This is a genomic window from Nonomuraea sp. NPDC049758, assembly GCF_040674635.1.
In the GTDB taxonomy this organism is placed as follows: Bacteria; Actinomycetota; Actinomycetes; order Streptosporangiales; family Streptosporangiaceae; genus Nonomuraea.
In genome coordinates this window covers 286,894-343,833 of the sequence record NZ_JBFAMZ010000011.1, presented here as the reverse complement: position 1 = coordinate 343,833, position 56,940 = coordinate 286,894, and the positions used below count along the sequence as shown (strand labels likewise).

Sequence of the window (56,940 nt, the reverse complement as noted above, 5' to 3'; positions counted from 1 at the left end):
CGCGACACCGGCGCACGCCAAGGACGCCGAGACGCCGGGCCCGGGCTGGACCTGTTTCGGCGACACCGGGCTGGGCCGGGTGGCGGGGACCTACGCCAGCGCCTGGACCCCCAACGGCACGGAGAGCGTCCTCAAGCAGGACGTCGGCTTCCCCGTCAAGCCCGGCAGCCTGATAGTCGTTCAGGCGCATTACAACCTGCTGGCCACCAACGGCCGCCCGGGCGAAACGGACCGGCCCAGCGTCCGGTTGCGACTGACCGACGGCACATCGGCCACCGAACCGCTCCGCACGCTGCCCCTGCAGGCGCCGATCGAACTGCCCTGTGCCAGTGGTGAGTCCGGTGCGCTGTGCGACCGCGCCGCGTCGGTCGCGGATGTCACCAAGCGCTTCGGTGACAGAGTCGGGGGAATCGCGCAGCAGCTGCTGGAACTCTGCGGCAACGGCAAGCCGGTGCCCGGCAACACCCAGCACTGCGACCATCCGGTACGACAGCCCATGACGGTGTACGCGGCGTTGGGACACATGCACATGCTCGGGCGCTCGATCAAGGTCGAACTCAACCCCGGCACCGCGCGGGCTCAGACCTTGCTCGACGTCCCCGAATTCGACTTCGACAACCAGAAAACCCAGCCGTTGCCCGACCCTGTCGACGTCAAGCCAGGAGACACGCTGCGGGTCACTTGCAGCCACGACGCCACCCTGCGGCGGCAAGTGCCGTCGCTGAGCAAGCTCCCGCCGCGATACGTGGTCTGGGGCGACGGCTCAAGCGACGAAATGTGCACCGGCTTCATGATCACCTCAGCCACCGAATGACCACGATGCGCGGGGATTCCCCGATGCGGTCACCGCTCTGGGCGCTGCTGCCGCTGCGCGCCTTTCTCGGCGGCACCCTCGTGTACGCCGGTGTTTCCAAGCTCTTCGACACGCACTACTTGGACGAAACCGCACCGCTCGGCGTCCACTCCCAGATGCTGCAGGCCGCCGAGACCTCCCCGATCGGAACACTGCTGTCGCTGGCCGCCGACCACTGGGTCGTCACAGGCCTGACGATCGCCTTCGGGGAGATCGCGGTCGGACTCGGTACCGTCCTCGGACTGTTCCCCCGGCTCGCCGCTCTCGGCGGCGTCCTCCTGTCGGTCGGCTTCTTCCTGACGGCGAGCTGGACGACCCGTCCCTACTATTACGGTGCCGACATTGTTTTCGCTTTCGCATGGACCCCGCTGCTGATGATGGGCGACGCCGGGGTGTTGTCGTTGACCGCCTGGCTGCGTGCGAAAGTGCGTCACAAGCTCGGGCTGCCGATGCGCAGCACGCCGGACGAAAGTGCGGCCGTACAGAACGACGTCAAGCGACGTACCGCGCTTCGGGGCGGTCTGATCGCGACGACGACGGCCGCTGTCGGTGTGGCCGCGGGGAGCGCGCTGGCACTCGCACGGCGCCCCGCCGGCTCGCCGGGGGACTCAGCAAGCCCTGGGGCGGGGAGCGGGCCGATGATCGCTGCCGCCGCCGACATCGCCGTCGGATCGTCGAAGAGCTTCACCGCGCCAAGCGGGGCACCCGCCTATCTCCTGCACCCGGCCCCGGACCTGTTCCTGGCGTTCAATGCCAGGTGCACCCATCAGGGCTGCCCGGTCTCCTACGTCGGTCCTGGGTTTCGCTGCCCTTGCCACGGCTCCACCTTCGATGGGAACGGACAGGTGACCGGAGGGCCGGCGCGCGCACCGCTGATCGAGATCCCGGTGAAGGTGATCGACGGTCAGGTCAAGGTCTCCTGATCCAGCGTGCCACGAGAGCACATCGGGCGAAGGGCCGCCCACCGACGAGACAGCTCCGGCCCTGGCGACACCTGATCACTCGCCCTGCTCAGGTGTCACCACCTGCCCGAGCACGCCGACCGAACTCAGGAAAAGGGATGACCTGCGAATTCAGGCTGGAATCTGCCCCATTCACAAAACGACTTGAGGAGAAGAATTGAGAGCCGAGACTTCCCGTACCGATGGAGCGCTGGGGAGGCTGGCCCGGTTCTGTTATCGGCGCCGCCGTCTGGTGCTGCTCACCTGGATCGTCGGTGTGATCGCCGTGGCATTGGTCGGCTTCGGATACGGCGCAGCCCCCGACAACGACTTCTCCGGCGGAAACTCCGAATCCGCCAAGGCGCAGGAACTGATCGAGCGGCATTTCCCCGAGCAGCAAGGCGACACGCTGACCCTCGCGATCAAGGCGGAGAAGGGAATCGATGATCCCACCGCCCGGCAGAAGATCGAGAAGGTCCTCGCCGGGCTCGCCGACTCTCCGGTCTCCGGGCCGATGACGTCGCCGTATGACGACAAGAACCTGGTGACGGCGGACCGTCGGATCGCCCGTACGACCATCCCGCTGAGCGACAAGGAGGTGGACAAGACCGAGGTCAAGCCCCTGGTGGACATGGTCAAGGCGGCCTCCGACGGCGACGTCACGCTTGCCCTGAGCGGGTACATGGCGGAGAAGGCCGAGACGCCCCCGCAGGGCCCGGCCGAGAGCGTCGGCCTCTTGGCGGCAGCGGTGATCTTGTTCATCGCCTTCGGCTCGCTGGTGGCCATGGGCTTGCCGATCGTGACCGCCCTCCTGGCGATCGTGGCCGGCCTCGCGCTGATGAAGCTGGTCGGGTACCTGGTTCCCGGGCCCGATTTCACGTTGGCCTTCGGCGCGATGATCGGACTCGGTGTCGGCATCGACTACGCCCTGTTCATCGTGACCCGGTACAAGGACAGCCTGAAGGATGGCGATGACCCCGAGAGCGCCACGATCAAGGCCATCACCACGGCCGGTCACGCGGTGCTGTTCGCCGGCGTCACCGTCGTGATCGCGTTGCTCGGCCTGGCCGTCATGGGACAGCGGTTGATGACCGGGGTGGCCGTCGCCACGTCGGTGATCGTGCTGGTGACGATGATCGCCGCGGTGACCCTGCTGCCCGCGTTCCTGGGCTTCACCGGCTACAAGATCAACTCACTGCGCCTGCCCCGTCGCACACCCCGCGGGAACCGGTCCGTCACCGATCCGTCCCAGCAGCGACGTACCCCTGCCGAGCGCTGGGCCGGCACGGTCCAGCGCAGGCCGGTGATCGCCGCGACGCTGGCCGGCGCGGCGCTGCTGGTGCTGGCCGCACCCACGCTGTCCATGCGGCTGAGCCAGCCTGACGCCAGCGTCCAGCCTCACGACAGGAGCAGCCACACCTCCTACAAGATCCTCTCCGAAGGCTTCGGCCCCGGCTACAGCGCACCGCTGATCTTCACCACGAAGGTCGACTCCACCGACGCCGACCTGAGTCCCGTCGTCGAAACGATCCGCAACACCGACGGCATCGCCTACGCCACGCCAGCCCGGGTCAGCAAGGACGGGCAGGCCGCCACCTTCATCGCCTTCCCTGAGACCGGGTATCAGGACGAGGCGACCGCGAACCTGGTGCACAAGCTCCGCGACAACGTGCTGCCCAATGCGCCCGGCGGCCGATCAGTGCTCATCGGAGGCCCGAACGCCGCCACCATCGACCTCGCCGAGGAGTCCGGCTCCCGCCTGCCCCTGATGATCGCAGTCGTCATCGCGATCTCCATGGTGCTGCTGATCGCGCTGGTCCGGTCGATCACGATCGCGCTGCAGGCCGCCGTGATGAACCTGCTGTCCATCGGCGCCGCCTACGGCGTGATCGTCGCGGTCGTCCAGTGGGGATGGCTCGGCCCCGCCCTCGGCTTCCCCGCCGCCATGCCGGTCACGACCTGGGTCCCGATGATGATGTTCCCGGTCCTGTTCGGCCTGTCGATGGACTACCAGGTCTTCCTGATCTCACGGGTCCGTGAGGAGTACGAGCGAACCGGCGACACCCGCACAGCGGTTGCCCGAGGGCTGGCGGGGACCGCCAAGGTCATCACAGCTGCGGCCGCAATCATGGTCGCCGTCTTCACCACCTCGCTGCTCGGGCCTGACATCGCCGTCAAACAGGGCGGCCTGGGGATGGCCGTCGCCGTACTCATCGACGCCACCATCGTCCGGATGGTCCTCGTCCCGGCAGTCATGGAGCTGTGCGGCAAGGCCAACTGGTGGATGCCCACCCGCCGTAAGTCGAAGCCGGCCCGGGCCACACAGGCCGAGCTCGAAGAACAAGCCCGGGTCTGACCCCCGTCACCGAGTCCCGCTCGAACATGTGAGGGTCGGGCTCACGCGGTGACCCTGCTGTTGCGAACCTTGCCGGGAAGATCCGAATCGGCCACGGCAGCGCGGTTGCCCAACTCCGCCATGATCTGGACGCAGGCCCTCGTCGCCTCGTCGACGCGGGGCATCTGCTGAACTTGGCGCGGCACGCCGACGGCGGCCCTGACCGGCAGTTGGGCCATCACATGGCGGAGCGGGAGATGTTGCTGCGCAACCTGGGCTACCAACAAGTCAATCCCGCCTTTGGTCGTCGCGGTGCAATCGGTCGCGAACCGAAAGAACCAGGCTCGTGATGAGAAGGGTCACCGACACCAGTACGAGAGCGAACGTGCCCGGTGGGACGTCCGGCAGTGTGGAGAAGATGAACGCCGCCGTCACGAAACAGAGCACCGCCGCCGCCATGCCCAGCGCCTTTGTAAGAGGCCGAAGTCGTCCGCCGGGCTTCATTGGGATCCCCAGGTGACGACTGGATCGCCCTGATGCGGCACGCCTCGATACACGTACGGCGGGGTGACGGTGACCTTGATCCAGATGCCGTGGTTGTTCCTGTTGAGGTAGCCCAGCGCGCCGCCAGCCAATCCGGCTATGACCCCTGCCACGGTGCAGATTGCCGACAGCGGCAGCCCGATCACAGTTGCCGCGGTAGACAAGGCGCAGACGCCGGCCGCTCCTCCCACCGCGAGCAGCATTCCCGCGATCAACCATGTGTCGGCGTTGTTGAGGGAGAACGTGCAGATGGAGTTGTCCTTGTTGCATTGCTTACCGACCACGCCGTCTTCAACAAGGCGACCTTCACCGGCACCGCCTAGTTCACCGGGGCGTCGGGGCTGGAGGCGGCGGACGGGGGCAGATGCTCGCCTCCCACGGCACCGCACGATAGTCGGACTGGTGAAGGGGTGTGCGCTGGGCAGGCCTGTACTTTGTAGATTTTCCTGGCGGTTGGGTCACACTCAGGAGGAGGGCCCCTGCAAGGGGGCCTGCCGCAGTACTCGGGAAGGATCGGGCGGATACGGCCATTCACCCAGCGTCATCCCGGCGCCGGCGATCCCGCCCTTGATCCAAGAGCCCGGCCGGACGGCGGGAGTCCGGCCGGGCGATGGTCAGGTGGTCACTTGCGTAGGTTGAAGGCTCGGATGGTGGTCTGCTTGAGGGTGTTGCCCGCCTTGTCCCAGGCTTCGACCTTGAGAGTCACCGCGCCCTTGGTGGCACCGAGGGCGGGGTAGCGGGCCGTGGCGGTGTAAGTGCCGTCCTTGTCGCGCTTGACGGGGACGGGGGTGTAGGTGGTGCCGTCGTCGGTGCTGGCCCACAACCTCAGGCCGGCGATGTCCGGCATCTTCGACAGGGACGGAGCGTGGTAGGGGGCGACGGTGAAGGTGTGTGACCGCCCGGCGCGCACGCTGTTGGTGACGTCCAGGGTGTCGCCCAGGTCGTAGCTGACGAACACGACCGGGGCCGGCTTGCAGGGCTTCGCCGTGCCGTACAGCACATCGAGCGAGCAGAAGGAGCCGGGCAGGCGCTGAGCCGTCACCGGGGTGTTGAAGACCCACTCGACGTCGTGCCGGTCGTTCTTGGCGGTCAGCCGGTAGCTGCCGGAGTCCTTCGGCAGGGCGAAGACCGGCAGGATGGTGGAGCCGCTGACCGAGGCGCGCGGGATCTCCTTGCCGTCCCGGTAGAGGCGGACGTCGAAGCCCGGCTTGGACAGGTCGGGCGTCGGCCAGTAGTCGCCGTTGTGCTTCCTGCTGCCGGGCGAGCCGTAGCTGGGCTCGAACTCCGCCCACAGCTTGTCGCCCTGCACGCACATCAGGCAGCGCAGGTGCGCGCCGAGGTTGGCGCCCGGCTTGGCGAGCTCGTAGACCTTGTCCGAGCCGGTCGCGACGCCGGGCGTGAACGGCGCGGTCATCCACGACTGCCGGACGCGGACCGGTTCGTCGAACATCTCCAGGGCCCACTGCGGGATCCGGGCGTCCGTCGGCCCGCCGCGCTGCTCTTCCATGCCGTGCGACCACAGGAGGCCGGAGTCGAGCGGCCCGACCCAGTCCTGGCGTTCCTGCAGGGTGAGCCGGGGGCCGCCCCACCCGCTGAGCCCGGTCGACAGCGGGATGACGTCGTCGGCCTTCTGCGCGTAACGCCAGTCGTTGTAGCGGTTGGGGGCGACGACGTGGGTGTCCAGGTCGATCCTGGCCAGGTCGCGCTCGCGGAAGGTGTAGTGCAGTGAGCGGGACACCCGGCCCTCTTCGTAGGGGGCGAAGGTGTAGCTGTAGGGCGTCTCCTCGGTACCGGTCACCCGGACGGTGACCTGCCTGCCGCCCGCGAGCCGGTCGCGCAGGCCGAGGGCTTCGCGGGAGGGCAGGGACACCGTCGGGATGCCGATCGGCTTGGCCTGTCCGGTGAACGGGGTCTGCGTGAAGCTCAGCGGGATCGCGCATCCCGTCCCGGGCTTGGGGAAGTGCGCGATGGCGGCAGCGCCGGCGTCGCGGATCGGGCCGATCCGCTCGATCTGGACTCCGCACGCGTCGCCGAACGTGTTCTGCGACATCGGCGCCTCCAGCAGGACGAGCTTGCCGCGCAGGTCGCGGCCGGCGAGCTCCTCGGGCCTGCCCTCCCCGACGTCCACGAGCTCCAGGTCATGGGTGCCGGTGAAGGGCCGGAAGTCGGGGAAGCCGTCGCTCTGCTCGTGCACCCCGAAGGTGTTGTAGCCGTGCAGCGCCGAGGCCGGGCTCAAGGGGAGCCGGTCCCGCCCGCGCACGCTCATGGCGACCTCGGCCTTGCCGAGGGTGAAGCGGGTGTGGAAGCGGAAGGAGCCCTTGGTGACCTTCTCCGTGGGCAGCGCCCACACCCGGGTCCATGAGTCCTTGGGCCACATGAACCCCATGAAGGGGGTTCCGTCGACCGTTGTCCGCTGGTAGGCCAGGTAGGGGAAGTTGCTCAACGGCTCGGCCGGCTGCGGGGTGGTGAAGCGGATCTCCGCCAGCTTCCTGGCGTCGAGCGTGATCTCGGTGTCCCCGGTGACGGTGAACTCCGGCACGGACAGCACCGCCAGGTTGCCCCGGTCGTCGTCGCCGACCCACTCGATGAGCTGCGTCACGCTGATGACGCTCTGCGGCACGCGGACGACCGTGGTGCCCTCGGCGATCAGGCCGACCCCGCCGATGAAGCCCTTGCCGCCGGTGATGTCGATGGTGTCCTGGGCCCACGGGCTGCGCGGCTTGCCGTCGCGGCCCAGGGTGTGGATCGTCAGGGTGGCCTTGGGCACCTCGCGGACGACGCCCACGGCGGTACGCAACTGGACGCCCTCGGCGGTCGCGGTGACGACGCCGGTGTAGTTGTCCAGGTCGGGCAGCGCCTTGGGATCGACGGTGGCGGCAGTGGCGGCGGTGCCTCCGGCGGGGACGGTGAGGCTTGTCGCGGCGATGCTCAGCCCGCTCTCCACCGCCCGGCCGTCCGACCTGCGTAGTTCGGCGGTGAGCTTCAGGGTGACCGGCTCGCTGCCCCCGTTGGTGTAGGTCAGCTCCCTGGTGATGGGCTCGGCGCCGCTCTCGACCGCGCCGAAGTCGATCCCTCCGGTGGTGGCGAAGACCCGCTGGGCGTACGCCCTGGCCACGTCGACGCGGCCGGCGCCCTGCTTGTACACGCTGAGCGCGTCGTCCTTCGCGGTCGACATGAGTGCTGCCTTGATCTGCGGGCCCGTCCAGTCCGGGTGCAGCTGTGCCATGATCGCGGCGGCTCCGGCGACGTGCGGGGTGGCCATGGAGGTGCCGTTCGCGGCCGTGTAGTGCTCGTCGATCGGGCTCCCCATGCTGGTGCCGGCGGCGCGCGCCGCGGTGATGGCCACGCCCGGGGCGGCGATGTCCGGCTTGAGACCGCCGCCGACGCGCGGTCCCTGGCTGGAGAAGGCCGCCCACGCGTCGCTCTTGTCCACGGCGGCCACGGTCAGCGCGGCGTCGGCCGTGCCGGGGGTGGCGACCGTCTCGGCGCCCGCCGCGCCCGTGTTGCCCGCGGCGATCACGAACAGGGTGCCTGAGGACGCGCTGAGCGTGTCGACCGCCTGGCTCATCGGGTCGGTGCCGTCGGTGGCCCCGCCGCCGAGGCTCATGCTGATCACCTTGGCGCCGGAGGCCGCGGCCCACTCCATGCCCTCGATGATCTGGGAGTCGCTGCCTGTCCCCTCATCGGACAGCACCTTGCCGACGATCAGCCGGACGCCGGGTGCGACGCCCTTGTGCCTGCCGCCGTCCGCCGCGCCGGAGCCGGCAATGGTGGAGGCGACGTGGGTGCCGTGGCCGTGGCCGTCCCGCACCTGCTGGCCGGGGATGAAGGACTTGCTGTCGGTGATCCGGCCGGCCAGGTCGGGGTGTGCCGCGTCGACGCCGGTGTCGAGGACGGCGACCTTCACACCGGCGCCGTCGTGGCCGCCGGCCCACGCCTGCGGAGCGCCGATCATCGGGACGCTCTCGGCGAGGTCGGCCTTGACCTTGCCGTCCAGCCACACCTTGGCGATGCCGCCGCGCAGGGTGTCCGGCACGTTGGCCAGACCGACGATCCCGTTGGCGTCCTTGGTGTCGGGTACGGCTCGCACCGCGTTCCAGAACGCGCCCGCCTCGGCCTTGGTGACCTGGATCGCCGAGGCGTTCACGCTTTCCAGCGTGAGAACGGGCTCGCTGGCCGGGATGGCCGCGGCCGCCGAGGCGACGGCCTGGTCGGTGTGCCGTTCTGGGTACTGCACGATGACGGGCAGCTGCTTGGACTTGTCGTCGGCGTAGCCGTTCTCGGCCAGATAGGTGACGTTGAACAGCTCCCGGTCCAGGCGGCCGGAGTTGATGGCGGGCACGGCGTCGCCCGGGGTGACGTACACGCCCTTGGGGGTGGCGAGCGCGGACAGCCGGGCGGTGGTGCCGTCGGGGCGGGCGTGCGCCTCCGGGCGCACGGTGTACTTGCCGCCGCCCGCGTCGCCGAGCCGTACCCGGTCGCCGGTGATCAGGGTGATCGTATGGTCGCCCGGGCCCAGCCCGGTCAGCGCGACCGGGCCGGTGACCTGACCCGGCGTGTGACCCGGCGTGGGAGCGGGTTCCTCGGCGAGGGCGGGGGTGCCGGGCACCGTGAGGGCGCCGAGCGCCAGAGCCGAGACCACGAGCAGTGCACTCGTGCGGCGTGGCCTGAGGGAGGGGGGATCATGCGGTGATCTGCGTGGGAACATGCGGAACTGCCCTTTCGGGTGCAGAGGGGGGAAGATCAGACGGGCTCGAACCCTTCGGGGGCGTCGTCAAGGGGTTCGATGACCGGCTTCTCCGGCGGTCCTTCCCGCGCTGGGACGGCGTCGCCCTGTTCGCCGTCGGTGGAGTCGGTTTCGGACATGCCATAAGCCTCGTGCGCACCGCCGGTGAGGACTATGGGTAGGGCACCCCATTCGCGGCTCACGGACGGGGTGGGTCACTACGGGGGTGCTCCAGGCCGAGGTGCGCGCCGAGGGCGGCGCGGGAGCGGAGCCCGAGCTTGCGCAACGCGGCGCCGAGGTGCTTCTCCACCGTTCTGGGGGAGACGAACAGCTGCTGGCCGATCTCCCGGTTGGTCAGGCCCGCGGCGGCCATGTCGGCTATTTCGCGTTCCCGGGGAGACAGGTCCGCACCGTAACCCTGCGGGCCGCCGGGAAAGCGGCCCTTGACCGTCACGCCGTGCCTGCGGGCGAGCTGCGCGGCACGGTCGAGATCCCATCGGGCGGACAGGTCCCGGAACGTCGCCATCGCCTCCCGCAGCGGCTCTCCCGCTCCGGCGCACCCGGCGGCGAACAGGCGCCCGGCCGCCAGCTCGCGCGCCTGGGCCGCCTCGTACGGCGCGCCCAGCAGGTCGTAACCGGCTGCCGCCGCGCGGAAGTCCGCCGCCGCGGCCTCGTCCCCGGTCGTGAGATGAGCGCGTGCGTGGGCCAGCGCCGGGGCGGCCATCGGCGCGTCGAGGTCGCCGAGCCGTGCCGACTGCCGGGCCACCAGCGCGAGCGCCTCCTCCTGCCGGTCGGCGGCCGCCATCGCCTCGGCGAGCGCGGGCAGCGCGCGCACCGCCAGCGGCCAGAGCCCCTTGATCTCCCACACGGCGACCGCCGCCTCGGTCGCCGCGAGCGCGGCCCCGGCCTCGCCGTTCGCCGTGGACAGCCGCAGGAACCCGGCCACCGACAGCGGAAGCAGCTCATAGGCGCCCATGACCAGGGCGTTGCCGGCGACGTCGGGGAGCTCACGCCGGGCGGTGTCGAGCTCGCCGCGCGCCAGCGCCAGGCAGGCCGCGACGGTCTCGGCGCCGAGACGGTCGAACGGGCGGCCGCCGTACTCCTCGAGCAGGAGCGCGGTCTCCTCCTCCAGGCCGTCCCACCGGCCTTGGCAGCAGGCCAGCAAGAGCGCGACCAGGCGGCAGCGCGCCAGCGGCTCGCGTGAGGACTCCTCGCCGGCCGCCTCCCGCATCGCTGCGGTCAGCAGGGTGGCGGCGACTTCGTAGTTCCCCGCGAGACAGGCGTTCTCGGCGATGGATCGGTAGGCGCCCACCTCCTGCCGGTGCCGTGGCCGGCCGCCGGTCCTGCGGCGCACCTCCCTGGTCAGTTCCAGCCAGCGGGGGTCGCCGTACCCGCCCAGCGAGGTCGCGATCTTGCCGAGGATGAACACCTCCTCGACCGGGTTGCCGATCGCCGGCACCACCGCCAGCGCCCGCTCCAGCCACACGATGTGCTCGGCCAGCGGCACCCGGGCGTCCATCGGCCGGCCGAGCGCCGCCATCACCCATGCCGCGAGCTCGGGCTGGCCGGCGAGGTCGTCGACGGCGGCGGTGAAGGCGCGGCGCTGCGCGCCGGGGTCCTCGCCAAGTCTTTCCTGGAGCAATCCGATGAGAAAGTGCAGCTGGCCGCGTAGCGGGCCCGGTTGCTCCGACTCCAGCGCCTGCGACAGCAGGTCGATGACCTTCGGCGGGCGCAGCACCTGCGGGGCGGCCCATCCCAGCCGTACCGCCAGGCGGCTTCGGCGTTCCGGGTCGAGGGGCGCGTGGCGCAGGACGTCCTCCAGGATGCGGACGGCCTCGGCGTCGTCGCCGAGTTGCGAGGCCTGTTCCGCTGCCTGTTCGGCGGCCTCCACCCAGTCGGCCAGCCGTCCGGCCTGGCGCAGGTGGTGGGCCTCCTGGCCGAGCGGCACCGGCTTCAGTGCCCGTACGGCCGCGGCGGCCCGCGCGTGCAGCTCCTGTCGCCGGCCGAGCGGGATCGCCCCGTACACCGCCTGGGCGGTGAGCACGTGCCGGAACGCCACCGTTCCGGCCTGCTCGACCAGCAGGCCGGAGACCAGCAGCTCGTCCGCCCCCGCCACGGTGTCGGCCCTGGTCAGCCTGCTCACTGAGGCCAGTTCCGCCAGCCGCACCGGCACGTGCAGCACCGCCGCCGCCTCCGCGACGACCCGCGCGACCTCGGGCAGCCGTGCCACCCGTTCACGCACCGAGTCGCGTACGCCCGGCGGCACGTCGAGCTCGGCCACCGCCTTGCGCGCCCACCGCCCGCTGCGCAGCCTGATCAGCGCGCCGCGCGCCCGCAGCAGCGCCATCAACTCCTGGATGGCCAGCGGAAGCCCCGACGAAAGCTCATACAGATGCGCGCCGAAGTCCGCGGTGACGCCCGCCTCGCCCAGTATCGCCGCGGCCATCGCGCCGGTCTGCGCGGCGTCCAGGGCCTTCAACAGGATGTGATCGTGGAAGACCGGGTCCGCGGGACGCCCGGTCACCTCCAGGACCGAGCCGCCCGCCTCCTCCCCCCGGTAGGCGAGCACGAGCGACATCTCCGGCAGCGGGACCGCCAGCGCGTAGGCGAGGAATTCGATCGTCTGCTCGTCGGCCCAGTGCAGATCCTCCACCACCAGGACAACGGGGCCGAGCGCCCGCAGCACCTCGGCCAGGCCGCGGAACAGCTGGTGACGTTCGGCGGCCCGGTCGTCCAGGGGCTTCAGCGCAGGCGGCAGCACGGATGCCAGCTCGGGCAGCAGAGCGCGCAACGCGCCCGCGACCGGCGACAGTTCGGCGCGCGCCAGCGCGTCGCCGGTGCCGCGCAGCGCCTCGATCACGGGGCCCAGGGGGAACGGTTCCCGGATACGCCGGGCACCGCCGCGCAGCAGCAGCCTGCCGGCCATCACAGGCAGCGCCGCCAGCTCGGCCAACAGCCTGCTCTTGCCGATACCGGCCTCGCCTTCGAGCACGACCACCGCGGGCGGCCGGCTCACCGCCGCGACCAGGCGGCGAAGCTCCTCCTCGCGTCCGATCAGGATCGGGGAGATCACCCGTCCCGCGGCCTTGTCGCCGTCCGCCATCGAGACCGCCTCCGCTCACCTGGTCCGTGCCTTGCGTGATGAATCACCGCAGTTGCGATCATTCATACAGCAAGCGCCCATGAAGGCTCATGTGCCCCTGGCGAACGTCCCGGGCACAACCGTCCCTTCTCTGACCACGCCTCACCAAAATGGACAGAGCTAGCGACCATGGTCGCCCATTGGGGGCCCCTCAGGTCCTGCGCCCAGCCGTACCTCGCCGAGCTGTTGCTCCAGATGCTGCTGGACGCCGTCCTGGTCTTCTCTCACCTTGTCCCCCACCTGCGTAGCCGACAGCCGATCGATGTGCACACGCGGCTTTGCTGGCTCACAGCGCAGGTGGCCGGTTTCGAGGCCATGCTCCAGATCAAGGGGTGGCAGCCGGGATGTCGAAGCGATGGTCGCTGACGAGCGCGGGCACGGTGGTCATCACCTCCGGCACCCGGCGGACCAGAGCTGGTGCCTCGGGCATTTGACGCGGCGGGCGCGAGCCGGCGAGGTGGTGGCGCGCGGGCCAGGTGGCAGGTGCGCGGGCTCGGTGTCGGCGACGACCGCGTCGGCCGGGACCTGACGTCGGGGCGTCGAGGCGCTGGTTGACCGGTCACATGTTGGACGCGATGAAGCCGGTGACCCAGCAGATATGCCTCTGGCCTGCATAGACAACAGGGCTGAAGTCTGGCCCCTCAGCCCCGAGGCCTCTGCATGAGCCAAGGTGAGAGGCATATCCGTTGGATCCTGCGCCATTATTACGGAGCGAGTGTTTGAGATCGGCGGTCTTCGTTAGTCGCAGACGATTCTGGCTTGTCGCCGAGCGGGGCCCGTGCGGGTGAGACGGCGGGCCATACCGGCGATGGCAGCCCAGCAGATGACGGCCTCGGAGACCTTCGGGTCTCGTTCGTAGTCGCGGGCCAGACGGCGACAGGCAGTCAGCCAAGCCAGCGTCCTCTCCACCACCCAACGCCGTGCGATGACGCTGAAGCCTCGCTGATCAGCGGGCTTGCGGACGATCTCCAACGTTGTACGCAGGGTGTCGCGGACCCAGTCCACCAACCGGCCGGCAAACCCCTGGTCGGCGAAGACGTGCCGGATCGGGGTCGTCAGATACGCCGACAGCAAGGCGGTCTTGGCACCGTCACCGTCCTGCCGGCTCGCCGCCATCACCGCGACGGTGACCAGCAGGCCGGTGGTGTCGGTGATGATGAACCGCTTGCGGCCGTTGACCTTCTTACCGGCGTCATAGCCGCGGCTGTCACGCCCGACGGTGTCGGCGCCCTTGACGCTCTGGGAGTCGATGATGCCGGCGGACGGCTCGTCGTCGCGGCCGTCCTGGCGGCGGGCCTTGATGCGCAGCTCGCGCAGCAGGGCCTCGGTCACGCCGGCCTGCTCCCACTGCTGGAAGTACCAGTACACGGTCTGCCAGGGAGGCAGGTCAGTGGGCAGATACCGCCATGGGCAGCCGGAACGGACCATGTACAGGATGGCGTTGACGATCTCCCGGCGCGGGTGCTTCTCTGGACGGCCGCCGCTGTTGGGCTCGGGAAGCAGAGGCGTGATGAGGTCCCATTGGGCGTCGGTCAGGTCTGAGGGTTGCGCTGCGGGGGCATTCGGCCACCTTGGCCGCCCACGAGCTGGCCGTCATGCTGCCACGCCGTGCATAAACGATCTTCTGAAACACGCTCTGAACTGATGCGATGGGGCCGGAATGCAATCCGTAGCAATACAAAACGACACCCGGCGACAGCAAGCGACATGAACCAAGGATTCTCATAATCCGTGGGTCGTGGGTTCAAGTCCCACCCGCCCTACTCACCAACACCGTATCCGACCTGGGGTTCCTCGGATCTCCCGTCTTGCTGTTGGTCATGGTCGGCGGTAGATCATTCAGGCCGGTGTCGCGGGTGAAGGCGGACGAGACGTGCCCAAGCGTCTCCTGCACGGCCTTCGGATCAACTCCGGCAGCGAGCGTGATCGACGCGGCCCCGTGGCGCAGGTCATGCAGCCGCACCGGCGGCAACCCCGCCTGGAAGGACAGCAGAGAGAAATGATCGCTGACCTGCTGCGGATGCAGTAGTCGACCGATCTCGTCGGTGAAGACGAACCCGCTGTCCGTCCACGTCTCCCCCCGGCCAGCCGCTCAGCCGCCTGCCGTTTGCGGTGCGTGCGCAGCGCGGCGCGGCGACGGTGTCCTCATCCAACGCGACGGTGCGGCCACTGGCCTCGGTCTTCGGCTTGCCCTGCACCGGCTCCCGTTCGCCTTCCTCGCCCAGGCGGCCGGCCATCGACTGTTCGCGCTGTACCGGTTGATCGCCCTTCGCGGGCTACGCCGAGGCAGGCGGTCGGACTGCGATGGAAGGAGGTCGACGATGGAAGGAGGTCGACCTGTCTGCCGGAATGGCCGCATGCCCTCATCGTCGATCAGCGCCAGCACGTACAGGCTCTTGCAGAAACGGTCACAGGCTACGGCCAGGACCCCGCCTCCTGCCGCCGGACAGGAACAACACATATAGTGATGCACTATAAGCAGTTTGTAACCATGGGTCAGATGCGGCCTCATCCGGAGCGGTGAGCCGCGTTGCCGTGCGTGTCTCCGGTCGGCATACATCCAGGGAGTGATGTGCCCGCCCGCCGGAAGGGCGCCCGCAGGAGAGCAACACATACAGAAAGGGGATCATCCGTGAATCGTGCACTGATCGTCGTCGATGTGCAGAAGGACTTCTGCGAGGGCGGCAAGGTTCCGGTGAAGGGTGGCGCGGATCGGGCCGCCGCCATCACCGAGCTGGTCCGGCGCGCCGATGGGCAGTACGCCTTCGTCGTCGCCACCCGCGACCACCACATCGATCCGGGCGCGCACTTCTCCGACAACCCCGACTTCCAGAACTCGTTCCCCGTGCATTGCGTCGTCGGTAGTGAGGGAGGCGAGTTCCATCCGGAGTTCGCGCCCGCCGTCGCCTCCGGACACGTCGACGAGGTGTTCTACAAGGGCGCTCACTCCGCCTCCAAGAGCGGTTTCGAGGGCTTGACCGAGGAAGGCGAGACGCTGTCTGCCTGGCTGAAGGCCCGTGATGTCACCGACCTCGATGTCGTGGGCATCGCGACCGACCACTGCGTGAAGGCCACCGCGCTGGACGGAGCGCGCGCGGGCTTCACGGTTCAGGTCCTGCTCGACTACACCGCCGGCGTCGCCGCCGACACCACACGCACCGCGTTGGACGAGTTGCGCCGGGCCGGCGTCGCGCTGAGCGGCGAACCCGTCGTCGCCTGAGCACGCCGGCCCGGCGTGCTCGTCGGCGGCTTGCGGATCCAGTTCACGCAGGAGTACTGCCACGCGGGCGGGGACGGCCACAGGTCGATTGGCGATCATCCGGAGTCGAGCCGCTCGCACCGACTCCGCGGACGATATGAGTGACCCGTGGCCATCGCCGCGACCAGGCACAGCATCATGTCGGCAGTGGACTGCCCCTCCGAGTGGTGAAGGCCACGGCGTCAGCCGGTCACATGAGTCGCATGGTCAATCACACGGTCCGCGTCGAGCGGCGCGGACGACGAAGCCGAAGTCGTCGGCGACCTGGCCAGGGGCGAGCTCTTGGCGGGCACCGCCGTAGCCGAACCAGTTGTAGAAGCACCAGGGGTCGTCGCTGTGGTTGGCCGCCCGGACGATGGGCGGGATGATGTCGGCCTCGTCGTCGTAGAGGACCCTGAGGTTGTCGTCCACGTCGTAGGCGCAGATGCCCAGCACGGGCGGGCAGGCGAGGTCGGCTGCGGCTGGTTGAGCGGACGCGGCGGCCGGTTGTGCGATGCCGGCGGCCAGCACGAGGGTCAGGGCGCCGGCCAAGGGCGCGAAGGTGGCCGCAGTACGGCGGGCGATGTTCAAGGCGGATGACCTCCTCAGGTCATGAGGGAAGGCGTTCACCCCTGCAAGGGGGGCGGAACGGACAGCGGGACCTCGGCGCGCCGGTGCGAGCAACAGCGTCGCGCCGGTAGGGAGTCAGGGCGCGGCAGCGGGTGGGTCGGCGGGCCGGCGGTGTGGGCAGCGGCGCGTTCGCGCGCCAGAGAATCAGGTGACCTCAGTTCGCGCGACCCAGCGCGTGGCGTCAGGCCGCGTCCCTTGGCCGGATGGCGGGTCACCGCCAAGCGGCGATGGGAGGATCGAGGAAGGGAGTGTTCTCACCGGCCGGGATGAACCCGACAGGCCGGTTGGAGCAGTCGGGGTCGAGGTACAGCAGTCGGGAGAATCGGGTGTTGTTGACGGCCGATTCCGCATGCCCCTCGGGCGTGGCAATACACGGACGCGAGCCGGAGACGGGGCGGACGACCTGCCGCTCGCCTTCGAATTCGGGCTCGGTCCAGAAGCAGACCGCATCGTCGGGACAGCGCGGGTCGGCAGCGTGAAGGGCGCGGGCTGCGGCGGGCGCGGCGATGGCGAGGGTGGCGCCGGCGGTCAGGACCGCAAGCAGGGCGAGGGGACGCATGGGGGTCTCCTGTCGGTGGTGGGACTCCGCTATCTCATTACCCTCACTCTCTGTGCTCTTGAACATACTCATAGTGACGAATCTGTTGCCGTGACTCCGCGGAGCGGGAGGTGATGGCCTGGTCGCTCATGCCGGTCGCGATCACCGGCGGGCTGCACGAGCGGGCCTGCCGCTCGCGGCGCTCGGCACCATCTTGATGGCCTTCTGGCCCGCCGCGGCGCGCCGCCTGTGGCCGGCGGTGCTGTTCGTCGCCACCATCGCACTGGTCGCCGTGCCACTGTCGATCACCAGCGGCGAGACGCCGGCCCACACCGTCGGGGAGAACGAACTCATCGAAGCCCACGAGGAGCAGGGCGAGCAGGTGCTGCCGTTCGTCATCGTGCTCTGGCTCGCCGCGCTGGGCCACGTAGCCTCGCAGAACCGGACCATCCGGCATGGTTCTGGTGGATCACCCACCGGTATGCCGCACATCTCGGCGTTGTCAAAGCCCCAACCGGCATCGTCTCCTCCGGCGATTGCGGCGTGCCGTCTGGCGAAGCTCGGCATCATGGGCGCCCACGCCACGCATCCTGTCGCCGCAAATGTCGGTGTCAGAGCGTACGTTCACAGAATCCGCGTTCGAGATGGTGATGAGCATGACCACGATCGACGAGCAGGCCGCAGTCCTGGCCCTTACAAAAGCCACCCATGACCAGCCCTGGCACCACACCGCCCGTGCCATCGCCGCCATCGGCAGCGCCCGGAAACTTCTCGCCGGCGAACTCGACGGCCTTCAGGACAACGACAGAGCACACGCCATCGCCATCAGAGGCATGGTCCGGCACGACGACCTGAACCAGGCGCGCGAGCTCCTCGCCTCCATGAGCTCCCGCAGCGTCCGCCTCGTCACCGTGCTGGACGACACCTATCCCGGCAATATGTTCTGGACGAACAACTATCAGCCGTTCCTGTGGGTCCGGGGCCACATCGCCCGGGGAGATCATCGCACGGTCGCCGTCGTCGGAGAACATGACCGCGAGCACGCCGCCACCACCGCCCGCATTCTCTCAGCAGCAGGATTGACCATAGTCGCAGCGCTCCACACCGAACTCGGCATGACCGTCCAGGAGAACGCCGCCCTTGCCGGTGGACGGACGCTAGGAGTTCTGGACAGAGGCATCGATCAGCAACCAGGCCAGTACGCGACTGTCGCCCGACAGACAGACGAGCACGCCGCCCTGATCTCGCAGTTCTGGCCCGGAACCGCCCCCACCGACCGGACGGCAGCCCTCACTCCGATCGTGACCTGCGGATTGGCAGCGATCGTCTACGTCGTCGACGGACGGGACGACGGCTTCAGCCGGCGACATGTCACGAACGCCTTGAAGACCGGCAAGCCTGTCTTCGTGTCCCAGCAGCTTCACGAAGAACAACCATGGGTCGCCCAGGCGGCCTCCAGGGGAGGCATCACTGCCGTCCAGGACATTGACGACTTCTGCCAGCAGGCGGTCAATCTCGTAGATATGGACTCCCAACCCACCATGTTCTGACCATGGACCGCGCCAGGGCGGTAACCGACCCCGTCATCCCGCTGTTCAGGAACGTTCCGGCGGTGCGCTCAGGGGTGTGCCGGATCTGTCACACCGGGCCCAACGACAGGCCCGATGGCGAGCCGTACGAAATCTGCTCGAGTTGCGCTCGCACCGTGAACGGGTTTCGCCGGCATGCGGAGCCCGTGGTGTCGATCTCGCTGGCTGTCGAAGAAGGCGATGACAATGGGCTGTTCAGGCTCATGGCTCGCAAAGAAGCCGTCCCCGCCGGAAAGAGCCGGCTGAGGCCGGAGACTTTGATGGCGGCTACCTTGTCCCGCTTCTACGACGCTCACGAGGCCTGCCTCACCCAGGTGGCCGGCGGACCCTTCACCATGGTCACCACCATTCCGAGCACCCGGGTCAATCGGCCCATCGAAGCGTTCCACATCATGCCTCGAGTCATCGGCATGATCGGCGCACTACGAGCCCGCTACAAGCCGGTTCTCCTGCCGAACGACAGGTACGCACCGGTGCTTGCGGGACGCGACTCCCACCCGGAAGCCTTCCAGATGATGGGAACGCCGGACGGCGCTCAGGCGCTGCGCGGCGAACGCGTGCTGCTGGTGGACGATCTGTTCGTGTCCGGCGCCCACATGCAGAGCGCTGCGTACACGCTGTTCAAGGCAGGAGCAGAGGAGGTGGTCGCGCTCGCCCTCCTCCGGTTGATCGTTCCCAGTGCCTGGCACAAGAACAGGATGAGCATCTGGCAAGAGGCCGGCGACCAGCCGTTCTCCTTCGACCGCTGCTGCCTGTGCGCTTCCACAAGGTGACCAGCGACCCAAGCAGTGCGCTACGCGGCGAACTGGACCAGTTCGATCACGTGGCGGTCGGGGTCGAGCACGTACACCAGTCTCGCGCCGTCCCAGCGGCCCAGTTCGGGGGCGGACATGGTGACCGGTGTTGCGGTGAGCGGGTGGAAGCCGGTCTCGGCGAGGCGGGCGAGCACCAGGTCGAGGTCCTGGACGCCCAGGGCGACGTGCCCTCCTCCGGGGCTGTTGACCGGCGGCGCGGCCGAGGTGGTGCCGGCTTCGCGGTACTCCAGCAGCTCGATCATCTGGCCACGGCCGGCGTCGAGCATGGCATAGGCGAGCCAGGCGCCCTCGATGCCCGCGGCGCGGCCCTGCGCCTCGCCCGTTTCGAGCAGGGGCATGCCGAGCAGATCGCGGTAGAAGGTGAGGGAGGCGGACAGGTCGGCGCAGGTGAGTCCCGCGTGGTCGAGGGTGGGGGTGGCGTTCATCGGGCGGCTCCTGTCGCGGGGTGGCGGAGGTGGTCGGGGAGGGTGTCGCGGGCCAGCAGGTCGTCGATGGTCTCGGCCCGCCGTACCAGGTGGGCGTGTGTGCCGTTCACCAGCACCGTGGCCGGTCTGGGCAGCAGGTTGAGGTTGCTGGCGTTCGCGTCGTTGTAGGCGCCGGTGAAGCAGAAGGCCAGCAGGTCGCCAGGGTGCATGACGGGCAGCGTGGCGCTGCGGGCGAGCACGTCCGACATGCAGGAGCGGCCGACGACGCGGACCTCGGCGGGGTCGCCCGTCTCGGGAAGGTGCACGGGGATCACCGGCGGGCGGGCGGCCTCGTCGGGGATCTCCGACAGGAACAGTTGCGTGGTGTCCGTCTCGTACCAGGTGAAGGGGAAGGGCCGGGTCTGCCGCTTCACGTTGAGCAGGGTCGCGACGTGGATGCCGCAGGGCCCGAACAGCGCGCGGCCGGGCTCGACCTCCAGGACGCAGCCTTCGAGGTCGACGCCGCCCGACGCCAGGCCCTTGCCCAGGTTCTCGCAGACGACCTCGGCATGGCGTTCGATCGACGGCGGGTCCGGTGCGACGAAGTCCGGATTCGCCCGGCCGAACCCGTCGACCGGCGGCGCGAATCCGCCGCCGACGTCTATGGTGCGCGGCGTCCAGCCGCCCCACAGTTCCGACACCTCGGCGGTCAGCTCACCGAACCGCCTGCTGTACCCGCCGATGACGGACAGGTCGGTGGTGTAGCGGCCCATGTGCATCATCACCCCGCTCACCCGCAGCTCAGGGGCGGTCAAGGCGCGGCCGGCCTCGGCCAGGTCGTCATAGGGCAGGCCCGACTTGTAGGTGCCGTAGATGTCATTGATCGGCATGCCGAAGGAATCCATGCGGGCGTCGGTCTCGAAGTGGGGCCGCAGCCGCACCCGCAGGTCGGCCTGTTTGCCGAGGGCGCGGGCCGCCATCACCGCGAGCTCGATCTCCCGTACGTCGTCGACGGTGACGCGGACGCCGAGCGCCACGGCACGCTCGATCGTGGTGCGGTCCTTGGCGGTGCCGTTGAGCGAGATCCGGCCGGGATCGACGCCGGCCCTGACCGCGACCTCCAGCTCGCCGGCTCCGACCAGGTCGGAGCCGCATCCCTCCTGTGCGAGCACCCGTTGCAGCGCGAGCACGGGGTTGGCCTTGACCGCCGGCAGCACCAGCACCTCGCCATGGCGCCAGACCCGCTCGAAGGCGGCGCGGATGCGGCGGACCCGCCGACGCAACGCGGACTCGGAAACCACGAACAGCGGCGCGGGGAACCTCTCGACCAGGACGTCCACCGGCACCTCCTCGATCAGCAGGCGGCCGGCCTCCCGGCGGAGCATGCCGTCCGACAGCGCCACCGCCGCGGCATCGTAGGATTCGCTCATGGTGGTGAAAATAGTTGGGACAGATCGAAGAAGCAACTAGTTCTGCAACAGGAATCCGCTGATGTGAGATATTTCCGCTGCAAGATACCCCCTGGCGAGCGATGTGGTGTGCGAGTCGCCTCCATGCTTCGATTGCGGGGTGACCGATGCACCACCCGGCAGCCGTGACCCACGAGATCGGCCCGTGCTGGACGAGATCGACCGGCGGATCATCGCCGAGCTGCAGCAGGACGGCCGTCGCACCTACGGCCGCATCGCCGCGGCGGTCGGGCTCACCGAGGCCCCGACCCGGCAACGCGTGGCCCGTCTGACCAGGTCCGATCTGATCGAGATCGTGGCCATCACCAATCCGGCCGCCTTCGGCTGCCGCCTGCGGGTCGCGGTCGGCCTGCGCTGCGAGGGCGACCTGGACACGATCGCCGCAGCGATCGCACGAGTGGACGAGGTCGACTGGCTGGTCGCCACCGCGGGCCGCTACGACCTGGTCGCCGAGCTGCGGTGCGTGGACGAGCAGCACCTGTACAGCCTGCTCACCGACCGGATCCGGGTGATCTCCGGGGTCCACGACGTCGAGACGCTCCTCTACCTCAACCTGTTCAAGGCCGCGTACTCCTGGCCGCCCGGATCAGGCAGGCGGATACCGGACGAGACGACCGGCGCCCGGCGGTGCCCCCCGGTCCCGCCGGTGCTGACCGGCAACGGGGAGGACGTTCCGCTCGACGAGATCGACCGGCGGATCATCGCCGAGCTGCAGCAGGACGGCCGTCGCACCTACGGCCGCATCGCCGAGGCGGTCGGGCTCACTCTCGCGCCGACCAGGCAGCGGGTGGCCCGCCTCATCGACACAGGCGTCATCAAGGTCGCGGCCATCGTCAATCCGAGAACGGCGGGGCCGCTGCGCCGCGCCGCCGTCGGCCTGCACTGCGCGGGCGGCCTGGACGCGATCGCGGCGGCGATCGCGCGGGTGGACGAGGTCGAGTGGCTGATGGCCACCGCGGGCGGATTCGACCTGATGGCGGAGGTCGGCTATCTGGACGAGGAGCACCTCCACCGGCTGGCCGCCCGGATTCGCACGATCCCGGGCGTGCGCGGCGTCGAGATCCTGATCTTCCTGGCCATCTTCAAGGTCAGATACCCGTGGCCGCCCGGACTGGCGCACCGGGAGCCGGCCCACCCTTAGACGGCCCGACCGTACGGGCGGCGGAGCGGCCGATGCGGAGCCCGGCGAGGGCGATGAGCAGCATCGCGACCGAGCACCAGGCGGCCCAGTCGCCCAGGCCGGCGTAGACGGTCGAGGCGCCCTGCTGCGGCAGCGCCGCGAACACGGTGGTCACGCCGGGCTTGCCGCTGCGGCCTTCGGCCAGCACCCGTCCCCGGGTGTCGCTCACCGTGAGAAGGCCCTGGCGGGCCGCGCGCGCCACCGACAACCCGCTCTCCACCCCGCGGACCAGCGCCATGCGGCTGTGCAGCCAGGCGTCGTCGTCGAAGTCCCAGGCGGGGGCGAGCAGCGTCGTCGCGCCGGCCTGGCGGTACTGCCGTACCAGCCAGGGGAAGTCCAGGTCCTTGCAGACGATCAGGCCCGTCGTGGTCTGGCCGAGCAGGGTCAGCGTGCGTCCGGGCGTGAGCTCCGACTCCAGCCCGGGAATCATGTGGTGTTTGTCGTAGCGGGCCCCGGACGGGTAGGCCAGCGCGCTGTTGGTCCGCGTCGCGCCGGCGCCGAGCGCGACGCCGTCGACGACCGCCACTCCCGGCCTGGCCAGCGGCAGGCGGGCGGTGGCCGCGTCGAACGTCTTCTCCGGCAGCACCGCGATCTCGGCGCCGCGGGCGGCGGCCGCGTCGACGGCCCGGCGGTAGCGCCGGAGCAGGTCGCGCCCCTGCGGGGAGTCCAGTGCCACGGTGTCGCTCGGGTCGTCGGTGGAGATCAGCGCGACCTCGCGGTGCGGCCCGTCGTCCTGGCCGGTGCCGAGCCGCGCGAAGCCGTACGCCAGGGCCAGCGCCACCATCGCGCCCGCGGTCACCGCGACGGAGAACCGACGGGTCGCGCCCGGCGCGAGCAGCGCGGCCACGGCGGCGGGCACGAGCAGGAGCAGGAAGGTGATCCCCCAGACGCCGGCGACGGAGGCCGTCTGCAGGACGGGTAACACGTCGGCCTGCGTATAGGCCAGGCTCCACCACGCGCCGTGCGGTCCGGCCAGTGCCATCAGGTATTCGACGCCGACCCACAGCGCCGGTACGGCGAGCACGGCCGTCAGCGTCCGCCGCCTGGCCAGCAGCGAACGGTGCAGCAGCACGCCGAGGCCGTACAGCAGCGCCGGCCCGGCGAGCAGGCCGGCCGCCACCGGGACGGGCGTCTCAAGCGTCGCGGTGAAGTACGGCCACCACCGCAGCTGGCCGCCGAGCCAGGCGAGGGCGCCCGCGGCGAAGGCCGCGCCTCCCCCCACCCGGGGGGCGGCGAGCAGCACGGGCAAGGGGGCGAGCCACGTCAGCCAGGCCACAGGGTGCGGGCCGGTGCCGAAGTGCAGCAGGACGGCCGAGGCGAGGGCCGCGGCGAGCGCGATCAGGACACGTTTCATGACGACGATGCTGCTCGCGGCCACCCTGGCGGCGCGTCAGCCGTGAGTGTGATCTCCGATGTCACTCTCACCGGCGACCACGAGGCCGCATTCGTAGGCGAACACCGCCGCCTGCACCCGGTCCCGCAGGTCCAGCTTGGTCAGGATGCGGCTGACGTGCGTCTTGACCGTGTGCTCGGTGACCACGAGCACGGCGGCGATCTCGGCGTTGGACAGTCCGCGGGCGACCAGTCTCAGCGTTTCGCGCTCCCGCTCGGTGAGCGCCTCCAGCCGTCCCGCCAGCCGCGGCATCGGGCCGTGAGCCGGCCGTCTGACCAGGTCCTCCAGCAGCCTGCGGGTGGCAGCGGGGGCCAGCAACGCGTCACCGGCGGCCACGGTGCGCACCGCGTGCGCCAGCTCGTCGCGGCGGATGTCCTTGAGCAGGAAGCCGCTGGCACCCGCGCGGACGGCGTCGTAGACGTACTCGTCCAGGTCGAACATGGTCAGGACGAGCACCTTGGCGGCGGTGGTCGCGCAGATCTCCCTGGTGGCCTCGATGCCGTTCCTGCCCGGCATCCGCACGTCCATCAGGACCACGTCCGGACGCAGGCGTCCGGCCAGCGCGATCGCCTCGTCGCCGTCCGCCGCCTCGCCCACCACCAGCATGTCCGGCTGAGCGCCGAGGATCAGGCCGAACCCGGCGCGGAAGAGATCCTGGTCGTCGGCGATGAGCACGCGCAGCATGCGCGCTATTCAAGCGGAAAGACGGCTCTGACGAGGAATCCCCCGTCCTGTCCCGGTCCCGCGGTGAGCGTCCCGCCGTAGGCGGTCGCCCGTTCCCGCATGCCGATCAGGCCGTAGCCGCCGCCGTCGCGACGCGGGCCGCCGCCGTCGTCGGCGATCTCGACCACCAGGTCCCGCGCGGTCCAGCGCAGGCGCAGCCGTGCGTTGCGCGCCCCGGCGTGTTTGCGCACGTTGGTGAGGGCTTCCTGGACGATCCGGTAGACGGCGGCTTCCAAGCTGCCCGATGTCCGCCGCCGCTCGCCCTCCACGGTCATGACCACGTCCAGGCCGCTGCGTTCGGCCAGTGAGGCGAGTCCGTCCAGGCTCGGCTGGGCGGGCCCGACGTCCTCCCCCGCCGGACCGTCCGACGCGCGCAGCGCGGTGAGCAGGCCGCGCAGCTCGTTGAGCGCTCCTCTGCCGGTGTCGGCGATCGCGTCGAAGACGGCCTCGGCCCTGGGCGCGTCGCTCCGTACGACCACGGGCCCGGCCTCGGCCTGGACGACCATCAGCCCGACGGCGTGCGTGATGATGTCGTGCATGTCACGAGCGATCCGCGCCCGTTCCTCCGCCACCGCGGCGATGTGCTGCTGTTCGCGGCGACGGGCCCGTTCGGCCAGTTCCGCGGTACGTGACCGGTTCGCCCGGGCGCTGGTGCCCAGCGCGTAGGCGGCCACGAAGGCGGTGCCGATCAGGCGGAAGATCTCGCTGTCCTCCCCGGGCAGCGCCAGGGAGACGCCGACGATGACGGCGACCGCCGGGATCGCGGCCAGGCGCTTCCACGTGGGACTGAGGTCGGCGATGGTGTAAACGGCGACCAGCGGCCCGAACGGGAGGAACGGCTTCTCCCATAAGACCATGACGGTCATCGCGGCGCCGACGAACAGCGCCACGGCCATGGGCGCGCGCCTGCGCCAGTAGACGGGCGCGGAGGCGAGCGCGCCCAGGGCGACGATCCACCACGCCTTCGGACTCGGCACCAGCAGCGGACCGAGGGTGGCCGCGGTGGTGACCGCCGCGATCGCGACGTCGCCCCTACGACCGGAGAACCTGGCAGTCCAGAGCGCCAGAACCCCGCCGGCGCGCCCCACGCTGGTCATCCGCTCCTCCGAGGGTGTCGCTGCCGGCATGCGGAAACCGGGTCGGGCGGGTCAGCCGCGCTTGGTGCGCCAGCGGGAGGTGCGGAAGCCGTCGGAGCGCTCCAGGAGGTAGGTCAGCCTGGCGGCCGTCTGGCGTACGCCGTCGTCGTGGCGGTGTCGTTTGCCGGGGGCGAGGCGGGAGCGCAGGTCGAGGATGTGGGCCAGCTCGCCGGCGACCTCCGAGACCAGCCGGTAGCGGATGCCGAAGGAGTGCAGGTCGCCGTGCACGTCGTCGACCAGGTCCTCGTCCACGTGCCGTTGCAGCGGTTTGAGCTTGGTGAGCAGCTGGGCGTCCATGCCGGCCACGGGCGCCCTGCGGCGGGTGTCGTCGGCCGGCACCGCCACCGTGGCGCGGATCCGGACGAATGCCAGCGCCCGCTCGGTGTCCGGGGTGGAAGGGTGTTCGGCGAGGTCCAGCAGGCGCCGCAGGGTCTCCTGCGTTTTGTCGTCGAACATGAGGACAAGTCTATGCACTCCGGCTCAGGCGCTCTCCTGTGTCCGGATGGCCCGGCGGAGGCCGTCAGGGATGGAACATGGGCGGACGGGCGGCGGCGCACTGGTGGAGCGCGTTGGAGCGGCGGGCCATCGGGCTTTCCACGGAAGCCCCGTCATCGACCGGGTCCGGCCGATGACGGGGCAAGGTGCTACTTCAGCACGTCCGCGGCGACAGGCGACTGGTTGCCCTGCGCGTCGACCGCGACGACCTCCGCGCGGTACCTGGCGCCGTCGCGCTGGACCGGGACCGGAATGTCCATGGAGGCGGCGGCGGGCACCACGTCGAAGCGGTTGGCGACCTTGGTGGTGAGCACCTCGGCGCCGTTGTCGGCGCGGGTGACGCGCACCTTGTAGTGGTACACCAGCTCGTCGTCCTGGGCCTGTTCGATGCGCAGCGCGAGCCGGCCGTCCTTGCCGGTCTGGGCCGTCAGCGGGCGCTGGGACGTCCAGGCCGGGGCCGTACGGTTGCGGTTGGCGTCGGTGTAGGTGAAGTTCTGCACGACCTGGGCGTCGGCGCCGGCCGTCCTGATCTCCCAGGACCTGCCGGCCAGCGTCCCGTCGCTCTGGAACGGGGGCTTCCAGTTCGCCGACCACTTCCCGCCGGTGTAGATGTCGTGGAGGTCGGCGTTGAGGTTGATGCGGTTGACGACGGTACGCCCCCGGTAGACCTCGACGGCCAGCCCCTGGGCGGTGGGGGTCTCGAAGCGGTTCGCCAGCTGCCCTTCCGCGTCGAGCATCTGGTATCCGTGGTCGATCTCGATGTAGGACGAGCTGCCGTCGTTGACCGCGGTGAAGTTCTTCTGGTGGATCGAGCGCGGGTCGTTCACGTTCAGGTGCGAATGGCCCGAGAAGTAGACGGCGCGCGGGAACTTCGACAGATCCTCGGTCAGGCGCGGGTTGCTGGTCTGCTGGCCGTCCATCACCGTGCCCGGAGCCGGCCGGTGCCCCTGGACGATGATCGGCAGGTCGCGGTAGGCGGGGTCCGCGGAGATCTGCCCGAGTTGTTCACGCAGCCAGGTGGCCTGGGCCGCGGAGTAGTTCTCGGTGTTGACCGTGATCAGCGGAATGCCCTTGATGTCCGTGCGGTAGTAGCCGTCGCCGGAGTCGGGGAACCACTCCTTGGGGTAGCCCGCACGGAGCTCGGCCAGGGTCGCGTCGTGGTTTCCGTACGACATGAACACCTGGGTGGCGGTCATGCCCTTGCGCGCGAGGTTCTCCTTGAAGATGCGGGCGGTCAACTGGTGGTCCTTGCCGCGGCCGTCCCAGTTGTCGTTGATCATGTCGCCGTTGGAGAGGATGGCGTCCGGGGTGCCCAGAACCGACGCGATGGTGTCGAAGTAGGACGACCAGCGGTGGCGGTCGGCCTCGTAGTCGCCGATGTGAACGTCCGAGACGATCATCATGCGGGCGATCGGCTGCTCCCCCTCGCGAATGAGGTACCCCTCGGACTTGACGGCGCCGGCCTGATTGCCCTTGAAGGCGCGTGCCGTCAGGTTGGTGTCCTCGGTGATGCGGATGGGCTTGCCGGCGAAGGTCGGGCTGCTCTTCGTGGGAATGCTGCCGTCGGTGGTGTACCGGATCGTCTCACCCTGCTTGGCCCGCAGCTCGACGGACACGGCCTGCTCGTAGCGACCGCCGTCGACACTGAAGGACGGGGCCTGCGGCGTCCCGCCCGGGGCGGCCGACGCGCTCTGTGCCAGCGGCATGAGCCCCAGACCGATGCCGACCGAGACGGCTGCGATGTGGCGCCAGGCAGCCGGTTCTCGGCGGACGGTGAAGTCGGCATGTCGCATGTGGTGCTCCCCGATCTTGTCGCGGCACGCTGGGCGCGCCGCGACACGTGCTTCAAAAGTTAACGACTTGAACCTGGAGCACCAAGATGTACGGAACCGGCGACCTGCATGAAGTTCGCGCGACCTGCAAGGTAAGAACTGAGCACCCCTCACCCGGGGCCATGGACCTTGGCGTGGACTTTCCAGAGCGGACGGTCCGCATGTGGCTCCACGTGCCGACGCACCAGCACGATCGCCGTCCTGCCTGGTCAGGAGTGGTTCCCGGGCGGTAACTCGGTGCCTTTGAAGTGCCGTCTTCCGCAGGGTCCGCGCGGCGGCGCAAGATGCCCTGGTCACCGAAGACGGATGAAGCCGAAAAAGGAGTGCCGTCGATGACCACGTCGTTCGCCGAGATCGAGAGCGAGTTCAACGCCTATATCGGTGCCATCCGGTACGCCACGATGGTCACCGTCGACGCCAAGAACCGTCCCCGCACCCGCATCCTCATCCCCGTCTGGGAGAACGTGGACGGGCGGCCGCGCGGGTGGCTGGCCACCTACAGGACACCGGTCAAGGCCGCCCACCTGGCGGGCAATCCGCACACCTCCTTCTCCTACTGGAAGCCCGGCAACAGCTCGGTCGCCATCGACGCCACGGCCGCCTGGGTCGACGACCTGGCGACCAAGCGCCGCGTCTGGGACCTCTACCGGGCGACCAGCCCACGCGGGGCCGGTTACGACCTCGGGGCCTTCTGGCAGTCGCCCGCCGACCCCGCGCTGCACGTCCTCCGCCTCGAACCCTGGCGCGTCCAGGTGATCCGCGGCACCGATCTCCGCAGCCGCATCTGGACGCCGCCGGAATGACCCGGCCGCGGAAGGCCGCGGGTGGGCCCCGGCCGGCAGGATCGCCGGCTCACCGGTCAGTCCTCGTCGGGGAAGACCAGCTCGTCGCGCGTCGCCACGAGTTCGGCGGGCGGCGGCTTGATGTCGATCGGGTCGCCCCAGCCGGAGAACCGCACGTCGGCGGTCGTGACTCGGCGGTCCTTGACGTTCCAGAGGGAGTCGGGCTCGTCATAGCGCGTCTGGCACCTGCGGACGAGCTGGTCGGCGCCGAGCCACAGCCGCCACTTCACGGGCAACCTGGCGTAGCTCGCGTACGGTCCTGTGGGCTTCTGAAGGTCGGCCACCCACAGGCGCGGGTTCAGCCTGAACAGTTCGCCGATGGTGGTGCTGCCCTCGTAGAGGGTGGTGCGGGTGCCGTCGTAGACGCCGGCGGGCCTCTTGGCCGTGGTGGTGGCCAGCACGTGCCGGAGGGTGGCGGGATCGCTCAGCCTGATCTTCCCGCAGCCCAGGTGGAGGTCGTTCTTCCCGGTCTGCAGCAGCCACGTCTTCCCCGCGGGCAGGTAGTCAGGCCGGTCGGACCCCCAGCCATAGGCGCGGTCGGGGAAGAAGATGGCCCGGGAGGCACTCTGGGACGAGGACTTGGGATAGCTGATGTCCGTGGCCGCGACCCGCCCGCCACCGAACTCGTGGACGGACCGCGCCCGGCTGGTCGAACGATCCTTCTTCGGCCCCCAGACAATCCGGTACACCGAAGTCTCCCGAACCCCGTCATGACCCAGGAGCTGCCGTTTCAGCGCCTCGACCGGACCGGGACGGGTGACCGCTTCGGCGCGCGGACCGAAGATCGTGACCGAGACCGAGGCCGTCAGCACGAGAGCCGCCCCGATCGTCCATCACCCCTTGCTCATACGCTCCCCGCTCGGTCGCATGCCGTCCGGAACTGAGGGCGTGGAAGATCATCGCGCAGGAAGATCTCAACGCCGTCACGACGACGCCCGAGCCGGGCGTCAGGCCGCCGCGTCGTGGGCGACGGACCTCAGCGCGGGTCCGCAGCGCGGGCGAAGGCCGCGGACCGGTCCCGGAGCAGGGCGGCGAGCTCGGGAGAGTCGACCACCTCGAAGGGCCATCGCAGCCAGAGCAGGCCGCCGGCGAGGACCTCAAGGCGTACGTCCGCGATCCGCCAGTGTGTCGCCGCCTGGCCGGTGGCGGTGGTCGTCGGGGCGAAGTCCGTGGCGAAGCCGCCCATGTACGCCTGCACCTGCTCGATCGGGGCGTGGATGAGGATCGTCGCCGTGTGCCGGCGGGGCGGAGCGCCGAGCCGGCTGGTGACGAACGCGGCCGGGTCGCCCCCGGGGACCTCTTCGGGCTCGAAGCGCACGCCCGTCGCCGACGCCGCCGTGATCCGGTCGACGCGCAGCACCCGCCAGCCGCGGTCGAGGTCGCGGCAGACGAGGAACCACCGGGTCTGCCGGGGCACCAGGGCGGCGGGCTCGACGTGGCACGGGAACTCCCGTCCGGTGTCGGCGCCCTCGGTGCTCATCACGCGCAGCCGGACCCGCTCGGCGTCCCGGCACGCCAGCGCCAGGACCGCCAGCACGCCGGCGTCCAGCGGCGCCGGATAGGCGCCGGCCACCGCGTTCGGCGTGCTGCCGAAGGCGACCGAGGAGCGCAGCGCCCGCACCCGCCGGCGCACCGCCGGAGGCATCACCTGTTCCATCTTGGCCAGAGCGGTGAGCGCCACCTCGCCGCCACCGGCCGCGCCGCCGGCGGCGGACGAGGCGAGGGCGGCGGCCACGGCGAGCGCCTCGTCCGGCGTGAACACCAGCGGCGGCAGGTCGCTGCCCGTGGACAGCCGGTAGCCACCGTCGGGGCCGCGGCGCGCCTCGACGTGGTAGCCGAGGCGCCGCAGCCGCTCGACGTCCCGCCGCAGGGTGCGGCCGTCGACGCCGAGGCGGCCGGCGAGCTCGCCGCCGCTCCAGGACCGGCGGGCCTGCAGCAGCTCCAGCAGGCGCAGCGCCCGCCCGGTCGTGGTCTGGTCCGGCATACCCGCCGAGCCTAGTAGAAGTGGACAGGAAATGACCTAAAAGCTCCCTAGGTTGGAGTTCGGGCCGGATGGACCGGCACCACTTCCCCTGAGGTGAGTCATCTTGAGCATTCTTGTCACCGGCGCGACCGGCGCCGTCGGCCGTCACCTCGTCACGACCCTGCTCGCCCGCGGCGCCGCGGTGCGCGCGCTGAGCCGCAAGCCCGACGACGCGGGCCTGCCGGCCGGGGTCGAGGTCGTGGCCGGCGACCTGGCCGACGCCGCCACGCTCGGGCCGGAGGTGTTCGCCGGCGTCGATCGTGCCTTCGTCTTTCCCGCCGAGGGGGTGGAGGCGTTCGTCGCCGCGGCCACCGCCCGCGGCGTCCGCCGCTTCACCGTGTTGTCCTCCCTCGCCGCCGCGAAGGAGTTCCGGCGCGACCACGGCTCGGCGAGCCAGCTCCACCACACGGCGGTCGAGTCCGCCGTGACCTCCCGCGCCGGCGCCTGGACGATCCTGCGTCCCGGCACGTTCGCCGGCAACCTGCTCTCCTGGGCCTGGCAGATCCGCTCCGGCGCACCGATCCGGGCGCCCTACCTCGCGTCGGCGCAGGCCCCGATCCACGAGTACGACATCGCCGAGGCCGCCGCCGAGACCCTGCTCTCCGACGATCACCTGGGAACGGCGATCCCGCTCACCGGCCCGCAGTCCCTGACCCGCGCCGAGCAGGTGGCGATCATCGGGGAGGCCCTGGGCATGGAGATCCCGCTGGTGGAGATCACGCCGGCGGAGTTCCGTGCGGAGACCGGGCGGTTCGTCCCCGAGCCCGTGCTGAAGATGTTGCTCGACTACTGGCACGACACCCTCACCGTGCCCGACGTGCCGCGTCCGGTGACCGCGGTGACCGGACGGCCGGGCCGCACGCTCGCGCAGTGGGTCGCCGACCACCGCGCGGACTTCACGGCCGGCTGACCCTCACGCCGACGGTGCGGGATCGTCGAAGATCATGGTGTGGCCGAGCGGCCAGCCGGGGTCGCCGGTGCGGGCGAAGCGCACCCAGGCGGCATGCATCGCGTCGGCCAGCGCCTGCGGCGCGCCCGGTCCCGCCGTGCGGGCGACGCCGGGCGCGTCCAGCACGTCGAAGACGAAGGGCAGGTCGAGGTTGTGCACCGCGCCCACTCGTCCGCCGCCGGCCGGGCTCTCGACCGGCGACTCCCACCGGAACTCGTAGCCGTAGGCGGGCCTGGCCTCGCGGATCCAGCACGTCTCGCGGGTGAACAGGTGCCGGGTGACGGCGCGTCCGACCCGCTCGGCCGGGGTGAGGCCGGGTTCGTCCACCTGGACGCCGAGGTGGTCGAGCGCCGCCCGCGCGGCGGCCTCGTCGAGCCCGGCGGCCATGCCCCGGACGAACACGTCGGCCTCCTGCGACGTGCAGCCGACCAGCAGCGGAAGGTGCCCGCCCGCGCCCGCGCGCAGGGCGTCCAGCGGGACGGCCGGGATCAGGTCGCCGTCGACGACCGGCTTGACCGGCACCGAGTCGGTCAGCCCGCCGGAGCCGCCGGTCAGCGGCGGCGGCTGTGCGGCGACGAGCGCCCCGGGGGGCAGCGCGGCGAAGGACGACCTGGTCGGGGCGATCCCGAGGCGGGCGGCGAGCGCCCTGGCGTGGTCGCGGGCCTCCTGCTCGCCGGCGACCAGGGTGGCCGAGCCGCTCATCACGATCGCGCGCCGGAACAGCCCTTCGGCGCGGGGCATGGTGAGCAGGGTCGCGACGGCCGCGGCGCCCGCCGACTGCCCGGCGACCGTCACGTTGCCGGGGTCGCCGCCGAAGGCCGCGATGTTGTCGCGCACCCACTCCAGCGCGGCCAGCCAGTCGAGCACGCCCCGGTTGAGCGGGGCGTCGTCCAGGGCGAGGAAGCCCTCGAAGCCGAGCCGGTAGTTGACGGCCACGCAGACCACGCCGTCGCGGGCGAAGCGGTGGCCCTGGTGCCAGGCCGCCCCGTTGCCGCCGATCGAGAACGCGCCGCCGTGGATCCAGACCAGGACGGGCAGCCCCGTCTCGCCGGCGCCGGGGGTGCGCACGTCGAGGTTGAGGCAGTCCTCGCCGGTCTCGAAGACGTCGGGCGCGTACAGGCCGATGTCCGCGCCGGCCGCCTGCGGGGCGGCGGGGCCGCGCGTGGCGGCGGGCCGCACGCCGTCCCACGGCGGTGGCGGGACGGGCGCGCCGAAGCGGTGCTCGCCGAAGGGCGGGGCGGCGTACGGCACACCGAGGAAGGCGAGCCCGCCCTCCTCGGCCCTGCCCTCGACCAGCCCGGACGTGGTACGGACGATCATGCGCGACGCCATCCGGCCGTCCCTTCGACGATTCTGACGGCCGCCCGGGTGAGCGGTTCGAGGCCGTCCTCGTACACCTTGTCGAGGGTGTCGGCCGAGTCGAACAGGTACATGGGGGCCGACAGGAAGTGCACCAGCGGCACCCCTTCGGGGTGGAAGAAGGCCCCGTCGGTGGGCGGCATCGGGGAGAAGGCGTCCGGCGGCAGCACGAACGAGCGTCTCAGGTCCTCCGCGACGAGGGCCGCCGCCACCAGGCTCTCCAGCTCCGGCTTCCGGGTGGTGAACCACCAGCCGGGTTCGGGGTCGCCGGTGGGGACCAGCTCGCCGTCCACGGCCACGCACCGGCGGGCGGCGTGCTCCAGGTGGAGCTGGAGCACGACGTCGCCGAGCAGGCCGCGGTGCTCTTCGATGAAGGCCCGGGTGCCGGCGGCGTGCGCCATGTGCCCCGCGGTGAGCAGGAAGAGCAGGTTGTGCGGCCGGTCCCGCTCGGGCACGGCCGCCCAGTACCGGGCGGCGGCCAGCACCAGCGCGATCCCCGAGGCGTCCTCGACGGCCGAGGCCCAGGGCGCGTCGTGGTGCGAGCCGATGATCACCCACTGGCCGGAGCGGCCGGGAAGCGTGCCGATCACGTTGTGCGAGACGGCCGGGCCGGTCTCCGACTCGACGGTGAGCGTGCCCGTGCAGGGGCCCGCGTCGACCAGGTCGAGCACCCGCCGCGAGTCGCCGCCCGACAACCAGACGGCCGGCAGGTCGCGGTGCACGGCGTCGTAGGGCACGTAGTAGTCGCGGGTCTCCCACGGCACGCCGGTCAGCGCGCCCGCGAACGCGGCGGCGCCCCCGTCGATCACGCCCTGGAGCACGTCGAGGTAGTCGAGCTGGAACGGCAGCGTCTGCACCAGGTCGTCGAAGACGCCCTCGGGGTCGTGCACGGCCGTCGCCAGGTCCCTGACGTAGGACTGCGGCAGCTCGGTGAAGGCGTACTCGGGCACGACGATCGCGCCCGGCACGACCTCGCGGCTGACCGGCGCGGTCACGGTCGCCTTCGGCGTGGTGTACGGCAGCGCGGACGCCGCCACCCGCACGACCCTCGACGGATCGGCGTCCAGGCGCACCACCAGGGACGCCGACACCGGCCGCCAGACGGGCAGCTCGACCGGCGCGAGCCGTACGTCGCGCAGCCCGAACTCGGCAAGGCGCTCGGCGGCCCACGCGGCGGTCCAGTCGTCGGCCGGGTAGCCGGGCCGCCGGACGCCGCGCGCGGTGACCGTCTCGATCCACTCCATCATCCGGGCGGCGCCGGGGATCAGGTCCGGGATCATCGTTTCACGCCTCCGAAGGTGAGCCCCGCCACGTAGTAGCGCTGCAGCGCGACCATGAGAATGAACGGCGGCACGGCGGTGACCAGCGCCGCGGTGGTGGTCAGGTGGTAGGTGACGCCGACCTCGCTCTGGAAGTTGGCCAGCCCCACCGGCAGCGGCCACAGCTCCTGCTCGTTGGCCACGATCAGCGGCCACAGCAGGTTGTCCCACTGCGCCAGGAAGTGCACGAGGAACAGGGTGATGAGCGCGGGCCGCAGCAGCGGCACGGCGATGCGCGCGAAGATGCGGAACTCCCCGGCGCCGTCGACCCGCGCGGCCAGCAGCAGCTCCTTCGGGATGCCGAGGGCGAACTGGCGCACCAGGAAGACGCCGAACGCGCTGATCATGCCCGGCACCATCATGCCCTGGAACGTGTTGACCCAGCCGAGCTCCTTCACGATGAGGAAGACCGGGATGACCATGACCATCGGGGTGAGCGCGAGCGTGCCGACCACCAGCGCGAACAGGACGCGGCGGCCGGGGAAGGACAGGTGGGCCATCGCGTGCCCGGCGGCGGCCGAGAAGATCACGTCCAGGACGCCGGTGCCGACGCACAGGATCAGGCTGTTGCGCAGGTACGTGGGCAGGTTGCCCGCGCCGAACAGCACCCCGATGTTCTCTGGCAGGTGGAAGCCGTTGAAGACCAGCCCGCGCAGGTCGGTGTCGTCCGGCGCCGAGGCGACGACGACCATGGCGTAGACCGGCAGCAGCATGAACCCGACCGCGACGATCAGCCAGACGGCGCGCAGCACCTTCATTCGTCGCCGCCCTTCAGGAACGCGAACTGCAGCGCCGAGACGATCACCATGGCGACCAGCAGCACCATGCCCATGGCTGCGGCGTAGCCCATGTGCTCGTAGGGGAAGGCGTTGGCCCAGATGTAGTACGGCAGCACCTGGGTGGCGTCGGCCGGCCCGCCCCCGGTGAGCAGGAAGGCGGGCACGAACGCCTGCATCGATCCGGCGACCGAGATGACCAGGACGAACAGCAACGTCCTGCGCAGCAGCGGGAGCGTGATGCGGGTGAACGTGGTGACCGGCCCCGAGCCGTCGATGGCGGCGGCCTCGTACACCTCGCCGGGCAGCGCCTGCAGCCCGGCGGTCAGGATGATCACGAACAGCCCCATGCTCTTCCAGACGACCATCACGACCAGGGCCCAGATGGCCAGGCCGGAGCTGGTCAGCCAGGACTGCGGGGGGATCCCGGCCAGGCCGAGGAGGGTGTTGGCCAGGCCGCGGTCGGAGTAGATGATCACCCAGACCATGGACGTGGCGGCGAGCGGCATCACGGCCGGGATCATGACGAGCGCCCTGAGCCAGCGGTTGAGCCGTCCTGGCCTGCTCAGCGGCACGGCCACCAGCAGCGCCAGCACGATCGTCGGGACGACCGTGCACACCGTGTAGACGACGGTGATCCACGCCGAGTTGAGGAAGCCGGGGTCGGCGAACATGCGCTCGTAGTTGGCCAGGCCGATCCAGTTGGGCGTCCCGGCCATCTCGTAGTCGGTGAAGCTGAGATAGATCGCGGACAGGAACGGGACCAGCCAGAACACCACGAAGAAGACGGCCACCGGCAGGGTCAGCGCCACGCCCGCCGTGGCCTGGGGCCGGGCCCTGACCCTGCCGAGCACGCTCACCGGACCATGCGGACGGGCTCCGACTCCGCCGAGCACGCTCACAGGATCGGCCGCACGGTGGCGTCGAAGGTCGCCGCGGCCTCGGCCGGGGTCGCCTTGCCGTGGGCGACGGAGTCCACGGCGCCGGACGCGGCCTTGGCCAGTTCGAGCGCGCCGGGGATGATCGGGCCGAAGTCGACGTGCGGCAGGCTGTCGGCGACGATCTCCATGATCTCGGACTTGCCGCGCGGCCCGGCCTCGCGCCAGCCCTTGGTCGGGATGATGATGCCGTTGTCGAGGTTGGCGGCCACCGACGGGGCGCCCTGGAGGTAGTTGACCAGGTGCCAGGCGGTGAACTGGTTGGGCGAGTCCTTGGCCACGCCCCACCCCCACGTGTAGGCGGGGACGACGGACGGCCCGCCGTCCCAGGTGGGCATGGGGGCGACGCCGTACTGCTTGCCGAAGGTGAGCTTGTCCTTGCCCAGCTTCTCCAGCGCGGGGCCGAGGAACGCGCCGCTGACGACCATGGCCGCCTGGCCGGAGTAGAACAGGCCGAGCGCGCCCAGCGGGTTGGAGAGCTTGGGGTTGCCGATGCCCGACATGTACGTCAGGGCGGCGATGCCCTGCTCGGTGGCCAGCGACGCCTTGCCGCCGCCCGCCGCGACGAGCTCGCCGCCCTTGCCGCGGACGAGGGCGGTGAGCGTCATGAGGGCCCACTGCGGATCGCCGTAGAGCCACTGCAGGCCGACCCGCGCCCGGTCGGACGAGGTCAGCTTGGCGCTGTACTCGGCGACCTCCTCCCAGGTCGCCGGGGGCTTGTCGGGGTCGAGCCCGGCCTGCTCGAACCGGTCCTTGCGGTAGTAGAGCAGGCAGGGGTTGAAGTCGATGGGCACGCCGTAGGGCACGTTCTGGTAGGTGAGCGGGGTGGTCGTGCCCGGCTCGTAGTTCGCCAGGGGCAGGGCCTTGGTGTCGACGGGGGCGAGCCGCTGCTTCTTGGCGTGGGCGGGGAAGCTCCAGTGGCCGATCTTGAAGACGTCGGGCGGGGCGCCGCCGCTGAAGGCGGTCAGCAGTTTGGCGTCGAGCTGGCCCACGGGCAGGTAGAGCAGCTTCACGTCCACCTTGAACTCGGCGATGTAGCGGTGCACGAGCTCCTGGAACTGCTGGCCGGTGTCCTGCGAGCCGTGCAGCCAGACGGTGACCTCGCCGTGCGGCCCGGCGGCCGCGGCCTGCTGCCGGGTCTGGTCCTTGCCGCATCCGGCGAGCAGGGTGAGCGCGCCGGCGGCGAGGAGCCCGCGCCGCGTCAGATCCGCCATGGTGGTTCTCCTAGGTGAGGTTCTTGAGCGCCTGGTTCTGCCAGGCGGTGTTGGTGGGGAGCTCGGGGGCGCCGCCGGCGAACGCCCCGCGGGCCTGGGCGTCGGCCTGGAGCCGGTACCTCAGCCAGGCGGTCACGTAGCCGAGGAAGGCCCCGCCGGTGTTCTGGATGTCGTTGTGTCCCGCGCCCTTGAGCAGCGCCCGGCCCGCTCCGGCGGTGGCCTGGTCGTAGTAGCCCTGCACGGTCGCGGCCGAGGAGATCAGCCAGTCGTCGGCGCCGCTGAGGAAGAGCACCGGGCAGGTCAGGGCGGCCACCGAGAACTCGTCCCCGGGGCTGGCCATCCACTGCGCGGGCACGGCGATCGGCACGACGGTCTTGATCAGCCCGGCGGAGTGGTTGGCCGCGTTGACGACCCCGCCCGCGCCCTGGGAGTGGCCGACGGCGCCGACCTGGGCGGTGTTCAGCTTGCCGTGGAAGACGCTGGCGGGGTCGGCGTCCAGGCCCACGAGGTGCTGGGCGGCGGCGAGGATCTCGGCGCCGGTGCCCGTGGTGGTGTCGGTGGAGGCGACCACCGCGAAGCCCCAGGAGGCCAGGTGGTTGAGCAGCCCCGGATAGTTGTCGGGGGTGGCCCACGAGCCGTTGCCCCACGTGACGATCGGGTGGGTGACGCCGCCCGCGCCGAGGTTCGAGGGGTAGTAGAGCCGGTGGCCGCCCGAGGTGCCGGTGGCGACCGGCCACGGACCCGTCGCCTTGTAGATGGTCTCGATGGTGGAGGCGGCGTCGGCCGCGGTGGTCCACGACAGGAATCCGGCCGACATGAGGCCGAGCGCCCCTGCCCGCAACGCCTGCCGACGAGTGATGTTCTCCATGGTCACCTCGTGGGATATTTGGAGACGTGAACGTCTCCTAAGAGAGGGAAGTACGATCGGTGAGCGATGTCAAGAGACGAACAGAAGGAAGTTCCGGCGGTTCGGCCGCTTCCCCGGGGCCGGCACGGGCTCTCCCCCGACACGGTGCGCGAGTCACAGCGCGACCGCCTCGTGGAGGCCATGCTCCGGCTGGTCGCCAGGCGCGGCTACGCCGCCACGAGCGTGCCCGACGTGATCGCCGCCGCGCGGGTCTCGCGCAACGCCTTCTACGCCCAGTTCGCCGACAAGGAGGCGTGCTTCCTGGCCGGCTGCGAGCGCAACCTGCCCGAGATGATCGACTCGATCCGGGCGGCTGCGTCGGGGGCGGGCGACCGCTGGCGCACGGCGCTGCGGCTGGGTCTGGCCGCCTACCTGCGGTGGTGGCAGGAGCGCCCGGAGTACGCGCAGGCGTACTTCGTGGAGTTGCCGCGGGCGGGCGAGCGGGCCGTCGAGCAGCGCGACACCGCCTACCGGCCCTTTCTGGACATGCTGGCGGCGCTGGCCGCGCGGGCCAGGCTGGAGGACCCCTCGCTGCCGCCGCTGCGCGCCGCGATCCCCCGGCTGATCGTCTACGGCACCACCGAGTTCATCGCCTCGGAGGTGCGCGCGGGCCGCGCCGCCACGCTGACGTCGTCGGCGGGCGACCTCTACCACTACACGGTCGCCCTGCTCGCCGGCCCCGATCACGGCCCTGATCACAGCATCGGGACCACCCCTTCCGCCTGAACCCGCCAGCCCTCGGGGAAGCAGCCCGACGCCGCCATGTGGGCGACGGCGGCCAGCAGGCCGCCGTTGCCCGGCAGGTAGAGGGGCAGCAGGCCGGGCCACTGGTGGTTGTGGCCGCTGGGCAGGTAGGTGTTCTTCGGGGCGTCCATCAGCAGCGCGTCCACGGCGGTGCCGGGCTCGCCGAGCCGGGCCGCGCACATGGCGAGCATCGGGAAGTCCCAGCCCCAGGCGCTGTCCCAGTCCCAGTCGGCGAGCACGTCGTGCAGGGTGGCCCGCATGGTCTCGGGGTCGATCAGCGGGGTGGGCGGCACGAACCCGAGCGCGCCGGTCATCGAGGGATGGTCGGTCCTGACCGTGTACGGTTCCACGCCGATGGCCGCGTACACGCCGTCGCGCACCAGCGGCCGGGCCAGGCCGTCCAGCACCCGCGCCCACTCCGGGTCGGGATCGAGGCCGAGCAGGCCCCGCCACCGCTGGGCCGTCGCCAGCCCCCACCACCAGTAGGCCAGCTCGAACGCGGGGTCGCGCACCGACCTCCTGGACTCGTGGTAGGACTCCTGCGCCGGCACCAGCGGCGGCCCCAGGTGCCCGCCGGCCGCGAAGGAGGCCATGAACTCGGCCGTCTCGAACACCAGGTCCCGGTACTCCTCCAGGGCCTCCGGGCGGATCCGGCGGAGCAGCTCGGCGAAGGAGATCAGGTGCGGCTGCTGCCAGACGATGAAGGCGCCGATCTCGCTCGGGCTCTCCCTGCCCTCCGGCCCCACCTGCTTGGGCCAGCGGGCGCCGCGGAACCCCTGCCGCGCGGCCGTGGCCCTGGCCCGCGGCAGGATCGAGCGGTACCACGGCAGGCTCCGCTCCAGCAGCTCCGGCCGGCCCCACAGGGCGAAGTGGGCGGCGTGCCACCAGTGCATCTCCAGGTGGAACTTGCCGCTCCAGGAGTTGACGGCCAGCCCGGTCTCCTGCGGCGGGGTGGTGCCCGCGCAGTTGACCGCGGTGAGGTACTGCGAGAGCACGACCCGGCGTTCGAGCTCGGGCGCCCGCGGGTCGGCGCTGCCCTCGAAGCTGACCGCGCCGCCGCGCGTCCAGAACCGCTCCCAATGGGCGGCGGCGGCCGTACGGACCTGGGAGAAGGACGGCAGGTCGGCGCCGACGGGGTGCCGGGCGAACTCGACGACGAGCTCCAGCTCCTCGCCCTGGATCAGGTACACGTGGGGGGCGGGCGAGGAGAACCGCGCCGCCCCCGTCCACTCGGCGGCCACGTGGTAGCCGTCCTGGTCCAGGACGCGGGTGAAGTCGCAGCGCGAGCCGCGCCGCGCGCACGTGGTGGTGTGCCGGTCGGGGCTGTCCCAGTCGGCGGTGGTGTGCCAGCCGTCGCTGGCGTAGGGGAAGGCGATCCTGATCCCCGTGCCGCCGGTGACGCGTACGGCCAGCAGGTCGCGCTCGGGATGACAGACCGTCTCCACCTCGTGCGGCCGGCCGCCCAGCTCGAAGGAGCTGGACAGCGTGCCGGTCCACAGGTCGAGGGTCTGCGCCGACCGGCCGAGCGGGACGTCCTCGCCGGCGTCGAGGCCGATCCGGCCGAGGTGCAGGCGGTGCGGGTTCACGTGCAGCCAGCCGCCCGCCTCGGTGGCCGGATAGAGGTCGGGATAGCCGACGCCGTCGTAGTCGGTGAGCGCGTCCGCCAGCACGTGGCCCTTGGGGTTGGGCATCGTGTGCCAGCCCCACTGCGCCTGCGTGCCGAGCGGCGCGAACGTCTGGAGCCCGGTCGCGTCGGCGGTGAAGGCGAACTCGCCGTTGCCGACGGTGAGCGGGCACCCGGCGTCGGCGACGTTGTGCCGGCGCACGAGTGCCCTTCGGTCTATGCTCACGCACACCCCGGCGTGCCGGAGGCGCGCTGCTGGCGCATGGTCGTCACGTCGCCCGCGACGGCCGACTGGGCCATCGGGCCGAGGTCGAGCACGACGTCGGTGAAGGCGAGCGACGCCTTGCGCATCACCGGCAGGTCGATCGCCTCGGCGCCGAACTGCGGCGAGAACAGCGTCTTGGGCGCGGCGATGGGCGCGATGACGGGCAGCAGGTGCTGGTTGTACGGCGTGCCCTCGCCGCCGAAGCTGCAGTGGTGCGGCACGGTGCCGAGGTCGGCCGCCGACAGGCCCTTGAGGATCGCGGTGCGCCGCACGTCCCAGTACTCGATGTGGCCCTTGACCAGCTCGCGCAGCGGCGTGCTCTCGCTGACGGGGACCCACAGCAGCTCGGTGAGGGTGGGGCTGGCGACGAGCTGCTTGCCCGGCAGGCCGTTCGGCCTGGCGACCGCGTCGTAGCGCTTGGCGCCGAGGTGTTCGAGCACGACGACGGAGGAGACCTTGCCCTGGTCGTACTCGGCGTCGAGCTGGGCGGCGAGCTGACCGGCGCCGCCCTCGCGGACGTCGGGACCGGTCAGGTGCTGGTAGAGGTGGCCGGTCACGAACGCGAACTGCACGGTCCGCGGACGGCACTCCACCGGCAGCGTCGACAGGTATCGGGCCATCTCGATCATGGTGAGCGGGCCGTTGTCCCACACCGGGCTCATGCCGTCCGTGTGGCTCTCCACGACGATCTTCTGGGCGCTGCCGCCGGGCAGCGTGGCGAGCAGGGTGCGGGTCGTCGTCGGCGTCCAGGCGGCGTTCACCTTCAGCGACGCCTGGACCGGCTGCCCGGCGGCCAGCGCGTCCTTGATCTGCTTGCCCTGGTCGGCGCCGACGTACGCGCCGGGCACGCCGTATGGCAGGCCCTCGTAGGGGGCGTACATGTCCTTGATCTGGGCGTGCGGGAGCTGGCTGACCTCGATCACGCCCAGCGCGCCCGCGGCGGCGGCCGCCTTGAGGTCGGCGTCGGCCGCGGCCGGGGCCTCCATCGACTCCGAGCCGAGCAGGTTGATCGTCATGCCCGGGTCGTACATGGAGTAGCCGAGGGTGGGCGGATAGAACAGCAGGTTGGGCACGCTGGTCCAGGGCAGGTCCCGGACGACGATCTTCCCGGCGGCGTTGGCGGCGGTGATGTTCGTCCCCGCGGCCAGGTGCACGAGCGGCGCCGAGACGCCGCCCGCGCCGGTGGAGGAGGAGAACGGCACGGGCGCCGCGACCTGCACGGACGTGCCGCCGACGGTCAGCCCGGTGCCGAGGTCGTCCCAGCGGTCGATGGCGTAGGGCAGGGAGGAGAGCTGGAGGCCGGGGATGGCCGCCATCTCCTCCTCCAGCCAGTCGACGTAGCCGGCGTGCGCGGCCGAGCCGGTCGGCCTGGGCCCGAACGTTCCCTGCCGGGTGGCCAGGGCGCTCAGCCGGGCCTCGGAGGCGAACGCGGCCGGGTCCACCCTGACCGGGCAGACCGTGGCGGACGCCTGGGCCAGGGCCGGTTGCGCGGGCGCGACCAGCGGGAGGAGAAGGGCGAGGAGAGCGAGTCGTCTCACGTGGGGGGTCCTTCCATCGAATCGTTTTAATGCATGGCCCGCGACCGTCCCCCGAGGCGCGGCCGAGTTCTCAGAGGCGGGGCGGTCCGGTGGTTCCGCGGACGATCAGCGTGGGCGACACCGACGACGTCACCGACCGCGTGCGTCCTTCGATGCGCTCGACGAGCAGGCGCGCGGCGGTCGCCCCGATCACCCGTCCGTCCTGGTCGACGCTGGTGAGCGAGATGCGCTTGAGCGAGGCGATGCCGATGTTGTCGTAACCGGCGACGGAGAGGTCCTCCGGCACCGACAGGCCGGCCTCGTCGGCGGCGCGCAGGACGCCGAGCGCCGCGATGTCGGCCCCGGCGAAGATCGCGGTGGGCCGGTCGTGGCGGGCGAGCAGTTCCCGCGCGCCCTCGAAGCCGCCCTCCTCGGTGAAGGAGGTGGCCAGCACGTCGTCGGCGAGCCCGTGGGCGCGCATCGCCTGGCGGTAGCCTTCGGCGCGCACCATGTGCGGCAGTCCCTGGGCGCGGGCCCGCTCCAGGTGGGTGATGTGCGCGATGCGGGTGTGCCCGAGCCCGACCAGGTGGTCGACCACGAGCCGGGCCCCCATCACGTCGTCGTCGACGACCGCGTCGTAGTCCGCGGCGCCGCCGTGCCTGCCCACCACGACGACCGGGACGGCCGCCGCGATGGCGGCGAGTTCGGCGTCCGTCATGACCGGCGAGATCAGGATGAGCCCGTCCATGCTCCGGTCGATCATGGCGTCGGTCATCCTGGCCTGCGTCTTGGGCTCGATGCCGCCGGGCCCGAGCAGCACCTGGTACTCGGTGTCGCCCAGCCGGCCGGTGATGCCCTCGATGATGTCGGGGAAGAACGGGTTGCGGGTGTCGGAGAGCATGACGCCGAGGGTGTAGGTGCGTCCGCGCAGGGCGCGGGCCGCGGCGTGCGGGCGGTAGCCCAGCTCGTCGATGGCCTGCCGCACCTTGGCCTGCATCTCCGCGCTCACGCCGTACGCGCCGCGCACCACCTTCGACACGGCGGCCGTGGAGACCCCGGCCCGCCTGGCCACATCGGCGATCGTCACCCGTCCGCTCGTCACACGCCATCCTTTTGGGTTCTCGTAGAACGAACTACACACTTTGCTGGAAGCAGAGGCTAGCCCGCCACCACTCCTCAGGTCCACCCCTTGACGGAGGTTTCGATCTTGCCGTAGAACGTTCTACACATTCTCCCCCTCATGAACAGGAGCACGAGCGTGAGAGCACCAACTCGTCCGCTCGGCGCGGCGATAGGCGCCGTCCTCGCCCTGTCCCTCTCCGGCTGCGGATCCTCCGCCCCCGAGGGGACCGGTCAGGTGAAGCTGACCCTCTGGCACAACAGCGCGGACCCGGCGCCGCTGCTGGAGATGTACAAGAAGTTCGAGAAGCAGTCCGGCCACAAGATCGAGCTCGTGTCCATCCCGTCCGACGGTTTCGAGGACACCACCCAGACCAAGTGGGCCACCGGCGAGCGCCCGGACGTCCTGGAGTACCACGCGACGGTGAGCGGCCTGCTCGCCCTCAACCCGGCCGAGAACCTGCGCGACCTGACCGGCGAGGCGTACATCGCCAGGTCCGGCGACCTCTACCAGGCCGCCGGGGCCGTGGGCGGCAAGGTCTACGCCGCCATCACCGGCTTCCCGCAGGTCTTCGGCCTCTACTACAACAAGAAGGTCTTCACCAAGGCCGGGCTGACCCCGCCGGCGAACTTCACCGAGCTGGCCGCCGCCTGCCCCAAGCTCAAGGCCGCCGGCGTCACGCCGGTCTTCGAGTCGGGCGGCTCGATCTGGCCCGTGCAGATCCTGCCCATCCTTTACCTGGCCGGCGCGAACCAGGCCAACGCCTACGGCAAGGCCATCGCCGGCCACAGCAGCACGCTGGCCGACCCCGGCTCGCCCTTCGTCGCCGGTCTGACCGCCTACGCCAAGCTGAAGGCCGACGGCTGCTTCAACAAGGACATCGTCACCGCCAAGTTCGAGGACTCGATGAAGGCCCTGGTGACCGGCGAGGCCGCCATGGTCGCCCAGCACTCCGACATGCTCCCGGCCCTGCTCGCGGCCGCCGGCGGCGACCAGAAGACCGTGGACGAGTCCGTCGGCTTCGTCGGCCTGTCCAGCGACAAGCCGCTGGTGACCTACGCGCCCGGCCCGATCGGCACGTTCTACCTGCCCAAGACCGGTGACCAGGCACGCGAGAAGGCCGCGCTCGACTTCGTGCGCTTCATGACCGGCCCGGCCTACGCCGAGTACGTCGCCGCGGCCAAGACCTTCCCGGTGCTCAAGGGCGTGCCCGATCCGCAGGGCGTCTCCTCGGTGCTGCAGGACGTCAAGAAGGCGTACGACACCGGCGCCGTCATCGCCTTCAACTCCGACATCCCCGGCATGGGCGGGCTGGCCCAGCTCATGTCCGAGCTGATCGCCGGCCAGAAGGACCCGCAGAAGGCGGCGACCCAGCTCCAGGGCCAGGTCGAGCAGGCGGCCAAGGCGGCAGGGCTGCCCGGATGGTGATGCGGAACAGGGCGGCCTGGCTGCCGTGGGCGCTGCCCGCGATCGTGCTGGTCATGGTCTTCTTCGTCGCCCCGTTCCTGCTCAACGTGCGGTTCGCGTTCTCCTCCTGGACGAGCTTCCGGGCCGAGATCACCTGGAACGGGCTGGAGAACGTCCGCACGCTGATCGACCAGGACCTGCTGGCCAACGCGGTCACCGTGACCGTGCTGTACGCGATCCTGTGCATGGCGATCCAGAACACGGTCAGCCTCTCGCTGGCCCTGGCCCTCCAGCGGACCAGCGGGATCAACACCGTCTTCCGCTCGGCGTTCTTCCTGCCGACGCTCATCTCGCCGCTGGCCGCCGGGTACATCTGGCGCGGGCTGCTGGCCCCCGACGGGGCGATCAACTCCTTCCTCGGCATCGAGTGGGCGTGGCTGGGCGAACCGTCCACCGCGCTGGTGGTGGTCGCCTTCATCGACGCGTGGAAGTGGAGCGGGCTGATCACCCTGGTCTACATCGCGGGCCTCAACTCCATCCCGAAGTCGCTGCTGGAGTCGGCGACCGTGGACGGGGCCGGCCCGTGGACCCGGCTGCGGCGGGTGGTGTTCCCGATGCTCGCCCCCGCGCTGACCTTCAACGTGGCGGTCACGCTGGTGGGCGCGCTCAGCGCGTACGACGTGATCGCCGCCACCACCGGCGGCGGCCCCGGCGACCACACGCGGGCCCTGAACGTGGTGATGCGCCAGCAATGGGGCCAGGGCTTCTTCGGCTCGGCCAGCGCGCTGGGCTTCACCGTGACGCTGCTGGTGATCGCGACGGCCGTGCCCCTGGTGTGGTGGCTGCGGCGCAGGGAGGTGACGGGATGAGAGCGGCGCTCAAGTACGCGGCGCTGACGATCTTCGCGGTCCCGTGGGTGCTCGTGCCCGTCTGGCTGGTGGTCGTCAACTCCTTCAAGCCCGCGGGCGAGGCCGCCGAGCTGGGCCTGGGCCTGCCCAGGACGTGGGCGATCGCCGAGAACTACGGCATCGTGCTCGACCGGGGCGGCTACCTGACCGGGCTGCTCAACAGCCTCAAGGTGACCGTGCCGATCGTGATCGCGGTGGTGCTGCTCGGCGCGGCGGCGGCGTGGGCGTTCGGGCGCAGCCGGTCGCGGTGGCTGCAGGCCGCCTACTTCGTGATGGGGCTGTCGATCCTGCTGCCGCCGTCCATCATCCCGACCGTCTACCTGCTGCGCGCCCTGTCGCTGGACGGCGGCTCGCTCGGCTACGTGCTGACGATGACCGGCTGCCGTCTGGGCGTCGTGATCTTCCTGGCCACCGGTTTCGTCCGGGCGTTCCCGCCGGACCTGGAGCAGGCCGCGGCCATCGACGGCGCCTCGCGTCCGCAGGTGTTCGTGCGCATCCTGCTGCCCCTGCTGCGGCCGGTGCTGTTCGTCGGCGGCGTGATCCTGATCATCAACGTCTGGAACGACTTCTTCTTCGCCCTCTTCCTGCTCCAGGGCAGCGCGAACGCCACGCTGCCGCTGAGCCTGTTCCAGTTCGCCTCCGGCACCCTGCAGAGCCTGAACTGGAACCTCGTCTTCGCCCACGTCCTGCTCACCACGCTGCCCCTGGTGGCGGTGTACGCCGTCGCGCAGAAGCGCGTCCTGGCCGGCCTCACGGAAGGTGCACTGAAGGGATGACCACGCACGACATCGCGCTCGACTGGGTCAGGCGCGAGATCAAGGAGGGGCGGCTGCCGTGCGCGGTGTTCGGCGCCGCGACCTCCGACGGGATCCAGGTGCTGGAGGCGTTCGGCACCCACGACGGCCGCGGGACCAGGACCGACGACCACTTCGCGCTGTTCTCGGTGACCAAGCCGCTGATGGGCCTGCTGGCCCTGCGCCAGGTCGAGCGCGGGCTGTTGTCGCTGCGCCGCCCGCTGCGGGACGTGCTGCCGAACTTCGCCCGGCCCGACGTGACGCTCTGGCACCTGCTGACCCACACCAGCGGCATCGCCGAGCAGACGCTGACGCCCGACGACCTGGTGGAGCACCTCCTCACCGCGCCGTCGCTGTTCGAGGCGGGCACCCTCAGCCACTACTCCAACCTGGCCTTCGCCGGGATCGCGGAGATGGTCCGCGACGTCACCGGCCGCGACGTGGCCGAGCTGGTCGACGCCGACCTGAACACGCTGGTGCCGGGCGGCGGGCGGATCACCTTCGACCCGGCGTGCGAGGCGGCCGAGGTGCACGGCCTCGAACTGCTCGGGCCGGGCTTCGACTTCGACGCGTTCGTCCGGCTCCGCCATCCGGCGGGCGCGCTGTTCTCCCGCGCCGAGGACCTGCTGGCGCTGGGCGGCGCGCTGCTGCGCGGCGACCGCGCGCTGATCCATCCGACCACCCTGGCCGCCATGACGACCCCGCAGACGACGGGCCTGGTCAAGCTGCAGCCCGACCCGGTCAACGCCGGACAGGACTGGGGGCTCACCTGGAACCTGCGCCACTCGGCCCCCGGGCTGCTGGAACGGCGGCTGTACGGGCACGGCGGCGCCTCGGGCTGCCAGTGGTGGATGTACCCGGAGCAGGACGCGTGCTTCGTGCTGCTGATCAACGTGATGGCGCCGAGCCTGTCCGGCGTCGACGTCGACGGCCTGCACAACGCCTTCACCACCGGGCTCGATGCGTGAACCGGGACTCGGGGGTGCTCGACGTGCACGTCTCGGGCGCGCAGACGCCCTACATCCGGCCGGCTCCGCCCGGCGCGCGGGCGGGCCTGACGTGCGGTCTGGCGGATCCGGTGGGCGTGGACGAGCCGTCGCCCCGCCTGTCGTGGGACGCCCGGACGACCGCGGCGGCCGCCGTGGTGCTGTCCGCGGACGGGCGCGAGGTGTGGCGGTCCTCCGTGCCCGCCGGATCGCACGGCGTGGACGTGCCGGACGAGCTGCTGACGCCGCTGACGCCGTACGCGTGGGAGGTGGAGGGGCTGGCGGCGGGCGCGTTCACCACGGGCCTGCGGGCGCGCGGCGCATGGGACGCCCCCTGGCTGCCGGGCGATCCCGAGGCCGGGGTGAGCCTGCGCGGGACGTTCACCTGGCGTCCCGCCCCGGGACGCGCCTGGCTGGCCGCCACCGCGCTCGGCGTCTACCGGGCGCTGCTCAACGGCGCGCGGCTGGGCGAGGAGGAGCTGGCCCCCGGCTGGACCGACTACGGCCACCGGACGCGCTACCGGCTGCTGGAGCTCACGGACCTGCTGGTGCCCGGCGAGAACGAGCTGGAGCTGTGGCTGGCTCCCGGCTGGTACGCCGGTCACGTCGCCGGCGGCGGCCCGCGCCGCTACGGTGACCGGCCCGCGGTCAGCGCCCAGGTGCTCGTGCGGGACGACGACGGCCCGCGCCGCGTGTTCGCCACGGACGCCGCCTGGACCCGGCGGGACCTCGGCCGCCCGCGCGCCGACCTGGTGATGGGCGAGACCGTCCAGCCGCCCGCCGAGGGGACCGGTCCGGCCGGGACGACCGCCGCGCCGGAGATCCTGGTGGAGGCCGACCCCGCTCCCCCGGTCCGGGTGATCGGCACGGTTGCCGCCGTGTCGGTGACCGAACCCGCGCCGGGCGTGCAGGTGGCCGACTTCGGGCGGAACGTCGTCGGGCGCGTCCGGCTGCGCGTGGACGCGCCGGGGCCCGTGCGGATCGTCGTGCGGCACGGGGAGGAGCTGACCGCGACCGGGCGGCTCTACACCGACAACCTGCGCACCGCCGACCAGCGTGACGAGTTCGTCCTCGACGCCGGATCACACGTCGTGGAGCCCGCCTTCACCCTGCACGGGTTCCGCTACGCGGAGGTCACCGGCTGGCCGGGCGCGCTGAGGCCGGACGACCTGGAAGCGGTGCTGCTGTCGTCCGCGCTCGCCGTCACCGGCTCGCTGACCGTGAGCGATCCCGCCGTGCGGCAGCTCGTCGCCAACATCGGCGCGTCGGCGGACGGCAACCTGGTGAGCGTGCCGACCGACTGCCCCCAGCGCGACGAGCGGACCGGCTGGACGGCCGACATCTCGGTGTTCGGCTCGACGCTCAGCTTCCTGCGGCACACGCAGGCGTTCCTGTCCGGCTGGGTGACGACGCTGATCGACGGGCAGCGGGCCGACGGCGCGGTCCCGCACGTCGCGCCGGTGCTGCCCGAGTACGGCTACGACTCCCCCGTCTGGTCCGACGCGCTGGTCGAGGTGCCGTGGCTGCTGTGGCGGCGCTACGGCGACGACCGCACGTTGCGCCACGCGTACGACCCGATGCGGCGGTGGGCCGCCTACTGCCTGGCGCAGTCCGACGACGGCCTCAGACCGGGCCGGGCGCTGGGCGACTGGCTGGCCCCCGGCACGGTGGAGACGCCCAGGAGCCTCATCGCCACCGCCGCGCTGGCCCGCAGCCTCCGCCTGATCGCGCACGCGGCCGCCGTGCTCGGCGAGCCGCACGCCCCCGAGTACGACGAGGCCGCCGCCCGCGTGTCGGACGCCTTCCGCCGGGCCTTCCTCGACGGCCCGAGGCTGCGCACGCAGACGCAGACCGGTTACGCCGTCGCCCTGGCCTGGGATCTCGTCCGGACGGAGGACCGCGCCGCGGCGGCGCGGGCGCTGGCCGACCTGGTCCGCGCCGACGGGCACCGGCTCATGACGGGCTTCGTCGGCACCCCCCTGCTGCTGCCCGTGTTGTCGGAGACCGGCCACCACGACCTGGCGTGCCGGATCTTCAACCAGGAGGGTTACCCGTCGTGGCGCTACCAGCTCCGCGCCGGCGCGACGACCATGTGGGAGCGCTGGGACGCCTGGCACCACCGGTACGGCCTGCAGACGCCGTCCATGAACTCCTTCAACCACTACGCCTACGGCTGTGTGGGCGACTGGCTGTTCCGGCACGTGGCCGGCCTGGGCGACGACCCGCGCGGCACGGGCGGCGGGTTCGGCGAGCTGCTGCTGCGTCCGGGGCCCGTCCCGCTGCTGCGGCAGGCGCACGCCCGCTACGCGAGCGCGTCGGGGGCCGTCGAGTCGGGCTGGCGGGCCGGGCCCGACGGGGTGCAGTTCACCTTCGCCGTCCCGGAGGGCGTGACCGCCCGCGCGGTGCTGCCCGTGCGCGGCGCCTGGGACGGGATGACCGTCAACGGCACCTTCCTCATGGGCCTGAACGAGCAGCTGCCGACCACCAGGCTGGCCGACGGCGGCTGCGCCCTCGACCTGCCGCCGGGCCGCTGGTCGTTCACGGCCCCCGCCGCCGCCACGTCCCACCTGCTCCAGGAGTGGGACGACCTGGGCCGGTGATCGTCAGCCGGCGAGGTCGCCGAGCCAGCGCAGGGCGGTCAGGCTCGGCATGAAGCCGTACTCGCCGCCGCGCGTGACGACGAACCGGGGCAGGGACTCCAGGCGCCGCCGCACGGGACGCCGGGGGACGGTGAAGTCGCCGGAGCCGTCGGCGGAGCCGGTCAGGGGATCCCTGGCCGGGCCCCCGCCGAAGAAGACGCCGTCGTTCAGCCATTCGGTCTGGACGAACTCGAACTGCCGCCCGAGATGGGCTCCGAGGAAGGCGAACATCAGCCCCCGGTCGGCGCCGTCGTCGTCCAGGACGCCGTCGGGCAGCGGCGGCCCATAGACGGTGCCGCGCCTGATCATGCGATGCAGCCTCGGGACGCCGGCCACCGCCGCGTCCCGGGGGTTGGCCCGGCGGATGTGGCAGCCGCCGGGAGTGGTGAAGCCGGCGGGGTCGTCCTGCTGGTACAGGAAGGCGTTGCGGCGGGCGGCGTCGGCGCCGAGGGCGGGGTCGTCGCGCAGCGGGCTGAGCGCCAGCGGCGCGCCGCTGCGCCAGCGACCCATGATCTTCGCGGCCAGCAGCTCCTCGTCCTGCGGGTCGGTGGCGTTGTCCCTGAGGTAGCGACGGAACAGCGCGACCCGCTGGTGCAGCTTGCGGAAGGCCACGTAGGTGCCGTTCCGCCCCAGCTCGTCGGGCTGGGGGGCCTGGACGCCGCCCAGCTCGTCGGGATGGCCGAGCACGAACTCGCCCGCCTTGAGCGGCGTCTCCAGGGGGTTGGACCCGGCGATGCCACTGCCCTCGACGGCGGGATGGCTGACGCCGTCGCGGTAGCCGAAGGGCTCGGTCTCGGTGGGCAGGGCGTGGCAGTTCTGCCGCCAGATCGCCGTCACGCCCGGCAGGGCGTCGTAGGCGGGGCGGGCGCAGTCGATCGCGGCCTGCAGGCGCGCGTTGTCGGGCGCGAGCGCGGCCAGCACCACGTGCACGTCCGGGGTGCCGAGCGGGCGCTCCCAGCGGTCGGGGCCGCTGTCCCCGGTGTCCCCCAGCGCGGTGGCGCGGGCGGCCATGCCCTGCCGGAACTCCCACGCGAACGTGTCCAGCGATGCCTGCGGCACGCCGAGGGCCTTCAGCCCCTGGTAGGTGAGCGCGACGCTGACCCACGTCTCCCCCAGCGGGCTCACCGGGTCGGCCGCGGAGGTCACCACGGCGCTGACCCGCCGCATCAGCTCCCGGCCCTGCGCGCGGTCGTCGATGCGGAACAGCAGGTACGTCGCCGCGTACGGGGTCGGCCGCGCACCGAGCACCCCGCGTTGGATGTCGTCCAGGTCGAGCGTGGCCGGAGTGTGTTCGTTCACCGGATGTCGCTCACGTGGCTCTGACGAGGTTGTTCCAGAACGCGCGCAGGCTCTCGTCGACGCCGAACAGCGAGCTGAAGATCGTGGAGTCGGCGAGGATCACGTCCCCGGCCCGGTCGCCGCGCGGGGGCAGCCACAGGAACATGTTGAACTCGGTGTTCCCGGCCTCGACGAACGGGTGCGTCGGCCGGGTCAGGTCGATCGGCTGCCGGCCCAGCACCCGGACGGCGTCCGGGTCGTCGGTGGTCACGGCGTAGTGGGGCAGGTGCATGTGGAAGTTGAAGTGGGACACCCCTTCGAGCCACCCCTTGGTGTCCAGGTCCCTGGCGATGGACAGCGGGGCGTTCTGCCCCGTTCCCATCACGGCGGGACGCAGCCCGTACCGGTTCTCCACCGGCACCCCCAGGCCCGCCATCAGCGACCGGGTGTACCCGCCGAACCGCTGCTGGCGGGGCACGAGCGCGTCGCCGTGATGGTGGTACTCGACGTCGCGGACGGCCAGGTCGCCGGTCGCGCCGACGTCATGATGCGGCCCGAGGGCCAGGCAGGTCCCCTCGCGGGTGAGGAACGCGCGCACCGCCTCGATCTCGGCGGCCGTGGCCTCCTGTCCCGTGATCATGTGGTCCAGCCCCCACACGAACAGGGTGTCGGTGTCGGCCAGCACCCGCTCGTCCAGCGGGGTGTGGAAGCCGGCCTGGTCCACGCGCTGGTACACCGGCACCGGGTGTCCGGTGGCCTCGCGGACGAACCGCTGGAAGGGCAGCCAGCCCCAGAAGAACAGTTCCAGGCCGCCCGCGATGCCCTGCTGGAAGCGCATGGGGTCGGACCACTGCGGGTCCTCGTAGGCCGGCCACTGGACGCGGCGCACCTCGGTCATCGTGGAGAACCGGTTGTCCAGCCCGGTGACGTCCCGGCCCGCCTCGGCCGGATAGCTCCACGCGACGTAGATGCTCACCCGCCGCCGGCCGGGGGCGTACGGGCGCGGCACGTGGTCCTGGTTGTAGGTGCGCGCCGTCTTCGGCTCACTCATCTGATCTCCTGCGCCGTCCTGGGCCGTCACTGCAGCTGGTCGAGCATGTCCGACAGAGCGCTCTTGATCCGCAGAGCCTTCTTGATCTCGTCGGCGGTGACGTACGGGTACTCGCCGTACTCGATGAAGCTGGGGCAGTGATGCTCGCGGACGAACCGGACGAACGCCTCGGGGTTGGTCTTCCAGTCCTCGGGGAAGCCTTCGAGGTTCTCGAAGACCGTGTTCACCCCCGCCCTGGTGAACAGCGCGATGGCGTCCTCGGTGTACTTGTCGAAGTCGGTGTCGAAGATCCCCTGGTACATGAAGCGGGTGTCGTCGTCGAACAGCACCCAGCGCAGGTAGTGCAGCTTCAGGGGGGCCAGCAGGCCGGGGTCGTCCCGCAGCGCCTCGGCGAGCGTGTCGCCGTAGCCCCGGATGGCGTCGGCCCGGCCGGGCTTGACCCGGGCGATGACGGTGAATCCGTAACAGGCGGGGCCGCGCGGGAAGACGGGCCCGTACTTGCCCTGCTCCAGGTGACCGGTCTCCTTCGGGATGACGACCGCCTGCGGCGTGATCTCCATGACCGTCCTCTCCGACGTGGTGCTCGTGGGAGGAAGGTTGAAGCGACCTGACTGGCGCCATCGTCCCATACGGGGGTGGCGCGTCGCGGTATCCCGGCCGCCCGTGTCAGCGTGAGGAGTCGGGGACGCGCTCGGCGCGGCGGGCCGTCAGGCGGTCGGGGGCCGGCCAGCGTACGGCGTGGGCCCAGCCCGCCCGCTCGAACCAGCGGATCAGCCGCGCGCTCGGGTCGAGCTGGCCCTTGAGCACGCCGTGCCGGGCGCAGGTGGGGTCGACGTGGTGCCAGTTGTGCCAGCCCTCGCCGAGCGTCAGCATCGCCACCCACCACACGTTGGACGACCGGTCCCTGGTGCGGAACGGGCGGTCGCCGAAGGTGTGCGCGATCGAGTTCACCGACCAGGTGACGTGGTGCACGACGGCGTAGCGGACCAGGCCGCCCCACAGCAGCCCGCTCCACGCGCCCGCCCACGACATCGACCAGAGCCCGCCGGCGGCGGCCGGAAGCGCGAACGACAGCAGCACGACCGCCGGGTAGGCGGCGTCGAAACGGCGCACGTCCGGGTCGGCCAGCAGGTCGGGCACCCAGTGGCGGCGGCTGGAGCGGCGGCGGGCCGTGTAGAACCAGCCGATGTGGGCGTGCAGCATGCCGCGCAGCAGGGCCGGGCCGCTGTCGCCGTAGCGCCACGGCGAGTGCGGGTCGCCCTCGCGGTCGGCGTACTTGTGGTGGCGGCGGTGCTCGGCGGCCCACAGGGTGAGGGGGCCCTCGACGGCCATGCCGCCGGCCAGCATGAGCGCGATGCGCAGCGCCCGGTTGGCCCTGAAGGCGCGGTGGGTGAACAGGCGGTGGTAGCCGATGGCGATGCCGAAGATGCTCACCAGGTACATCACGACCGCGATGGCCAGGTCGCGCGGGCCGATGCCCCAGCCCCAGGCCGCCGGCACCGCGAGGGCCAGCAGCAGCACGGGCAGGACGACCAGGACGACCAGATAGGCGGTGCGGCGGCCGGTGGTGACCGTCACCGTCTCCGCCGTGCCCGGCTGCGGCAGGGGTGACGTCACGTTTCCTCCCATGGGCGGTACGGGTCGATCAGGCTCCTTATTCAATGACCAGCCCCATGGACTGCGGCAATGTCCTGACAGTGACGGAGTAATTACCGTGAGGCACCAAAACAATGCACTCGATTGTCATGAAGAAAGGGTGTGACGCCTCCCTAGATTGTGATTGCGCAAAGTGATCATCCTTGTGCGCTCCGATATCAGGCGGAAGGTCCACGGAATGGGTGCTGTCGATCAGGCGACCACGGGCGGCTATCTGGAGAGGTACGACCAGGCGCTGGCCAAAGACCCGATATCGGCGTTCGGCCTGGTCCGGGAGTGGATGCGGACCGACTGGCGGAGCCTGTTCGCCGAGCTGCGCGAGCGGCGTCCGGTCTTCGTCACGCCCGCCTTCACGGTCGTCACCCGCTTCGCCGACGTGACCGAGGTGCTCGCCCACGAGCAGGTCTTCTCCGTACGCGCCTTCGGTCCCCGCCTCGACGCCGCGCTGGGCGCCCCGTTCATGCTGGGCCGGGACGCCACGCCGATGAACTGGCGGGAGAAGGGCCTGATGCAGCTCATGCTCGCCCCGGAGGACGCGACCGGCGTGCGCGAGCTGACCGGCCGCCTGGCCGACGAGCTGCTCGACGCCGCCGAGCCGGACGGGCGCCTGGAGGCGGTCGAAGGGCTGTTCCGCCCGGTCGCCCTCGGCGTGTGCGCGCGGTATTTCGGTGTCCCCGGCCCCGGCCCGCGCACCCTGGGCCACTGGACGCGGGCCATCGTCGCCGACGGCTTCGCCAACTTCCTCGGCGACCCCGAGCTCCAGGCGGCGTCCGTCAAGGCGGGCGCCGAGCTGGTCGGGTACCTGCGTGACCTGCTCGCCGAGCACCGGGCCACGCTGCGCGCCGGCCGGGACCTGCCCGACGACGTCTTCGCCCGCCTGGTCCGGGCGTCCCTGCCCGCCGTCTCCGACGACCGCATCGTGATCAACATGGCCGGGCTGCCGCTGGGCTTCGTGGAGAGCGCGCCGGGGGCCATGGCCGAGGCGGTCGAGCAGCTCCTGCTGCGCCCGCGGGCGCTGGCGGAGGCCACGGCCGTCGCCGGCGATCCCGAGAGGTTCGACCCGTACGTCTGGGAGGCGCTGCGGTTCAGCCCGTTCTTCAAGCTGCTTCCCCGGCTGTGCGAGCGCGACCACGTGCTGGCCGCCGGCACGCCGCGCAGCACGGTGATCCCGGCGGGCACGTTCGTGCTCGCGGCGCCGGCCTCCGCCATGTTCGACGCGGACGTGGTGCCGGATCCCGGCGAGTTCCGCCTCGACCGTCCCCGTCACCATCGGCTGTTCTTCGGCTCGGGTCATCACGCCTGCCTGGGCGTGCACGTGGCCGAAGTGGTGATCGCCGAGACCGTGCGCCGGCTGCTGCTGCGTCCGGGCGTGCGGCTGCTGCCGCCGCCGGAGGGACGGGTGGAGCGGTCACTCGGGATCTTCCCCGACGCCTTCGCGCTCGGGCTCGGCGCCGGCGTGCGGGAAGGCTGACGATGGCGAGCCGAGCACGCAGCATCGCCACGGACGGCCTGTCCAACCGGCTCAGGTTCCTGGCCCTGACTCACGGCCGGCCCCTCTGGGACCTGCTGCAGAGCAGCCGCCCGGTGCGGCGCCGGATCAACGCCTCGCTGATCGACCACGCGATCCGCGAGATGCCGCCGCGCCCCGAGCCGCTGAGCACCATGGCCGACTACACCTCGTGGGCCTCCCTGACCGACCGCACCTACAGCGGCAGGCACCTGCCTCCGGTCGCCGTCGCCGAAGACCGGCTGCCCACGCCGGAGAAGGCGGCCGACCTGTTCGCCCGCGGCGAGTCCATGATCCCGTGCCCGCGTTCCACGGTGCTCTTCGCGTACTTCGCCCAGTGGTTCACCGACGGCTTCCTGCGCGGCGACGTCAACGTCCCGCGCGACCCGCGCAAGAACAGCTCCAACCACCACATCGACCTCAACCAGGTCTACGGCCTCGACGAGGCGGCGACGGCCGCGCTGCGCGCCTTCGACGGCGGGCTGCTCAAGAGCCAGTCGCTCGGCGGCGGCGAGTTCCCGCCCTACCTGTGCGCGAACGGCAAGATCAAGCCGGAGTTCGCCCCGCTGCGGGTCATCCGCTTCGACCAGCTCTCCGACGCCCGGCGCGACACGCTGTTCGCCACCGGCAGCGACCGGGGCAACGGCCAGATCGGCTTCACCATGCTGACGGTGCTGTTCCTGCGCGAGCACAACAGGGTGGCGCGGCTGCTGGCCCGGGAGAATCCGCGCTGGGACGACGAACGGCTGTTCCAGACCGCCCGCAACGTCCTCATCGTGCTGCTGATCAAACTGGTCGTCGAGGAGTACATCAACCACATCACCCCCTACCACTTCCGGTTCGCCCTCGACCCGTGGCTGTCGACGCGGCTCGACCGCGCGGCCTGGCACCGGCAGAACTGGGCCTCCGTGGAGTTCAACCTCGTCTACCGCTGGCACAGCCTGGTCCCGTCCCGCCTGTCGGTGGCCGGGCGGGAGCTGCCGATGGCCGAGACCTTCTTCGCCGGCTCGCTGCTCCCCGGCCCCGGCCTCGGGCGGCTGTTCGAGGACGCCTCCCGCCAGCGCGCCGGCCGCATCGGCCTGTTCAACACCGACCCGGTGCTGCGCGAGATCGACGTGGCCAGCGTCGCCGACTC

At 71.2% G+C, this 56,940-nt stretch carries 49 protein-coding genes and 1 pseudogene (2 of these 50 cut by a window edge); 18 read left to right on the top strand and 32 right to left on the bottom strand.

Annotated features, from left to right (window positions below; genetic code table 11):
- The 3 genes from AB0J46_RS28850 to AB0J46_RS28840 all read left to right on the top strand — a co-directional run.
- Positions 1 to 814, top strand: partial view of a monooxygenase gene (locus AB0J46_RS28850; RefSeq protein ID WP_364337229.1) — the 3' portion only. 335 nt of this gene lie to the left of the window's left edge; the window shows 814 of its 1,149 coding nt (coding positions 336–1,149); its start codon lies beyond the left edge, outside the window; the stop codon is at positions 812 to 814.
- A 23-nt stretch (positions 815 to 837) separates the two neighbouring features.
- Positions 838 to 1,776, top strand: a complete 939-nt coding sequence (locus tag AB0J46_RS28845) for a Rieske 2Fe-2S domain-containing protein (RefSeq protein WP_364337227.1) — start codon at positions 838 to 840, stop codon at positions 1,774 to 1,776.
- A 196-nt stretch (positions 1,777 to 1,972) separates the two neighbouring features.
- Complete coding sequence (locus AB0J46_RS28840) at positions 1,973 to 4,150, top strand: MMPL family transporter (RefSeq protein ID WP_364337225.1); 2,178 nt, start codon at positions 1,973 to 1,975, stop codon at positions 4,148 to 4,150.
- Positions 4,151 to 4,191: 41 nt separating this feature from the next.
- On the opposite strand, the gene AB0J46_RS28835 is transcribed toward AB0J46_RS28840, so the two are convergent.
- The 8 genes and pseudogenes from AB0J46_RS28835 to AB0J46_RS28800 all read right to left on the bottom strand — a co-directional run.
- Positions 4,192 to 4,416, bottom strand: a complete 225-nt coding sequence (locus AB0J46_RS28835) for a hypothetical protein (protein WP_364337223.1) — start codon at positions 4,414 to 4,416, stop codon at positions 4,192 to 4,194.
- A gap of 1 nt (position 4,417) precedes the next feature.
- Positions 4,418 to 4,588: a hypothetical protein gene (locus AB0J46_RS28830; protein WP_364337220.1), complete on the bottom strand. Its 171-nt coding sequence runs from the start codon at positions 4,586 to 4,588 to the stop codon at positions 4,418 to 4,420.
- Between the two features lie 41 nt (positions 4,589 to 4,629).
- Entirely contained in the window at positions 4,630 to 4,956 is a 327-nt protein-coding gene (locus AB0J46_RS28825) for a hypothetical protein (RefSeq protein ID WP_364337218.1), read from the bottom strand.
- Between the two features lie 338 nt (positions 4,957 to 5,294).
- Entirely contained in the window at positions 5,295 to 9,314 is a 4,020-nt protein-coding gene (locus AB0J46_RS28820; RefSeq protein WP_364337217.1) for a S8 family serine peptidase, read from the bottom strand.
- A 101-nt stretch (positions 9,315 to 9,415) separates the two neighbouring features.
- The gene (locus AB0J46_RS28815) at positions 9,416 to 9,538 is read right to left on the bottom strand and encodes a hypothetical protein (protein WP_364337215.1); all 123 of its coding nucleotides are present in this window, start codon (positions 9,536 to 9,538) and stop codon (positions 9,416 to 9,418) included.
- 59 nt (positions 9,539 to 9,597) lie between these two features.
- Positions 9,598 to 12,501, bottom strand: coding sequence for an AAA family ATPase (locus tag AB0J46_RS28810; protein ID WP_364337213.1), 2,904 nt, complete (start codon positions 12,499 to 12,501; stop codon positions 9,598 to 9,600).
- 777 nt (positions 12,502 to 13,278) lie between these two features.
- Positions 13,279 to 14,076, bottom strand: a complete 798-nt coding sequence (locus tag AB0J46_RS28805; protein WP_364337239.1) for an IS5 family transposase — start codon at positions 14,074 to 14,076, stop codon at positions 13,279 to 13,281.
- Between the two features lie 208 nt (positions 14,077 to 14,284).
- Positions 14,285 to 14,596 (bottom strand): annotated as a pseudogene (locus tag AB0J46_RS28800) (tyrosine-type recombinase/integrase); the annotation flags it as partial.
- Positions 14,597 to 15,172: 576 nt separating this feature from the next.
- Here AB0J46_RS28800 and AB0J46_RS28795 point away from each other — a divergent pair.
- The gene (locus AB0J46_RS28795) at positions 15,173 to 15,760 is read left to right on the top strand and encodes an isochorismatase family protein (RefSeq protein ID WP_364337211.1); all 588 of its coding nucleotides are present in this window, start codon (positions 15,173 to 15,175) and stop codon (positions 15,758 to 15,760) included.
- 246 nt (positions 15,761 to 16,006) lie between these two features.
- Here AB0J46_RS28795 and AB0J46_RS28790 read toward each other — a convergent pair whose 3' ends face one another.
- Positions 16,007 to 16,369 carry a hypothetical protein gene (locus AB0J46_RS28790; RefSeq protein WP_364337209.1) on the bottom strand — a complete coding sequence of 121 codons (363 nt, stop codon included), beginning with the start codon at positions 16,367 to 16,369 and terminating at the stop codon, positions 16,007 to 16,009.
- 250 nt (positions 16,370 to 16,619) lie between these two features.
- On the bottom strand, positions 16,620 to 16,967 hold the full coding sequence (locus tag AB0J46_RS28785; RefSeq protein ID WP_364337207.1) for a peptidase inhibitor family I36 protein: 348 nt from the start codon (positions 16,965 to 16,967) through the stop codon (positions 16,620 to 16,622).
- Positions 16,968 to 17,163: 196 nt separating this feature from the next.
- On the opposite strand from AB0J46_RS28785, the gene AB0J46_RS28780 reads away from it, so the two are divergent.
- From AB0J46_RS28780 to AB0J46_RS28770, 3 genes are read left to right on the top strand one after another with little or no spacing between them, the layout of a single operon-like run.
- Complete coding sequence (locus AB0J46_RS28780) at positions 17,164 to 17,658, top strand: hypothetical protein (RefSeq protein WP_364337205.1); 495 nt, start codon at positions 17,164 to 17,166, stop codon at positions 17,656 to 17,658.
- Positions 17,603 to 18,496 carry a DNA-processing protein DprA gene (locus tag AB0J46_RS28775; RefSeq protein ID WP_364337203.1) on the top strand — a complete coding sequence of 298 codons (894 nt, stop codon included), beginning with the start codon at positions 17,603 to 17,605 and terminating at the stop codon, positions 18,494 to 18,496. The genes AB0J46_RS28780 and AB0J46_RS28775 overlap by 56 nt, the downstream gene beginning before the upstream one ends.
- 2 nt (positions 18,497 to 18,498) lie before the next feature.
- Entirely contained in the window at positions 18,499 to 19,308 is an 810-nt protein-coding gene (locus AB0J46_RS28770; protein WP_364337201.1) for a phosphoribosyltransferase, read from the top strand.
- Between the two features lie 20 nt (positions 19,309 to 19,328).
- On the opposite strand, the gene AB0J46_RS28765 is transcribed toward AB0J46_RS28770, so the two are convergent.
- Complete coding sequence (locus tag AB0J46_RS28765; RefSeq protein ID WP_364337199.1) at positions 19,329 to 19,775, bottom strand: VOC family protein; 447 nt, start codon at positions 19,773 to 19,775, stop codon at positions 19,329 to 19,331.
- On the bottom strand, positions 19,772 to 21,184 hold the full coding sequence (locus AB0J46_RS28760; RefSeq protein WP_364337197.1) for an alanine racemase: 1,413 nt from the start codon (positions 21,182 to 21,184) through the stop codon (positions 19,772 to 19,774). The genes AB0J46_RS28765 and AB0J46_RS28760 overlap by 4 nt, the downstream gene beginning before the upstream one ends.
- 139 nt (positions 21,185 to 21,323) lie before the next feature.
- Here AB0J46_RS28760 and AB0J46_RS28755 point away from each other — a divergent pair, with 139 nt between their 5' ends.
- Positions 21,324 to 22,364, top strand: a complete 1,041-nt coding sequence (locus tag AB0J46_RS28755) for an Lrp/AsnC family transcriptional regulator (protein ID WP_364337194.1) — start codon at positions 21,324 to 21,326, stop codon at positions 22,362 to 22,364.
- Here the strand turns inward: AB0J46_RS28755 and AB0J46_RS28750 are convergent.
- From AB0J46_RS28750 to AB0J46_RS28730, 5 genes are all read right to left on the bottom strand, one after another.
- Entirely contained in the window at positions 22,312 to 23,757 is a 1,446-nt protein-coding gene (locus tag AB0J46_RS28750; RefSeq protein WP_364337192.1) for a hypothetical protein, read from the bottom strand. The genes AB0J46_RS28755 and AB0J46_RS28750 overlap by 53 nt on opposite strands.
- 36 nt (positions 23,758 to 23,793) lie before the next feature.
- The gene (locus tag AB0J46_RS28745; RefSeq protein ID WP_364337190.1) at positions 23,794 to 24,480 is read right to left on the bottom strand and encodes a response regulator transcription factor; all 687 of its coding nucleotides are present in this window, start codon (positions 24,478 to 24,480) and stop codon (positions 23,794 to 23,796) included.
- A gap of 5 nt (positions 24,481 to 24,485) precedes the next feature.
- Positions 24,486 to 25,616: a histidine kinase gene (locus AB0J46_RS28740; protein WP_364337188.1), complete on the bottom strand. Its 1,131-nt coding sequence runs from the start codon at positions 25,614 to 25,616 to the stop codon at positions 24,486 to 24,488.
- A gap of 51 nt (positions 25,617 to 25,667) precedes the next feature.
- A complete protein-coding gene (locus AB0J46_RS28735) occupies positions 25,668 to 26,111 on the bottom strand; it encodes a hypothetical protein (RefSeq protein ID WP_364337186.1) in 444 nt (147 codons plus the stop codon).
- Between the two features lie 188 nt (positions 26,112 to 26,299).
- The gene (locus AB0J46_RS28730; protein ID WP_364337183.1) at positions 26,300 to 27,943 is read right to left on the bottom strand and encodes a chitobiase/beta-hexosaminidase C-terminal domain-containing protein; all 1,644 of its coding nucleotides are present in this window, start codon (positions 27,941 to 27,943) and stop codon (positions 26,300 to 26,302) included.
- A gap of 371 nt (positions 27,944 to 28,314) precedes the next feature.
- On the opposite strand from AB0J46_RS28730, the gene AB0J46_RS28725 reads away from it, so the two are divergent.
- Positions 28,315 to 28,785, top strand: a complete 471-nt coding sequence (locus AB0J46_RS28725) for a pyridoxamine 5'-phosphate oxidase family protein (protein ID WP_364337181.1) — start codon at positions 28,315 to 28,317, stop codon at positions 28,783 to 28,785.
- Positions 28,786 to 28,841: 56 nt separating this feature from the next.
- Here AB0J46_RS28725 and AB0J46_RS28720 read toward each other — a convergent pair whose 3' ends face one another.
- Together AB0J46_RS28720 and AB0J46_RS28715 are read right to left on the bottom strand one after the other, a co-directional pair.
- Positions 28,842 to 29,513 (bottom strand): hypothetical protein, encoded by a 672-nt coding sequence (locus tag AB0J46_RS28720; protein WP_364337179.1) that lies wholly within the window; start codon positions 29,511 to 29,513, stop codon positions 28,842 to 28,844.
- A 287-nt stretch (positions 29,514 to 29,800) separates the two neighbouring features.
- Complete coding sequence (locus tag AB0J46_RS28715) at positions 29,801 to 30,808, bottom strand: WYL domain-containing protein (protein WP_364337177.1); 1,008 nt, start codon at positions 30,806 to 30,808, stop codon at positions 29,801 to 29,803.
- A 103-nt stretch (positions 30,809 to 30,911) separates the two neighbouring features.
- Here AB0J46_RS28715 and AB0J46_RS28710 point away from each other — a divergent pair, with 103 nt between their 5' ends.
- Positions 30,912 to 31,757 carry an NAD(P)H-binding protein gene (locus AB0J46_RS28710; RefSeq protein WP_364337175.1) on the top strand — a complete coding sequence of 282 codons (846 nt, stop codon included), beginning with the start codon at positions 30,912 to 30,914 and terminating at the stop codon, positions 31,755 to 31,757.
- Positions 31,758 to 31,760: 3 nt separating this feature from the next.
- Here the strand turns inward: AB0J46_RS28710 and AB0J46_RS28705 are convergent, their stop codons facing one another.
- The 6 genes from AB0J46_RS28705 to AB0J46_RS28680 are packed head-to-tail and all read right to left on the bottom strand — an operon-like array spanning position 31,761 to position 38,270.
- A complete protein-coding gene (locus AB0J46_RS28705; protein ID WP_364337174.1) occupies positions 31,761 to 33,128 on the bottom strand; it encodes a carboxylesterase family protein in 1,368 nt (455 codons plus the stop codon).
- Positions 33,113 to 34,435, bottom strand: coding sequence for a M28 family peptidase (locus tag AB0J46_RS28700; protein ID WP_364337172.1), 1,323 nt, complete (start codon positions 34,433 to 34,435; stop codon positions 33,113 to 33,115). The genes AB0J46_RS28705 and AB0J46_RS28700 overlap by 16 nt, the downstream gene beginning before the upstream one ends.
- Positions 34,432 to 35,232: a carbohydrate ABC transporter permease gene (locus AB0J46_RS28695; RefSeq protein WP_364337170.1), complete on the bottom strand. Its 801-nt coding sequence runs from the start codon at positions 35,230 to 35,232 to the stop codon at positions 34,432 to 34,434. Before AB0J46_RS28695 ends, AB0J46_RS28700 begins: the two co-directional genes overlap by 4 nt.
- Positions 35,229 to 36,110: a sugar ABC transporter permease gene (locus tag AB0J46_RS28690; RefSeq protein ID WP_364337168.1), complete on the bottom strand. Its 882-nt coding sequence runs from the start codon at positions 36,108 to 36,110 to the stop codon at positions 35,229 to 35,231. Before AB0J46_RS28690 ends, AB0J46_RS28695 begins: the two co-directional genes overlap by 4 nt.
- Positions 36,111 to 36,148: 38 nt before the next feature.
- A complete protein-coding gene (locus AB0J46_RS28685; RefSeq protein ID WP_364337166.1) occupies positions 36,149 to 37,402 on the bottom strand; it encodes an ABC transporter substrate-binding protein in 1,254 nt (417 codons plus the stop codon).
- A gap of 10 nt (positions 37,403 to 37,412) precedes the next feature.
- Entirely contained in the window at positions 37,413 to 38,270 is an 858-nt protein-coding gene (locus tag AB0J46_RS28680) for an alpha/beta hydrolase (RefSeq protein ID WP_358298180.1), read from the bottom strand.
- Between the two features lie 66 nt (positions 38,271 to 38,336).
- Here AB0J46_RS28680 and AB0J46_RS28675 point away from each other — a divergent pair, with 66 nt between their 5' ends.
- On the top strand, positions 38,337 to 39,035 hold the full coding sequence (locus AB0J46_RS28675; protein WP_364337164.1) for a TetR/AcrR family transcriptional regulator: 699 nt from the start codon (positions 38,337 to 38,339) through the stop codon (positions 39,033 to 39,035).
- Here the strand turns inward: AB0J46_RS28675 and AB0J46_RS28670 are convergent.
- From AB0J46_RS28670 to AB0J46_RS28660, 3 genes are all read right to left on the bottom strand, one after another.
- A complete protein-coding gene (locus AB0J46_RS28670; RefSeq protein ID WP_364337162.1) occupies positions 39,005 to 40,903 on the bottom strand; it encodes a hypothetical protein in 1,899 nt (632 codons plus the stop codon). The genes AB0J46_RS28675 and AB0J46_RS28670 overlap by 31 nt on opposite strands.
- Positions 40,900 to 42,480 carry a hypothetical protein gene (locus AB0J46_RS28665; protein ID WP_364337160.1) on the bottom strand — a complete coding sequence of 527 codons (1,581 nt, stop codon included), beginning with the start codon at positions 42,478 to 42,480 and terminating at the stop codon, positions 40,900 to 40,902. The genes AB0J46_RS28670 and AB0J46_RS28665 overlap by 4 nt, the downstream gene beginning before the upstream one ends.
- A 70-nt stretch (positions 42,481 to 42,550) precedes the next feature.
- Entirely contained in the window at positions 42,551 to 43,561 is a 1,011-nt protein-coding gene (locus tag AB0J46_RS28660; protein WP_364337158.1) for a LacI family DNA-binding transcriptional regulator, read from the bottom strand.
- Between the two features lie 156 nt (positions 43,562 to 43,717).
- On the opposite strand from AB0J46_RS28660, the gene AB0J46_RS28655 reads away from it, so the two are divergent.
- From AB0J46_RS28655 to AB0J46_RS28635, 5 genes are read left to right on the top strand one after another with little or no spacing between them, the layout of a single operon-like run.
- Entirely contained in the window at positions 43,718 to 45,007 is a 1,290-nt protein-coding gene (locus tag AB0J46_RS28655; RefSeq protein ID WP_364337156.1) for an ABC transporter substrate-binding protein, read from the top strand.
- Complete coding sequence (locus AB0J46_RS28650; RefSeq protein ID WP_364337154.1) at positions 45,007 to 45,855, top strand: sugar ABC transporter permease; 849 nt, start codon at positions 45,007 to 45,009, stop codon at positions 45,853 to 45,855. The genes AB0J46_RS28655 and AB0J46_RS28650 overlap by 1 nt, the downstream gene beginning before the upstream one ends.
- Entirely contained in the window at positions 45,852 to 46,670 is an 819-nt protein-coding gene (locus AB0J46_RS28645; protein WP_352365036.1) for a carbohydrate ABC transporter permease, read from the top strand. The genes AB0J46_RS28650 and AB0J46_RS28645 overlap by 4 nt, the downstream gene beginning before the upstream one ends.
- Positions 46,667 to 47,656 carry a serine hydrolase domain-containing protein gene (locus AB0J46_RS28640; protein WP_364337152.1) on the top strand — a complete coding sequence of 330 codons (990 nt, stop codon included), beginning with the start codon at positions 46,667 to 46,669 and terminating at the stop codon, positions 47,654 to 47,656. Before AB0J46_RS28645 ends, AB0J46_RS28640 begins: the two co-directional genes overlap by 4 nt.
- On the top strand, positions 47,653 to 50,274 hold the full coding sequence (locus AB0J46_RS28635; protein WP_364337150.1) for a family 78 glycoside hydrolase catalytic domain: 2,622 nt from the start codon (positions 47,653 to 47,655) through the stop codon (positions 50,272 to 50,274). The genes AB0J46_RS28640 and AB0J46_RS28635 overlap by 4 nt, the downstream gene beginning before the upstream one ends.
- A gap of 3 nt (positions 50,275 to 50,277) precedes the next feature.
- On the opposite strand, the gene AB0J46_RS28630 is transcribed toward AB0J46_RS28635, so the two are convergent.
- The 4 genes from AB0J46_RS28630 to AB0J46_RS28615 form a co-directional block, all read right to left on the bottom strand.
- Positions 50,278 to 51,612 carry a Dyp-type peroxidase gene (locus AB0J46_RS28630; RefSeq protein WP_364337148.1) on the bottom strand — a complete coding sequence of 445 codons (1,335 nt, stop codon included), beginning with the start codon at positions 51,610 to 51,612 and terminating at the stop codon, positions 50,278 to 50,280.
- 10 nt (positions 51,613 to 51,622) lie between these two features.
- On the bottom strand, positions 51,623 to 52,642 hold the full coding sequence (locus tag AB0J46_RS28625) for a hypothetical protein (RefSeq protein ID WP_364337146.1): 1,020 nt from the start codon (positions 52,640 to 52,642) through the stop codon (positions 51,623 to 51,625).
- Positions 52,643 to 52,668: 26 nt separating this feature from the next.
- Positions 52,669 to 53,202: a hypothetical protein gene (locus AB0J46_RS28620; RefSeq protein ID WP_358298201.1), complete on the bottom strand. Its 534-nt coding sequence runs from the start codon at positions 53,200 to 53,202 to the stop codon at positions 52,669 to 52,671.
- Between the two features lie 106 nt (positions 53,203 to 53,308).
- Complete coding sequence (locus AB0J46_RS28615) at positions 53,309 to 54,259, bottom strand: acyl-CoA desaturase (RefSeq protein WP_364337144.1); 951 nt, start codon at positions 54,257 to 54,259, stop codon at positions 53,309 to 53,311.
- A gap of 217 nt (positions 54,260 to 54,476) precedes the next feature.
- Between AB0J46_RS28615 and AB0J46_RS28610 the strand changes: the two genes are divergently transcribed.
- Together AB0J46_RS28610 and AB0J46_RS28605 are read left to right on the top strand one after the other, a co-directional pair.
- A complete protein-coding gene (locus AB0J46_RS28610) occupies positions 54,477 to 55,769 on the top strand; it encodes a cytochrome P450 (RefSeq protein ID WP_364337142.1) in 1,293 nt (430 codons plus the stop codon).
- A 2-nt stretch (positions 55,770 to 55,771) separates the two neighbouring features.
- Positions 55,772 to 56,940, top strand: partial view of a peroxidase family protein gene (locus AB0J46_RS28605; RefSeq protein ID WP_364337139.1) — the 5' portion only. 409 nt of this gene lie beyond the right edge of the window; only the first 1,169 of its 1,578 coding nucleotides appear in the window; the start codon lies at positions 55,772 to 55,774; its stop codon lies beyond the right edge, outside the window.

Coding starts and splice junctions, on each gene's coding strand:
- AB0J46_RS28845 (WP_364337227.1), top strand. CDS start 838: ATGCGGTCACCGCTCTGGGCGCTGCTGCCGCTGCGCGCCTTTCTCGGC.
- AB0J46_RS28830 (WP_364337220.1), bottom strand. CDS start 4,588: ATGGCGGCGGCGGTGCTCTGTTTCGTGACGGCGGCGTTCATCTTCTCC.
- AB0J46_RS28815 (WP_364337215.1), bottom strand. CDS start 9,538: ATGTCCGAAACCGACTCCACCGACGGCGAACAGGGCGACGCCGTCCCA.
- AB0J46_RS28810 (WP_364337213.1), bottom strand. CDS start 12,501: ATGGCGGACGGCGACAAGGCCGCGGGACGGGTGATCTCCCCGATCCTG.
- AB0J46_RS28785 (WP_364337207.1), bottom strand. CDS start 16,967: ATGCGTCCCCTCGCCCTGCTTGCGGTCCTGACCGCCGGCGCCACCCTC.
- AB0J46_RS28780 (WP_364337205.1), top strand. CDS start 17,164: ATGGCCTTCTGGCCCGCCGCGGCGCGCCGCCTGTGGCCGGCGGTGCTG.
- AB0J46_RS28775 (WP_364337203.1), top strand. CDS start 17,603: ATGACCACGATCGACGAGCAGGCCGCAGTCCTGGCCCTTACAAAAGCC.
- AB0J46_RS28770 (WP_364337201.1), top strand. CDS start 18,499: ATGGACCGCGCCAGGGCGGTAACCGACCCCGTCATCCCGCTGTTCAGG.
- AB0J46_RS28765 (WP_364337199.1), bottom strand. CDS start 19,775: ATGAACGCCACCCCCACCCTCGACCACGCGGGACTCACCTGCGCCGAC.
- AB0J46_RS28760 (WP_364337197.1), bottom strand. CDS start 21,184: ATGAGCGAATCCTACGATGCCGCGGCGGTGGCGCTGTCGGACGGCATG.
- AB0J46_RS28750 (WP_364337192.1), bottom strand. CDS start 23,757: ATGAAACGTGTCCTGATCGCGCTCGCCGCGGCCCTCGCCTCGGCCGTC.
- AB0J46_RS28745 (WP_364337190.1), bottom strand. CDS start 24,480: ATGCTGCGCGTGCTCATCGCCGACGACCAGGATCTCTTCCGCGCCGGG.
- AB0J46_RS28740 (WP_364337188.1), bottom strand. CDS start 25,616: ATGACCAGCGTGGGGCGCGCCGGCGGGGTTCTGGCGCTCTGGACTGCC.
- AB0J46_RS28735 (WP_364337186.1), bottom strand. CDS start 26,111: ATGTTCGACGACAAAACGCAGGAGACCCTGCGGCGCCTGCTGGACCTC.
- AB0J46_RS28730 (WP_364337183.1), bottom strand. CDS start 27,943: ATGCGACATGCCGACTTCACCGTCCGCCGAGAACCGGCTGCCTGGCGC.
- AB0J46_RS28725 (WP_364337181.1), top strand. CDS start 28,315: ATGACCACGTCGTTCGCCGAGATCGAGAGCGAGTTCAACGCCTATATC.
- AB0J46_RS28715 (WP_364337177.1), bottom strand. CDS start 30,808: ATGCCGGACCAGACCACGACCGGGCGGGCGCTGCGCCTGCTGGAGCTG.
- AB0J46_RS28705 (WP_364337174.1), bottom strand. CDS start 33,128: ATGGCGTCGCGCATGATCGTCCGTACCACGTCCGGGCTGGTCGAGGGC.
- AB0J46_RS28700 (WP_364337172.1), bottom strand. CDS start 34,435: ATGATCCCGGACCTGATCCCCGGCGCCGCCCGGATGATGGAGTGGATC.
- AB0J46_RS28695 (WP_364337170.1), bottom strand. CDS start 35,232: ATGAAGGTGCTGCGCGCCGTCTGGCTGATCGTCGCGGTCGGGTTCATG.
- AB0J46_RS28685 (WP_364337166.1), bottom strand. CDS start 37,402: ATGGCGGATCTGACGCGGCGCGGGCTCCTCGCCGCCGGCGCGCTCACC.
- AB0J46_RS28680 (WP_358298180.1), bottom strand. CDS start 38,270: ATGGAGAACATCACTCGTCGGCAGGCGTTGCGGGCAGGGGCGCTCGGC.
- AB0J46_RS28675 (WP_364337164.1), top strand. CDS start 38,337: ATGTCAAGAGACGAACAGAAGGAAGTTCCGGCGGTTCGGCCGCTTCCC.
- AB0J46_RS28650 (WP_364337154.1), top strand. CDS start 45,007: ATGCGGAACAGGGCGGCCTGGCTGCCGTGGGCGCTGCCCGCGATCGTG.
- AB0J46_RS28645 (WP_352365036.1), top strand. CDS start 45,852: ATGAGAGCGGCGCTCAAGTACGCGGCGCTGACGATCTTCGCGGTCCCG.
- AB0J46_RS28640 (WP_364337152.1), top strand. CDS start 46,667: ATGACCACGCACGACATCGCGCTCGACTGGGTCAGGCGCGAGATCAAG.
- AB0J46_RS28625 (WP_364337146.1), bottom strand. CDS start 52,642: ATGAGTGAGCCGAAGACGGCGCGCACCTACAACCAGGACCACGTGCCG.
- AB0J46_RS28620 (WP_358298201.1), bottom strand. CDS start 53,202: ATGGAGATCACGCCGCAGGCGGTCGTCATCCCGAAGGAGACCGGTCAC.
- AB0J46_RS28610 (WP_364337142.1), top strand. CDS start 54,477: ATGGGTGCTGTCGATCAGGCGACCACGGGCGGCTATCTGGAGAGGTAC.